Genomic DNA, 56,178 nt, shown 5'->3' with positions numbered 1-56,178 from the left:
GCGCGCGCGGATGTCGATGCGCGCCCAGGCCTGCGCGATCTCGGGCGCCACGCCGAGCAGCGACTCCCAGCCGCCCAGCGACAGCGGTGCCGCCACGCCCACGCCGTGCAGCACGCGCGAGCGCTCGCTGCCGAGCGCCTCGCGCAGCTGCCGCAGGCCGGCCTCGATCTCGCCGAACAGCGTCGCCGGGTCCGGGAAGGCATAGCTGCGCACCAGCCGCTCGCGCACCTGGCCGCCGAAGTCGACCAGCAGCATGTCCATGCCGCGCCGGCCGATCTTGATGCCGATCGAGAACGCGCCGTCCGGGTTCAGCGCCATCGGCACCGAGGGCTGGCCCACCTTGCCACGCACCGGCGCCTGCTTGACCACCAGGCCGTCGCCCTCGAGCCGGGCGATGATCAGCTGCACGGTCTGCGCCGTCAGGTGCGTGACGCGCGCGATCTCGGCCTTGGGCAGCGCGCCGTGCAGGCGGATCGCCTGCAGCACCACGCGCTCGTTGAACTGGCGCATGCCCACATGGTTGGAGCCGCGCGGTCTCAGGTGATCGGCCATGACGTCAGGCGAGGCACTCCGGCGGCAATTCGTCGACGCGCCTGGCCCCCGTCATCACCGCCACCGTGTCGCTCATGCTGATCTTCTTCGGGTTGACGACGGCCGCACGCTTGCCGAGCCGCGCGATGTGGATGCGGTCGGCGATCTCGAACACGTGCGGCATGTTGTGGCTGATCAGGATCACCGGCAGGCCCTTGTCGCGCACGCGGCGGATCAGCTCGAGCACCATGTTGCCTTCCTTGACGCCGAGCGCGGCGGTCGGCTCGTCCATGATGACCACGTGGCGTGCGAACGCCGCCGCGCGCCCCACCGCAACGCACTGGCGCTGGCCGCCCGACAGCGTCTCCACCGCCTGCGTCATCGAGCGGATGCCGACCTTCAGCTCGTTCATGCGCGCGACGCTTTCTTCCAGCATCTTCTTCTTGTCGAGCATGCGCAGCACCGTGCCCAGGAAGCCCGGCCGGCGCAGCTCGCGGCCGAGGAACAGGTTCTCGGCGATGCTCATCGCCGGCGCCACCGCCAGGTCCTGGTAGACCGTCTCGATGCCGGCACGCCGCGCATCGATCGGGCTCTTGAAGTGGATCACCTCGCCGTCGAGGCGGATCTCGCCTTCGTCGGGGATGGTCGCGCCCGACAATGCCTTGATCAGCGAGGACTTGCCGGCGCCGTTGTCGCCGATCACCGCCAGGATCTCGCCGGCGCGCAGCTCGAAATCGGCGCCGTCCAGCGCGACCACCTGGCCGTAGCGCTTCACCAGGCCCTTGGCCTCCATCACGATCGGCGTGCCCGTTGTCGTCGCCATCAGCGTGCCCCCTTGCGCGAGAGTTGGTCGGTGGCCACCGCCAGGATCACCAGCACCCCGGTCACCAGCACCTGGTAGATCGACGACACGCCCATCAGCGTGAGCCCGTTGCGGAACACGCCGACGATCAGCGCGCCGACCAGCGAGCCGAGGATCACGCCGCGCCCGCCGAACAGGCTGGTGCCGCCCAGCACCACCGCGGTGATCGCGTCCAGGTTCTCGGTCTGCCCGGCGTTCGGGTCGCCGACCCCGGTGCGCGCCACCGACAGCAGCGACGCGATGCCGTAGAACACGCCGGCCAGCACGTAGACCGCGAGCAGCACGCGCTGCGTCGGGATGCCGGTCAGGCGCGTCGCCTCCGGGCTGTTGCCCACGGCATAGACGTGCCGGCCCGAGGCCGTCTCGCGCAGCGCGAACCAGGCCAGGCCGTACAGCGCCAGCATCAGCACCACGCCGTAGGCCACCGTGGTGGTGCCGCCGAGCGGGAAGGTGTTGCCCAGTGCCGTCATGCTGTCGGGCACGTCGGTGACGGTCTGCGAGTTCGAGTACAGCTGCGTGATCGCGAACGCGATGTTCAGCGTGCCCAGCGTCACGATGAACGGCGGCAGCTTGATCTGCGTGACCAGCAGGCCGTTGACGAGCCCGAACAGCGTCGTGACGCCGATGCCGCACAGCACCGCCAGGGCCGGCGGCATGCCGAGCTCGGTCGCGAACTTGGTCATCACGATGCCGCCCAGCGCCATCACCATGCCGCAGGACAGGTCGATGCCGGCGGTCAGGATGATCAGCGTCTGGCCGATCGCGATCACCCCGACCACCATCACCTGCTGCAGCACCAGCGACAGGTTGCCGCCGGTCAGGAAGCGCTCGTTCTGCGTCGCGAAGAAGCCGCAGGCGAGCAGCAGCGCGATAAACGGCCCGAGCGTGCCCAGCGGCGGCAGCTTGTCTTTCCAGGTGCCCATGCCGGCGGCCTTACTTCTTGCCCCAGCACAGGTCGGTGCCGGTCTTCACGTCCTTGCTCTCGACCCCGCCCTGCGGCTTGGCCGCGATCAGCGTGACGCCGGTGTCGGTGTAGCCGCTCGGCTTCTTGCCGGTCTTGGCGTACTCGACGCCGGCGTCCACGCCCATCGCGGCCATCTTCAGCGGGTACTGCTGCGAGGTGGCGGCGATGATGCCGGCGCCGACGTCCTTGATGCCCTGGCAGCCGCCGTCGACCGAGACGATCACGACGCCCTTCTCCTTGCCGGCCGTCTTCAGCGCCTTGTACGCACCGGCCGCGGCCGGCTCGTTGATCGTGTAGACCAGGTTCACCTCGGGGCTCTTCTGCAGGCAGTTCTCCATCGCGGTCTGGGCCTTGGCCTGGTCGCCGAAGCTGTCGGCCATGCAGACCACCTCGGGCGCCTTGCCGAGCTCGTTGCTCTTGGCCTCCGGGGCGGCCAGGCCGAAGCCCTTCATGAAGCCGTTGTGGCGCTGCGCCCCCACCGGGTGGCCGGGGAACAGGTCGAGCGTGATGATCTTCGCCGGCTTGCCTGCCAGCGCCGCCTTCGCATACTGGCCGATCAGCACGCCGGCCTGGTAGTTGTCGGTCGCGAACAGCGCGTCGGTGCCCTCGGTCGGGTCGGTCGGGCTGTCGAGCGCGATCACCAGCACGCCCTTGTCGCGCGCCTTCTTGATCGCCGGCACGATGGCCTTCGAGTCGCTGGGCGTGATCAGGATGGTCTTGGCACCGGCGGCGATCATGTTCTCCATCGCCGTCACCTGGCCGGCGTTGTCACCGTCGGCCTTGCCGGCACCCGTCAGCAGCTTCGCACCCTTGGCCTTGGCGGCCTCGTTCGCACCCTCCTTCATCTTCACGAAGAAGGGGTTGGTCTCGGTCTTCGTGATCAGGCCGATGATGGGCTGGTCGGCGGCATGGGCCCCGGCCGCGAACAGCGCGGCGGCAGCGAACGACGACAGGGGCAGCAGGGTCTTCAGGCGCATGTCTTGTCTCCGGTAGATGTGATGCAGTTGGCGTATCGGAACGCGCAGCAAAGTATGGACAGGCCAGTTTAATAAATCAAGTTGATTGATTAATGGAAAACCCTGTAGCCTGCCAGCCCCGGCGGCGGCATGCTGGCGGCCCTTTTCCCATTCCTTTCCCTGGTGCTGGAGCGATCGATGTTCGTGGTGTGTGGCGAGGCCTTGATGGACGTGTTCTCGACCGGCGCGACGCCGACCGGGGTCGGCATGGATGCCCGCATCGGCGGCTCGCCGTTCAACGTCGCGGTCGGGCTGGCGCGGCTGGCGCAGCCGGCGTGCTTCTTCGGCGGGGTGTCCAGCGGCTTCCTCGGGGAGCGGCTGGTCGCGGCGATGCGGGCCGAGAACGTCGACACGCGGGCGCTGCACATCAGCAGCGCGCCGACGACGCTGGGGCTGGTGGGGCTGGATGCGGCCGGCGTGCCGTCGTACGCGTTCTACGGCCACCAGGCGGCCGACCGCGAGGTGCCGGTCGAGGCGCTGGCGCGCGTGCCGGCCGATGCGAAGGTGATCCACGTCGGCTCGTTCAACACCGTGGTCGAGCCGGTGGCGGGCACGCTGCGCACGCTGGTCGAGCGCGAGCATGGGCGCTGCCTGATCTCGTACGACCCGAACATCCGGCTCAACGTCGAGCCCGACGTGGCGCGCTGGCGCGACCAGCTGCAGTGGATGCTGCCGCGCACGCACCTGCTGAAGGTCAGCGACGAGGACTTGTCGCTGCTGTACCCGGGGGTCGACCCTGAGGCGCTGGCGAAGCAGTGGCTGGCCACGGGCGTGCGGCTGGTGGTGGTGACGCGCGGCGCGAAAGGTGCGATTGGCTGGACGGCGGGAGCGCGGGCCGAGGCGAAGCCGGTGGCGGTGACCGTCATCGACACCGTGGGGGCCGGGGACACGTTCCAGGCGGCGCTGTTGACGTGGCTGGCGGAGCGGGATGCACTGTCGGGCGCCGTGCTCGCGGCGCTGGATGCAGCTCAGTTGGGCAACGCGCTCGATTTCGCGGCCAAGGCAGCGGCAATCACCTGCTCGCGGCGCGGCGCGGACATGCCTCGGCGCAACGAACTCTAGAAGGTTGATCCCGGAATCCGCTTCGCTTCTTCCGGGCTACATGACAACCCCTCGCCCTGTGGGTACATCGGTCGATCCCCTTGGGTGGATGCGGCCCGGCGCTCGGCCCGCGCGTTCAACCAGGCCGTAGCCCGGATGCCAATCCGGGATCGTCAGGCTGAAATCCAACGCGGCTGCCGATGCGTCAACGCCGGCAGCTGCATCCGCACCTGCGCGATGCGCGCCGGATCCAAGGTCGCCATCACGACGCCCTCGCCCTCTTCCTGCATCGCCAGCACCTCGCCCCACGGGTCGGCGATGAGGCTGTGCCCGAAGGTGCGCCTCCCGTTCTCGTGCACCCCGCCCTGCGCCGGCGCGATCACGTAGCACTGGTTCTCGACCGCCCGGGCCCGCAGCAGCAGCTCCCAGTGCGCCCGGCCGGTGGTGTAGGTGAACGCCGCCGGCACCGCCAGCAGGTCGCAGGGCGGCGACATCATCGCGCGGTACAACTCCGGGAAGCGCAGGTCATAGCAGATGCTCAGGCCCACGCGCAGGCCCTCGGCCTCGAAGGCGACCGGCTCGCTGCCCGCCTGCAGCACGCGCCGCTCGTCGAAGTCCTCGCGCCCGTTGTCGTAGCGGAACAGGTGCATCTTGTCGTAGCGTGCGGCCAGCCGGCCGTCGGGTGCGAACACGCAGCTCGCGTTCAGCACCCGGTCCGGGTCGCCGGTGCGCAGCGGCAACGTGCCGCCGATGACCCACAGCCCGTGCGTGCGCGCCGCCTCGGACAGCATGGCCTGGATCGGCCCGTCGCCCGGGGTTTCGGCCAGCGCCAGCTTGTCGCGGTCGCTGTGGCCCATCAGGCAGAAGTATTCCGGCAGCCCGACCAGCCGCGCGCCGGCCGCCGCCGCCCGCTCGATCAGCCGGCGGGCATGGTCCAGGTTCTCCTCGACCCGCGGGGTCGAGACCGTTTGCAGCGCGGCGATCAGCATGGGGTCTTCCCTGAAGAGTGTGGCCTTCCTCACACGGAAAAGGCCGGATCGCCCAAGCTTACGTCGCCGGCCTGACCTACGCCCGTCACAGGAATAGCGCCTGGGGCAAAATCCGCCCGCCCTCCTTGACATGGGCAGACACACGCCTCATGGGTCCAGAGTCTCCCACCCTCGGCGCGCCGGCACCCACCGCCGCGCCGCCGACGCCCGGCCCGGCACTGGCCGCGCACAGCCGCTTCGTGCAGCGGATTCGCCGCCGCTTTGGCGCCGAGCTGTCGCTGCTGCCCGCCGGCCTGCCGACCCGCGCGCCGATCGAGGCGTTGATCGACGCCCTGCTGGCCACGGACCGCACGCTCGCCAGCGCGCTGCGCGTCGCGCGCCACCTGGTGCTGGAGCGGCTGGCGGTGCTCGACATCGAGCAGGGCGCTGCGATGGAGGACGTGACGCGCGCGATGACCGAGCTGGCCGAGACCACGCTCGACCGCGCGATCGCGCACGCGCAGCAGGAACAGGACGCCCGCTACGGCGCGCCGCTGAACGCCGAGGGCCGGCGCATCGACTTCTGGGTCGTCGGCATGGGCAAGCTGGGCGCACGCGAGCTGAACGTGTCGTCCGACATCGACCTGGTCTAYGTCTACGAGGAAGACGGCGAGACCACCGGACCGCAGCAGGTCACCGCCCACGAATACTTCTCGCAGCTGGCACGCGGCCTGTACGCGCTGATCGGCGACACCACCGACGACGGCTTCGTGTTCCGCGTCGACCTGGCGCTGCGGCCGAACGGCAATTCCGGGCCGCCGGTGGTCAGCCTCGCGATGCTGGAGGAGTATTTCCTGGTGCAGGGCCGCGAGTGGGAACGCTTCGCCTGGCTCAAGAGCCGCGTCGTCGCGCCGCGCGAGAGCGTGCGCAACGGCCGTGCGCTCGCGCTGCGCTCCACCGTGACCAGCTTCGTCTACCGGCGCTACCTCGACTACGGCGTGTTCGAAGGCCTGCGCCAGCTGCACCGCAAGGTGCGCGACGAGGCGCAGCGCCGCGCCGCCGGCCGGCCCGAGCGCGCCAACGACGTCAAGCTGTCGCGCGGCGGCATCCGCGAGATCGAGTTCATCGTGCAGCTGCTGCTGGTGGTGCGCGGCGGGCAGTTCCCCGAGATCCGCACCCGATCGACGCTGAAGGCGCTGGCCAAGCTGACCGCCGGCGGGCTGATGAAGCCGGCCAGCGCCGAGCGGCTGGCCGAGGCCTACACCTTCCTGCGCCGCATCGAGCACCGCATCCAGTTCCTCGACGACCAGCAGACCCACCTGCTGCCGACCGCCGACGAGGACCTGAACTGGATCGCGCGCAGCATGGGCCTGCACTGCGGCAAGGTCTCGTGCGAGCTGCTCGACCTGCTGGGCGCGGCGCGCGAGATGGTGGCGCTGGAGTTCGACGCGCTGCTGCACGAGGGCCAGGCGCCGGCCGCCTGCCCGCCCGGCAAGAAGCCCGGCAGCTGCAAGACCTGCGGCCCGCCGCCGCAGCCGGTCGACAGCGACGAATTCATCGAGCGCCTGCCGCCCGAGCTGGCCGTGCGCGTGCGCGCCTGGTGCGGCCAGCCGAAGATCAAGGCGCTGCGCGACGACAGCAAGGTGCGGCTGGCGCGCCTGATCACGCGCACCGCCGAGGCGGTGGGCGACCGCCGCTGCACGATGGACGCCGCCGCGCGCTTCGTCGACTGGGTCGAGCCGCTGCTGCGCCGCGAGAGCTACCTGGCCCTGCTGGTCGAGCGCCCCGAGGTGCACAACCGGCTGCTGCGGCTGCTGGGCCTGGCGCGCTGGCCGATGCGCTACCTGATGCAGCACCCGGGCGTGATCGATGAGCTGGCCGACGAGCGCCTGCTGCACGGCCGCTTCGATGCCGCCGAGTTCATCGCCGACCTGGATGCGCGCCACGAGGCCTGGGAACGCTCCGGCCAGGCCGACGAGGAGTCGCTGCTCGACACGCTGCGCCGCGCCCACCATGCCGAGGTGTTCCGCACGCTGGTGCGCGACGTCGAGGGCCACATCACGGTCGAGCAGGTGGCCGACGACCTGTCGGCGCTGGCCGATGCGACGCTGCAGTGCGCACTGAACTGGGCCTGGGGCCACCTGAAGCAGCGGCATCGCGCGGCGCCGCGCTTCGCGGTGATCGCCTACGGCAAGCTGGGCGGCAAGGAGCTCGGCTACGGCAGCGACCTGGACGTGGTCTTCCTGTACGACGACAGCGACGAGGCCGACACCGACCGCGCGGCCGAGGTGTACGCCGCCTTCGTGCGCAAGCTGATCACCTGGCTCACGCTGCGCACCGCGGCCGGCGAGCTGTTCGACATCGATACCGCGCTGCGGCCGAACGGCAGCTCGGGGCTGCTGGTCACCTCGCTGGCCTCGTTCGAGAACTACCAGAGCGGCCGCGGCAGCAACACCGCGTGGACCTGGGAACACCAGGCCGTGACGCGCGCCCGCTTCTGCGCCGGCGATGCGGCGCTGGCACCGCGCTTCGAGGCGGTGCGGCGCGCGGTGCTGTGCGCCGCGCGCGACCTGCCGGCGCTGCGTGCCGAGGTACAGGCGATGCGCGACAAGGTGCGCACGGCCCATCCGGTGCGCGACGGGCTGTTCGACGTCAAGCACAGCGAGGGCGGCATGATGGACGCCGAGTTCGCGGTGCAGACACTGGTGCTGGCGCACGGCGCGGCGCATCCCGGGCTGCTGGACAACGTCGGCAACATCGCGCTGCTGCAGCGCGCCGAGGCCTGCGGGCTGCTGCCGGCCGGCGTCGGCGCGGCCGCTGCGGACGCCTACCGCGAACTGCGCCGCGCGCAGCACAAGGCGCGGCTGGACGAGCAGCCGACGCAGGTCGACCCGGCGCCGCTGCGGGCGCAGCGCGACGCGGTGCTGGCGCTGTGGCGCGCGGTCTTCCCGGTGCCGGCGTGAGCGGGCGCAGCTGGATCGCGCTGGCCGGCCTGATCTTCGTTGCGACGCTCGCGGCCCAGGCGCTGCCGGCCACGGCGCTCGACTGGCAGCCCGGGCTCGCGCTGCGCCAGCCGTGGCGCTGGTGGACCGCGCTGTTCGTGCACTACAGCCTGCTGCACCTGGGGGCCAACCTGCTCGGGCTGCTGCTGGTCGGCGCGCTGGGAGCGTCGGCGCGCGTGCCGCCGCATGTCACCGCCGCGTGGTTCGCCGCCTGGCCGCTGACGCACCTGGCGCTGCTGGTCCAGCCGGCGCTGCGCCACTACGGCGGCTTGTCGGGGGTGCTGCATGCGGCGGTCGCGGTGGTCGCGGTGCACCTGTTGACGCGCCGGCCGCAGCGCCTGATCGGTGCCGCCATCCTGGCCGGGCTCGCCTTCAAGGTCGTCAGCGAATCGCCCTGGCAGGGGCCGGTGCAGCACGTCGACGGCTGGGACATCGGTGTCGCACCCGTCGCCCACGCCTGCGGGCTGCTGGCCGGCGTGCTGTGCGCGCTGGTGGCCGAGGCCTGGCAACGTTTCTCTCCTTCCCGCCCCCATGACTGAACGCAAGAGCCAGYTCGATTCCTTTGCCGTCGGCTCGCTGGTCGGGCTGTGCCTGCTGTGGGGCCTGAACCAGGTGGCCGCGAAGGCGGCGCTGCCGGAGGTGCCGCCGCTGCAGCAGGCGGCGTTGCGCTCGATCGGCGGCGGGCTGCTGGTGCTGGCCTGGGCCCGGCTGCGCGGCATCCGCCTGTTCGAGCGCGACGGCACGCTGGCCGGCGGGTTGCTGGCCGGCAGCCTCTTCGCCGCCGAATTCGTCTGCATCTTCCTCGGGCTGCAGTTCACCAGCGCGTCGCGCATGGTGGTGTTCATCTACCTGTCGCCCTTCGTCGTCGCGCTGGGCATGCCGTTCATCGCGCATTCGGAGCGCCTGTCGGGCGTGCAGATGGGGGGTCTGGTGGCCGCGTTCGCCGGGGTGGCGTGGGCGTTTGCCGAAGGCTTCTCGCAACCTGCCCTCGGGGCGAACCAGTGGATCGGCGATGCGCTGGGCGTGACCGCCGGCGTGCTGTGGGGCGCGACGACGCTGGCGATCCGCGGCACGAAGCTCGCGAGCGCATCGGCCGAGAAGACGCTGCTGTACCAGCTGGGCGTGTCGGGCGTGCTGCTGGCACTGGCCGCGCTGGCCAGCGGCAAGCCGCTGCCTCAGGCGCTGTCGGTGCTGGCCTGGAGCTCGCTCGCGTTCCAGGTGGTGGTGGTCACGTCGGYCAGCTACCTGATGTGGTTCTGGCTGGTGCGGCACTACCCGGCGACGCGGCTGGCGGCGTTCACGCTGTTGACGCCGGTGTTCGGGTTGCTGCTCGGGTTGTTGCTCCTGGGGGAGCCGGTCACGGCGCGGCTGGTCGTTGCGCTGGCTGGCGTGGCGATCGGCATTGCCGTGGTGAACCGCTGACCCCGGATTCAAGCCCTGATCCGCTTGACCAGCGACGTCGTTGAATACCCATCGACGAACGGAATCGCCAGCGCCTGCCCGCCCCAGCTGCGCACGAGGCGTGTCTCTTCCAGCGTCTCCATGTCGTAGTCGCCGCCCTTCACGTACAGGTCGGCCCGCACCTCGCCGAGCAACGCGACCGGCGTCTTCTCGTCGAACAGCGTCACCAGGCTCACGCTCTCGAGCGCCGCCAGCACGCAGGCGCGGTCGAGTTCGGCGTTCAGCGGCCGGTCCGGCCCCTTGCCCAGCATCCGCGCCGACGCATCGCTGTTCAGCCCGATCACCAGGCTGCCGCCGAGCGCGCGCGCCTTCTCGAGGTAGCTGACGTGGCCGCGGTGCAGGATGTCGAACACGCCGTTGGTGAATACCACCGGGCGCGGCAGCGCTGCCAGGCGCGCGGCGAGCTGCTCGCGCGGACACAGTTTGTCGAGGAAGGAAGCCATCGCGGCATTGTCCTTCAGGCCGGCGCCGCATCCTCGATCGGCGCAAGCCCGGCCGCCGTGCGGCCCTGCGCCTGCATGTCGTGCAGCGCCTCGGCCAGCACCTGCGTGTCGCAGTAGATGCGCAGCGACACCACCTTGCCCCACCTCAACCCGATCGCATGCACGCCCTGGTTGCCGCGCCGGGTGCCGTCGGGCATCGTGAAGCGGTCGCGCCACTCGACCAGCGCCGTCGTGTTCCACGGCATGCCGCGCACCGCGACCGCGCGGATCTCGAACTGCAGGTCGGGGAACAGCGCCTTCAGCCGCTGGTACCACGGCACGATGCTGGCCATCGCGTGGCGGCTGCCGGCCAGTGCATGGCGGCCGAAGAAGACGTGCTCGACCGGCGTGCCGAAAGCGCCGAGCACGGGGCCGTGGTCGCCGCGGTTCAGTGCCTCGAAGGCGCTGCGCAGCTGGTGTTCGACGATGCGGCGATAGATCATGGCGGTCCTCCGTCCAGGGTGAGGGCGTGCACCTGCCGGCGCAGGTGGGCCCGTGCGGCGTTCAGGTGGCGCGGGTCGCCGTGCAGCTGCGACAGCATCACGCCGCCCTCGATGCAAGCGATGAAGACGCTGGCGAACTGCCCCGCGTCGGTGCCGGCGCGCAGCTCGCCGCGCGCGATGCCGTCGTCGACGATGCCGCGCACCAGCCCCTGCCAGGCCGACATCGCGGCCTGGGCTCGCGCGCGCAGCGCCGGGTCGGCATGGTCGGCCTCGATCGCGGTGTTCATGATCGGGCAGCCGCCCGGCAGCGGTGCGGCGTTGTCGTCGTCGGCATAGGCGTCGAGCATCGCGAGCAGCCGCTGGCTCGCGCCGTCGGCCGTGGCGACCGCGGCCAGCAGCCGGTCGCGCACCTGCGACACGGCGAAGTCGAAGGCCTCGTGCGCCAGTGCCTCGCGACTCTCGAAGTGGCGGTACAGCCCGCCCTTCTGCAGCCCGGTCGCCTCCACCACCGCCGCCATCGGCGCGGCCAGGAAGCCCCGGTGGTTCATCAACTCGGCACTGCGGCGGATCACCTCGGCACGCGTGCGCTCACCCTTGCTGCCCATGCTGGCTCCAAAAAAGAGACCGAACGGTTTCTTTTATCGTAGCACGGATGAAAAACGGCCCGCCGAGGCGGGCCGTCTGCAGGGTCGCTGAGGCTCAGGCCGGCAACGCGCCGGGCTGTCCCTTGGCCGCCGCCGTCAACGCCGCCGCCATTTCCTTGCGGAAGCGGTTCAGCTCCTGGACGCTCGCGAAGCTGCGTTCCATCAGCAGGCTCATGTTGTGCAGGATGCGCTCGACCACCTTGTTCTCCCACACGGCGTCGAACTGGATCTGGCGGTCCAGCCACTGTTCCAGCCACTCGGGGTTCGGCAGGCGGCTCTGGATGGTGTCGCGCGGGAACAGCTTGACGTTCACGTGCAGGTTGGTCGGGTGCAGCGCCTGCGCGGTGCGGCGTGCGCTGGCCATCAGCACGCCGACCTTGGCGAACGCGGCGCGCGCCTCGTCGCCGAACTTCTGCATCGCGCGCTTCATGTAGCGCAGGTAGGCACCGCCGTGGCGGGCTTCGTCGCGGGCCAGCGTCTCGTAGATGGCCTTGATGACCGGCTCGCTGTGCCATTCGGCGGCGCGGCGGTACCAGTGGTTGAGCCGGATCTCGCCGCAGAAGTGCAGCATCAGCGTCTCGAGCGCCGGCGCCGGATCGAACTCGAAGCGCACCGCGTGCAGTTCCTCCTCGCTCGGCACCAGGTCGGGCCGGAAGCGGCGCAGGTATTCCATCAACACCAGCGAGTGCTTCTGCTCTTCGAAGAACCAGACGCTCATGAAGGCGGAAAAGTCGCTGTCGTCGCGGTTGTCGCGCAGGAACATCTCGGTGGCCGGCAAGGCCGCCCACTCGGTGATGGCGTTCATCTTGATGGTCTGGGCTTGCTCTTCGCTGAGCTGGCTGCCATCGAACTCATCCCACGGGATGTCGGTGTCCATGTTCCATCGGACGGCTTCGAGTTGCTTGAACAGTTCGGGATAAAGCATGGGGAGTCCCATTGAAGTCCGGCGGCATTTTAGACGTCAGGTCGTGACAGTCCCGTCACACAGCACAAGCTTGCAAGGTTATCGGCTGCGCCAGCGCCGCAGCTGCCCGTGCAGTTCGCCCAGGCTCGCCAGCGCGGTGACCCCGGGCGGCGTGCGCCGGTGCAGCACCGGTGCCGACCCGCCGACCCACACCTCGGTCGCCGCCGGCAGCTTGGCGCGCAGCTCGGCCAGGCTGTCGGCCACCTGCTGCGGGTTGGCCGCGCCGCTGAAGGCCAGCGCGACGATGTCGGCCCGGAAGGCCTGGGCCGCGAGCACGGTGTCCCACAGCGGCGTCTGCAGCCCGAGCGACACGCAGCGGGCGCCGTCCAGCGCCAGCAGCGCCTCGGCCATCAGCAGGCCCAGGCCGTGCGGTTCGCCGGGGAAGGTGGTCAGCAGCACGGTCGGGCTGGCGTCGGCCGGCGCCTCGGGGATGCGGTGCAGCGCCTGGCGCATGACCGCCTGCATCGCCTCGGAACAGGCGTGCTCTTCGAAGATCTCCAGCTGGCCGCGCATCCAGGCATCGCCGATCAGCGTATTGAGGGGTACCACCACTTCGAGGACGAAGCGGCCCAGGCCCAGGCTCAGTTGAGCCAGGGTGAGCTGGCGCCGCAAGGCGGGCAGGTCATGGGCACGGACAAGATCCAGGTAACTGTAGAGGGCGGGCGGAATCGGCTCGACGGCCGCCGTGCCGCTGCGCAGCACGGGCTCGGGGCTGCTTTCGCTGAGCTGGCGCAGCTCGTCCAGCGGCATGCCCACGACACGGCCGGGCCGGTGCCCGCCGTCAAGCAGCCGGCGCACGATGCGCAGCTTCTCGACCTGGTCGAGCGGATACGCACGCTCGCCCAAGGCATCGCGCTGCGGCAGCGGAAAGCCGTAGCGGCGCTCCCAGACCCGCAAGGTGTCCTTGCTGAGCCCGGTGTCGCGCTCGACGGCGGCGATCGACAGCGTCGGGGGTTTCATTGCGGGCCTCTCGGATTGACAACAATGACAGCCACCGGAACATTGTCCAGGGCAAAAGCTGACAATGAGCTGTCATCCGACAGCATCGAGCCCGTCGGCGTGTGAAATTGACCAGGACAAGTCTTCATCATGAGATTCCCACGACATGTGTTCTTTTGCGCCCTGGCGTTGATCGCCACCGCGGGGCCGGCCCTGGCCGCACCGGCCTGCCCTTCCGTGCTGAACCGGCACGTGCCCCGGCTGCAGGACGAAAAACCGCAGGACCTGTGCCAGTACGCCGGCCGGGTGGTGGTGGTCGTCAACACCGCAAGTTTCTGCGGATTCACGCCGCAGTACAAAGGCCTGGAAGCCTTGTACGAGCGCTACCGGGAGCGCGGCCTGGTGGTTCTCGGCTTCCCTTCCAATGATTTCGGCGCGCAGGAGCCGGGCTCAAGTCAGGAAATCGCTGACTTCTGCGAGAACACCTTCGGCGTGAAATTCCCGATGTTCACGAAGACGCGGGTGGCCGCGTCGGCCGGCGCCCAGCTCGACCCGCTGTATGCCGAGCTGCGCCAGCGCACCGGCACGCTGCCGAAATGGAATTTCCACAAGTACCTGATCTCGCGCGACGGCACTGCAGTGCAGAGCTTCGCCAGCAGCGTCGAGCCCGACGACGCGACCTTCGTGCGCGAGATCGAGCGCCAGCTCGGCGGCAAGTGAGCCGCCGGTGATGCAGGCGACCCCGGCCCCTCGTGTCATTGCCGCATGCCGGCCCGGGCGTCGCGTCACATCGAGACATGATTTTTTTGAAGGGGCGACGGAACTCGGATCGACACTGGGCGTCTCACCCGCCGTGAGCGCAGGACGGGGTGGCCCAACTGCCTTATCCGACGCGTTCACATGTTTGGATCCAGTTCTTACGTTGCACAGCCGGCCTGCTCCGCAGGCTGAAATCCCGAGGCGGTTCTCCTCCTCCCTCCTCCCTCCCTCCTTCGCCGCGGGGCGCTGTGCAGCGGTTTTTATTCCCGGTCCCGGCCCGCACGCCGGGACCGACGCGGGCTGAGCGGCGATGCGGCGCGTCGCCGTCATCGGTTCCGGCATCTCCGGCCTGTCGGTGGCCTACCGGCTGGCCGGCGAGGCGAGGGTCACGCTGTTCGAGGCCGGCGCGCATTTCGGCGGCCACACCCACACGGTCGACCTGACACTCGACGGCGTCACGCACGGCGTCGACACCGGCTTCCTGGTCTTCAACGAACGCACCTACCCGCGGTTGATCGCGCTGTTCGCAGAACTCGGCATCGCGACCACCGCGACCGACATGTCGTTCTCGGTGCAGGCGCCCGGCGACGGCCTCGAATGGAGCGGCAGCGACCTGAACGGCGTGTTCGCGCAGCGCCGCAACCTGCTGCGCCCGGCCTTCCTGCGCATGCTGGGCGAGGTGCTGCGCTTCAACCGGCTCGCCATCGCGATCGCGCTGCGCGGCGACGAGCTGCAGATGCGCCAGTCGATCGGCGACTTCCTGGCGGTGCAGCGCTTCTCCACCGCCTTCCGCGAGTGGTACTTCCTGCCGATGGTCGGCAGCATCTGGTCGTGCCCGACCGCGCAGATGCTGCACTTCCCGGTCGCGACGATGATCCGCTTCTGCCACAACCACGGCCTGGTCCAGGTCGCGAACCGGCCACGCTGGTTCACGGTGAACGGCGGCGCACGGCACTACGTGCAGAAGATGCTGCCGCGCATCGCCGACGCGCGGCTGGCCACGCCGGTGCGGCAGGTGCACCGCACGGCGGCCGGCGCGCGAGTCGCCACCGACCAGGGCAGCGAGCACTTCGACGACGTGGTGCTGGCCTGCCACAGCGACCAGTCGCTCGCGCTGCTGCAGGACGCGACGCCCGACGAGCGAGCCGTGCTGGGCGCCATCCGCTACCAGCGCAACCGGGCGGTGCTGCACACCGATGCCGCACTGCTTCCGAAGCACGCGCGTGCCCGGGCGGCATGGAACTACGAACGCGCCGCCGACCCGGCGCGCGAGCATGCCGCGGTCTGCCTGCACTACCTGATCAACCGGTTGCAGCCCCTGCCGTTCAAGGCCCCGGTGATCGTCTCGCTGAACCCGGTGCGCGAGCCGCGGGCCGAGCTCGTGCACGGCGCGTTCGACTACGCCCACCCGGTGTTCGACCTGGCCGCGATGGCCGCACAGCAGCGCCTGCCTTCGCTGCAGGGCCGGGCGCACACCTGGTTCTGCGGCGCGTGGACACGCTACGGCTTCCATGAAGACGGACTGATGTCGGGCCTGGCCGTGGTCGACGGACTGCGCCGCCACTGGGCGGCGCAACGCGAGGCGGCGTGAGCCACCAGGCGCTGATCGGCACCGGCCAGGTCCGGCATGCGCGGTTGCGCCCGGTGCCCAACCGTTTCGCGTACCGCAGCTATTTCCTGATGCTGCCGCTGCGCACCTTGCGCGGGCAGCCTTGCGCGGCCTTGCACCGCAACTGCTTCGGCCTCGTCGGCTTCCATGACCGCGACCATGGCGACGGCCGCGACGACTGCCTCGCCTGGCTCGACGAACTGCTGGCCGCCGAAGGCCTGCGCGACGCGACGCAGGGCGAGGTGTGGCTGCACTGCCTGCCGCGGGTGCTGGGCCACACCTTCAAGCCGGTCAGCTTCTGGTACTGCCACCGTGCCGACGGCACGCTGGGCGCGATCCTCGTCGAGGTCAACAACACCTTCGGCGAACGCCACTGCTACCTGCTGCAGGGCCCGACGCTCGCCTACGGCCGCGAGCTGGTGGCCGACAAGGTGTTCCACGTCTCGCCGTTCTGCGAACCGCGCGGCGTCTACCGCTTCCGCTTCCTGCACAGCGGCCTGCATCCGCCGGCCGACGGCCTGCGTATTGAACGCAGCATGAAGACCATCGCCCGCATCGACCACGACGACGAGGCCGGCCCGCTGATCCGCACCAGCGTGTCGGGCACGCTCGCGCCGCTGACCGGCCGCAGCGCGCGCGCCGCTTTCTTCGGCATGCCGCTGATGACGCTGGGCGTGGTCGCGCGCATCCACTGGCAGGCGCTGAAGCTGTGGTGCAAGCGCGTGCCCTTCGTGCGCAAGCCGGCACCGCCCGGGAATTTCGTGACCCGCTGAACCTGCCAGGGAAGTACCGACGCCATGCCGTTCCGAACGTTCGACCCGCGGGGGGCAACCGCCACTTCGGCAACGGCGACGGGCTGCGCGCCGCGATCCGGCTGCGCAACTGGAACGTCTGCGGCGCCGCACTGCGGTCCGGCGACATCGGCTTCGCCGAGACCTTCATCGCCGGCGACTGGAGCACGCCCGATCTCGAGACCCTGGTGCGGCTCTTCATCGCCAACCGCGACGCCATCGAGCGCGTCGTCTACGGCAGCGGGTGGGGCGCGCTGCTGTACCGCGTGCGGCACCTGCTGAACCGCAACTCGCGACGCGGCAGCCGCAGGAACATCCATGCCCACTACGACCTCGGCAACGAGTTCTACCGGCTGTGGCTGGACCCGACGATGAACTACTCCAGCGCCTGGTTCGACGGCGACCGCTCGCAGGGGATGGAGGCCGCGCAACGCGCCAAGGTGCGGCGCGCGCTCGCCGAGTGCGGCGTGCAGCCGGGCCACCGCGTGCTGGAGGTCGGCTGCGGCTGGGGGGCGCTGGCCGAACAGGCGACGCGCGAGTTCGGCGCACGGGTGACCGGCGTGACGCTGTCCGCCGAGCAGCTCGCGTGGGCACGGCAGCGCCTCGCCGATGCGCAGCCGGCGGCCGACCTGCGCCTGCAGGACTACCGCGACATCGACGACGGCCCGTTCGATGCCGTCGTGTCGATCGAGATGTTCGAGGCCGTCGGCCGCGACTACTGGCCCGGCTACTTCGAGATGCTGCGCCGCCAGCTGAAGCCCGGCGCACGTGCCTGCATCCAGAGCATCACGATCCGCGACGACCTGTTCGAGCGCTACGTGCGCTCGACCGATTTCATCCAGCAGTACATCTTCCCGGGCGGCCTGCTGCCCAGCCCGCAGGCCTTCCGCGAGGCGGCGGCGCGCGCCGGCCTGGAGATCGTCAACGAGCTGTCGTTCGGCGCCGACTATGCCGAGACGCTGCGCCGGTGGCGCGAGCGTTTCGCGGCCGGGGACGCACGCGTGCGGCGCCTGGGCTTCGACACGCGCTTCATGCGCACCTGGGAGTTCTACCTCGCGTACTGCGAGGCGGCGTTCGCGGCCGGCAACACYGGCGTCATGCAGTTCACGCTGCGCCGCCCCGCGTGACTGTCACAGCCAGCCCTTGCGGCGGAAGTACCAGAACGGCGCGATCACGCTCAGCAGCATCAGCACCAGCGCGTACGGGTAGCCGAGCTGCCAGTCGAGCTCGGGCATGAGCTTGAAGTTCATGCCGTAGATGCTGGCGATCAGCGTCGGCGGCAGCAGCGCGACGCTGGCCACCGAGAACAGCTTGATGATCTTGTTCTGGTTGATGTTGATGAAGCCGACCGTCGCGTCCATCAGGAAGTTGATCTTGTCGAACAGGAACGCGGTGTGGCTGTCCAGCGAGTCGATGTCGCGCAGGATCTGGCGCGATTCCTCGAACTGCTCGGCATTCAGCATGCGGCTGCGCATCATGAAGCTGACCGCGCGGCGCGTGTCCATCACATTGCGGCGGATGCGGCCGTTCAAGTCTTCCTCGCGCGCGATCGCCGCCAGCACCTGGGCGGCATCGCTGTCGGTGATCTCCTTCTTCAGCACGCGCGCGCCGACCGCCTCGAGGCTGTCGTAGATGCCTTCCAGCGCATCGGCGCTGTATTCGGCGTCGGCGTCGTACAGCTTCAGCAGCACGTCCTTCGCGTCCTCGATCAGCGCCGGGATGCGGCGCGCGCGCAGGCGCAGCAGGCGGAACACCGGCAGGTCTTCGCCATGGATCGAGAACAGCACCTTGTTGTGCAGGATGAAGGCGACGCGGACGTTGCGCGGCGTCTGGTCGTCGTCGATCAGGAAGTCGGAGCGGATGTGCAGCTCGCCGTTGTCTTCTTCGTAGAAGCGGGCCGATTCCTCCAGGTCGTCATCGACCACGTCCTCGGGAATGGTCACGCCGAAGTGCTCGGCGATCCAGCTTTTCTCCTCGGGCGTCGGCGCCTCGAGGTCGACCCAGACCGGCGTCACATGGGCCAGCGTGTCGGCGCTTGCGATCTCTTCCTGAAACAGCCGGCCGTTGACCAGCGTGAACACATTCAGCATGCAAGGGCTCCGGCGGGCGCGGGGTGGTCAACGGCGAATTATCACACCCGTGCATCGGCGCCATCAACCCGATAGAGTCGCGGCCTCATGACCCGACCCGCCCTCGCCCCGATCCCCGCTTCCGAACGCTGGCTGCTGCTGACGCTCGGTGCCATCAACTTCACGCACATCCTCGACTTCATGATCATGATGCCGCTCGGGCCGCAGTTCACGGCGCTGTTCGGCATCAGCGACGCGAAGTTCGGGCTGCTGGTGTCGGCCTACACGCTGGCCGCGGGCGCCTCCGGCCTGGTCGCGACCACCTACATCGACCGCTTCGAGCGCAAGTCGCTGCTGCTCGCGCTGTATGCCGCGTTCGGCCTCGCGACGCTCGCCTGCGGCCTGGCGCCCACCTTCGGCAGCCTGATGGCCGCGCGCATCGCGGCCGGCGTGTTCGGCGGCGTGACGGGCGCGCTGGTGCAGACCATCGTCGGCGATGCGATCCCGTTCGAGCGGCGCGGCCGGGCCATGGGCGTCGTGATGGGCTCGTTCTCGATCGCCACGGTCGCCGGCGTGCCGGCCTCGCTGCTGCTGGCCAACACGCTGGGCTGGCACGCGCCGTTCTTCGCGATCGCCGGGCTGTGCCTGGCGGTCGGCGCGGTCGGCCTGCGCGCGCTGCCGCGCCTGGCCGGGCACCTGCACGCCGGCCAGCGGGCATCGCCGCTGCACAGCCTGCGCGCGGTGCTGCGCGACGCCAACCACTGGCGCGCCTTCGGCTTCACGATGCTGGTGATGTCGGCCGGCTTCTCGATCATCCCGTACATCACGATCTACGCGACCGCCAATGTCGGCGTGTCGGCGCAGCAGGTGCCGCTGATCTACCTGGCCGGCGGCGTGACGACGCTCTTCACCGCGCAGCTGTGGGGGCGGCTGAGCGACCGCTGGGGCAAGGTGCCGACCTTCCGGCTGCTGGCGCTGGCATCGATGGTGCCGATGCTCGCGCTGACGAACCTGCCGGCGGTGCCGCTGTGGGCCCTGGTGAGCGTGACGACGCTGTTCTTCATCTTCGTCTCGGGCCGCATGGTGCCGAGCATGGCGATCGTGACCTCGGCCACGCAGCCGGCGCTGCGCGGCACCTTCATGAGCCTGAACAGCGCGATGCAATCGGCCGCGATGGGGGCCGCAGCCTTCGTCGGCGGGTTGCTGATCGACCGCGATGGTGCCGGCCACGTCACCGGCTACCCGGGTGCCGGCTGGCTGTCGGTGGTGCTCACGCTGGCCGCCGTGGCCTGGGTCGGCCAGTTGAAGCTGAACACCGCGCCGGCGCACTGAAGCCGTGAACCTTCGCACGAGCAGGGCCTGCTCGTCCAGAGGGCATGCCCATACCGTGCTTCCGCCGGGTGTCTTTGGCTTGTCACACCCCCTTCACAGGAGCACACTGGGTTCAACGACCTCCCGGTCCCTCCCTCTCCACGCATCCCCTCCCCCGTGCCTCCCCAAGGCCTCCCCCCTCAGCCTCCCCGGCTTTCCCACCCCTGCGAAAGGAGATCTCATGAACTTGACGATCAGCGGACACCACCTTGAGGTGACGCCCGCTTTGCGAGAGTATGTGCTCACAAAGCTGGATCGGATCACGCGCCATTTCGACCAGGTGGTGGACATCACCGTGCTGCTATCCGTCGAGAAGCTGAAGGAGAAGGAACGCAGGCAGAAGGCCGAAGTCACGCTGCACGTGAAGGGCAAGGACATCTTCGTCGAGAACTGCCACGAGGACCTGTACGCGGCCATCGACCAGCTGATGGACAAGCTGGATCGCCAGGTGTGCCGCCACAAGGACAAGCTGCAGGATCACCACCATGTGGCCGCGAAGCGGATCGACGCGACCTTGTGATCGCCTTGACGGCGATGCCTCGAAAAGCGGCCTGCGGGCCGCTTTTTTCTCGCCGATCCGGCCGCACAAATGCGCAAAGATGGTGCGCCGACCCCGCAAATGGGGCCTGTCGCGTTGCTGCAATGCAGCGACACGTGCAGAATTTGGCCTCCGGTGAGGCAGCGGGGCACTGCGCTGTCAACCCGGTTTCTATAATTTATCGTTAAGCCTTCACAAGCATCTCGCCGAGTAAACGCCTCCACCCGAGGCCAGAAGTGACCCGCCGATGAACCGACTCGCCGCCATTCTCCCCGTGACCAACGTCCTGATCGACGTGGAGGCCACCAGCAAGAAGCGTGCGTTCGAGCATGCGGGCCTGTTGTTCGAGAACCAGCACGCCATCGCGCGCGCCACCGTCACCGACAACCTGTTCGCCCGCGAGCGCCTGGGCTCCACCGGCCTGGGGCATGGCGTGGCCATCCCGCACGGCCGCATCAAGGGCCTGAAGAACCCGCTGGCCGCCGTGGTGCGCGTGCAGCAGCCCATCCCCTTCGACGCCCCGGACGACGAGCCGGTCAGCCTGCTGATCTTCCTGCTGGTGCCCGAGGCCGCCACGCAGCGCCACCTCGAGATCCTGTCCGAGATTGCCGAGATGCTGAGCGACCGCGAGCTGCGCGAGCGCCTGAAGAGCGAGGTCCCGGCCGCTCGCGTGCACGAACTGATTTCCAATTGGGAACCGCTGAAATCGGTTGCCTGACCCGCCTGCGCCACGCAGGCAGGGGTCGCCCGTGAAACCTTCGGTCATCAGCGCGGAAGCGCTTTTCGAAGAACATCGCCCGGCATTGCGCTGGGAATGGATCGCCGGCCATGCCCATCCGGAGCGGCGCTTCGACGAGGCCGCGGTGCGCAACGCGCAATCGGCCGCCGACCTGGTCGGCTACCTGAACTACATCCACCCGTACCGCGTGCAGATCGTCGGCCGGCGCGAGGTGGCCTACCTGCAGGACGCGTCGCCGGAAGACCAGGAACGGCGCATCCAGCGCATCGTGACGCTGGAGCCGCCGGTGGTGATCGTCGCCGACAAGCAGGTGCCGCCGAACCGCCTGGTGGCGCTGTGCGACCGGGCCGACATTCCCCTCTTCGTCACCGACGAGTCGGCCGGCCATGTGATCGACGTGGTGCGCGGCTACCTGAGCCAGCTGTTCGCCGAGCGAACGACGCGCCACGGCGTGTTCATGGACATCCTGGGCGTCGGCGTGCTGCTGACCGGCGAATCGGGGCTGGGCAAGAGCGAACTGGGGCTGGAGCTGATCTCGCGCGGCCACGGGCTGGTGGCCGACGATGCGGTCGACCTGTTCCGCATCTCGCAGACGGCGCTCGAGGGGCGCTGCCCCGAGCTGCTGCTGAACCTGCTGGAAGTGCGCGGCATCGGCCTGCTCGACATCAAGGCCATCTTCGGCGAGACGGCCGTGCGCCGCAAGATGCGGCTCAAGCTGATCGTGCACCTGGTGCGCAAGGAGACGCTGGAGCGCGATTTCGAGCGCCTGCCCTACGAGCCGCTGAGCGAGGACATCCTCAACGTGCCGGTGCGCAAGGTGGTGATCGCGGTGGACGCCGGGCGCAACCTGGCGGTGCTGGTGGAGGCGGCGGTGCGCAACACCATCCTGCAGCTGCGCGGCATCGACACCTACCGCGAGTTCATCGAGCGCCACCAGCGCGCGATGCAGAACCCCGATTTCGAGTAGCGCTACTTCTTGTTTTCGCAGTTCTTCTTCGTGCAGACGGCGTACAGCGCCAGCGCGTGATCCTGCAGCTCGAAGCCGCGCGAATGCGCGACGTTCTTCTGCCGCTTCTCGATCTCGGCGTCGAAGAACTCCTCGACCTTGCCGCAGTCCAGGCACACCAGGTGGTCGTGGTGCTTGCCCTCGTTGAGCTCGAACACCGCCTTGCCCGACTCGAAGTGGTTGCGCGACAGGATGCCGGCCTGCTCGAACTGCATCAGCACGCGGTAGACCGTCGCCAGGCCGATGTCGGCCCCTTCGGTCAGCAAGGCCTTGTAGACGTCCTCGGCCGTCATGTGCCGCTGCGACGTGTGCTGGAACACGTCGAGGATCTTGATGCGGGGCAGGGTGGCCTTCAGGCCGCTGCTCTTGAGTTCGTCGGCATTGGACATGGCAGGTCTCGGGTGGCGCGCGGTGCTGCAGGGGTGGGGCGGCCGGGGCCACCCGCTAGAATCGTCGAATCATATCGAGGTTGATGCCCGCTTCGCCGCGCGCACGCACAACACCATGCGTTCTATCCCGTTCCTGGCCGTGGCCCTGCTCGCCGGCTGCAGCTCGCTGCAATCCTCGGACAACTTCCTGGGCGTCATCACTCCCTACCGCGTCGAGGTCGTGCAGGGCAACGTGCTGACCAAGGAACAGCTGGCGCTGGTCAAGCCTGGCCTGACCCGCGCCCAGGTGCGCGACGTGCTCGGCTCGCCGCTGCTGACCGACGCCTTCCACGCCAACCGCTGGGACTACGTCTTCACGATCAAGCGCCAGGGTGCCGAGCCGCAGCAGCGCAGCGTCGTGGCGCTGTTCGACGGCGACAAGCTGGCCAGCATCAACGCCCCCGACCTGCCGAGCGAGCGCGATTTCGTCGCATCGATCGATACCTTCAAGACCACCCGCAATGCACCGCCGCTCGCGCTGACCGACGACCAGCTGAAGGCGCTGCCGGTGCCGCCGAAGCCGCCCGAACCCGCCGCTTCGGCGCCCGAAGGCCCGATCCGCAGCTACCCGCCGCTGGAACGTTCATGAGCGACGCCCAGCGCCTGCGCATCGCGGTCGCCGGTGCCAGCGGCCGCATGGGCCGCATGCTGATCGAGGCCGTGAGTGCCGCGGACGACTGCGTGCTGGCCGGCGCCCTCGATCAAGCGGGCAGCCCGGCCCTCGATTCCGACGCCACGGCGTGGCTCGGCCGCAGCAGCGGCGTGAAGATCACGTCCGACCTGCACGCCGGCCTGGCCGGTGCCCAGGTGCTGATCGACTTCACCCGCCCCGAAGGCACGCTGGCCCACCTGGCGGTGTGCCGCGAACTCGGCGTCAAGGCCGTCATCGGCACCACCGGCTTCAGCGAGGCGCAGAAGGCGCAGATCGCCGGCCATGCAGAGCACACCGCCCTCATGCTGTCGCCCAACATGAGCGTCGGCGTCAACGTGGTGATGAAGCTGCTCGACATGGCGGCGCGCGCGCTGAACGAAGGCTACGACGTCGAGATCATCGAGGCGCACCACCGCCACAAGGTCGATGCGCCCAGCGGCACCGCGCTCGCGATGGGCGAGGTGGTCGCCCAGGCCCTGGGCCGCAACCTGAAGGACTGCGCGGTCTATGGCCGCGAAGGCGTCACCGGCGCGCGCGATCCGTCGACCATCGGCTTCGCCACCGTGCGCGGCGGCGACATCATCGGCGACCACACCGTGATGTTTGCCGGCACCGGCGAGCGCATCGAGGTCACGCACAAGGGCTCGAGCCGCGTCTCGTATGCGCAGGGCGCCCTGCGCGCGGCCCGCTTCCTGGCCTCGCGCTCCAGCGGGCTGTTCACGATGAACGACGTGCTGGGCCTGTAAGGCGCCGCTGCGTCACTTCCGATCGCGCATGACGGGCTTCGACCACTTCTGGCAGCAGGGGGACCTGATCACGCGCAGCGTCGCCGCGCTGCTGCTGCTGATGTCGGTCAGTGCCTGGGTGCTGATCTTCTGGAAGGGCTGGCTGCTGCGCCGCGTGCGGCTCGACATCGCCCGCGCCGTGCCGGCCTTCTGGGCCGCGCCGTCGCTGGATGGCGGGCGCGAGCAGCTGGCGGCCTTCGACCGCGAAGGCGTGCTGGTGCCGCTGCTGTCCGCCGCGGTCGCCGCGCCGCCGCCCGGCACGCTCGAAGGCCACGGCAAGCTCGATTCGCAGCTGACGCGCCGCCTGCGCGATGCGCTGCACGCGGTGCTGGGACAGCTGCAGTTCGGGCAGGTCGTGCTGGCGTCGATCGGCAGCACCGCCCCCTTCATCGGGCTGTTCGGCACGGTCTGGGGCATCTACCACGCGCTGCTCAGCATCTCGGCCTCGGGCTCGATCACGATCGACAAGGTGTCGGGCCCGGTCGGCGAGGCGCTGGTGATGACGGCGGCCGGCCTGGCGGTCGCGATCCCGGCGGTGCTCGCGTACAACGTGTTCGGCAAGCGGGTCGGTGCCTGCGAGGCCGAGCTCGAAGGCTTCGCGCACGACCTGCGCGAGATGATGATCGACCGCGGCGCCACGCCCGCCGCCTGACGGAGCCTGCGATGGCCTTCGGCCGCCTCGAGCGAACCACCGGCCCGGCGCCGATGAGCGAGATCAACATGACGCCGCTGATCGACGTGATGCTGGTGCTGCTGGTGATCTTCATGATCACCGCGCCGCTGATGAGCTCCAGCCTGAAGCTCGACCTGCCGCAGGCCGAGGCCGCGACGCCGAGCGAGACGCCGGATTTCATCGCGGTGTCGGTGGACGCGCAGGGGCGGCTGTTCCTCGGCGACGAGGCGGTGACGCCGGCGGTGTTCGCCGAGCGCGTCGCGCAGGCCGCGCAGAAGAACCCCGCCACCGAGGTGCAGCTGCGCGCCGACAAGGCCGTGCCCTATGGGCGCGTGGCCGAGCTGATCGGCGTGGTGCAGAAGGCCGGCCTCAACCGCATCGGCTTCGTCGCGGACCCCGTAGCCCGGATGCCCATCCGGGGATCGTCGCCCTGAAGTCGTCGGCGACCGCCTGCGGATCCTGTGCCTGCGTCAGCGCGCTGACCACCGCGACCGAATCCACCCCGCAGGCGACCACGTCCGCGGCACGCGCCAGGCTGATGCCCCCGATCGCCACCACCGGATAAGTCGGTTGCAGCCGCGCCGCCCACGCCGCCAGGCGCTGCAGCCCGACCGGCTCGTAGGCCATCGCCTTCAGCGTCGTCGGGTAGACAGGCCCGATCGCGATGTACGACGGCCGCAGCGCATGCGCGCGCGACATCTCCAGCGGCGTGTGCGAGCTCACGCCCAGGCGCAGGCCCGCCACCTGCAGCGCGTCGAGGTCGGCCGCCGCGACGTCCTCCTGCCCCAGGTGCACGCCGTACGCCCCGAGTTCCAGCGCCTCGCGCCAGTGGTCGTTGATGAACAGCTGCGCACCGGGCACCGCGCGCGCCGCCTGCACCGCGGCCCGCAGCTGGGCGTTCAACTCGGCGGCCGGCAGGCTGCCGGCCTTGAGCCGCAGCTGCAGCGTGCGCACCCCCATCGCGAGCGCGCGTTCGACCCAATCGGCATCGGGCAGCACGGCGTAGAAACCCAACGGCCCGGACACCGGCGCAAACGCGGCACGCGTGGCGAACCCATCGTCCGTCCAGCGGAACGCCGGCAGGTGCTCGCTGCTCGCCACCGCCGCCGAGTTCGTGTTCGGTCGCCCCGGCCCGACCACCCGCGCCTGCGCGAGGCCGGCGGTGACACGCAGCTTGGCCTCGCAGGCCGCATCGAACACGCTCCAACCCTGGGCCAGCATGCCGGCCAGCGCCGCGGCAAACACGCAGCCGCTGCCGTGCGCCGAGCCCGGCAGGCGCGGCACCGACAGCAGCGCGCGCCGCGTCCCGTCGGTCACCTCGTCGATGCTGGATTCGCCGGTGTCGTGGCCGCCCTTCAGCACCACGCCCTGCGGCATCCGCAGCGCCGCGAGCCGCAGCGCCTCGGGCCGGTTCGGCGTGACCACGTCGACCTGCTGCAGCAGCCCCTGCAGCGCCTCCAGCCAGGCCGGATCGCCGGCATCGTGGCTCGCGTGGCCGTTGCTGGCACCGAGCACCGGGTCGAGCACCACAGGGCACGCGCGCGCCGCGACGAAGTCCTGCACCTCGCGCAGCACCGCGATCGACCCCAGCATGCCGATCTTGATCGCCGCCGGTTCGCCGTCGCGCAGCACCGCCTGCAGCGCGGCGCGCACCAGGCTCGCGTCGACCGGCACGAGGCCGGAGAAGCCGCGGCTGTCCTGCACCGTCAGCGCGGTGACGACGCTGCTGCCGGCCAGGCCCATCGCCTGCCAGGTCGCAAGATCGGCCGTGATGCCGGCGCCGTGCACCGGGTCGTGCCCGCCGATCGCCAACAGCGGCCGCGTCATGACTGGTGCCAGAACGGCATGCCGAGCGTCGGCGTCGACGCCTGGGCGGTCTGCCGTTCGCCCATCGGCGTCGCCTCGAAGGCCAGCCGGCCGGCGTCGACCGCCTGCGCGAAGGCGCGCGCCATGCGCACCGGGTCGCCCGCCTGCGCGACCGCGGTGTTCAGCAGCACGCCGTCGAAGCCCAGCTCCATCACCTGCGCCGCATGCGAAGGCTTGCCCAGCCCCGCGTCGACGATCAGCACGGCATCGGGCAGGCGCGCGCGCAACGTCTGCAGCGCGTACGGGTTCTGCGGTCCGCGCCCGGTGCCGATCGGCGCGGCCCACGGCATCACGGCCGCGCAGCCGGCCTCGTGCAGGCGCTGCGCGAGCACCAGGTCGTCGGTGGTGTAGGCCAGCACCTGGAAGCCGTCGCGCACCAGCACGCGCGCCGCCTCCAGCGTGCCGAACGGATCGGGCTGCAGCGTGTAGTCGTCGCCGATGACCTCCAGCTTGATCCACGGCGTGTCGAACAGCTCGCGCGCCATCTGCGCCAGCGTGATCGCCTCCTGGGCGCCGTGGCAGCCGGCGGTGTTGGGCAGCACGCGGCAGCCGAGCGCCTTGACGCGTTGCCAGAAGGCGTTGCCGCCGCCGTGCTCCGGCTGCAGGCGGCGCAGGCCGACGGTCAGTACCTGCGTGCCGCTCGCCTGCACCGCGTCGGCCAGCACCTGCGGCGACGGGTAGTGGGCGGTGCCGAGCAGCAGCCGGCTGTGCAGCGTGACGCCGGCCAGGGTCCAGGAGGGGGTGGTGTGCATGTTCAGCCTCCGGTGACCGGTGCGATCACGTCGATGCGGTCGCCGCCGGCCAGTGCCTGCGACGGCCATTGCGCACGCGGCACGAACTGGCGGTTGATGGCGCAGGCCATCGCCGCATCCAGCGCGTAACCCTGGCGCTGCAGCAGCTCGGCCAGCGTGGCGGCGGGCGTCTGCAGGTCCTGTCCGTTCATCGACACCGAGATCATCGTGCAGTCTCCTGGAGCAGTTGATCGACCAGGGCCGGCGCGCACAGGTAGCCGTGGCGGTACAGCCCGTTGAGTTGCCACACGCCCGCCTGCCGGCGCAGCGCGGGCCGGTGGTCGTCGAGCGCGGGGCGCAAGGCGGCGGCGATGTCCAGCACGCGCGCCTCGGCGAAGCCGGGATGCAGGCTGTACAGCGCGCTGCCGAGTTCCAGCACCGAGCGCAGCGCCGGCGCGCCGGTGTCTTCCGATTCGAGTTCGGTCGCGCCGACGACGAAGCGCTGCTGCGGGCGCGGCGCCACATACAGCTGGTAGCGCGGATGCATCAGCCGCACCGGGCGCTGCAGCGTGACGCCGGCGCATTCGACGCGCAAGACCTCGCCGCGCACGCCGCGCAGCCCCGGCCAGTCGGCGCGGGCACCGATGCCGCGCGTGTCGATCACCAGCGGCGCGGCGTACTCGCCATGCGCGGTGCGCAGGCCCCCGGCCTGCATCGCCAGCACCGCTTCGTCCTCGTGCCAATGCACGCGCAGGCGGTCGAGCGCGCGCGCCAGCGCGGCCAGCAGTTCGTCGTTGGCGAGTTGCCCCTCGCCGTGCAGCAGCAGGCCGCGCGCGAAGCGCCCTTCGAGCGCCGGCTCGTGCTGCGCGATGCCGTCGCCATCGAGCACCTCGAGCGCGGCCCGCTGCGCCGCAGGCAGCTTGTGCCGCAGCACGCGCTCGAAGTGATCCAGGCTGCCGGCATCGGCCGGGTGCGCCAGCACCAGCGTGCCGGCGCGCCGGAAGTACACCTCGCGGCCGCTGTCGGCGCGCAGCGCGTCCAGCCACTGCGGCCACAGCGCCATCGCCTGCTGCGCGAGCGCGAACACCGCGTCGTCGGCCACCGCCAGTTCGGCCAGCGGCGACAGCATCGCCGCCGCCACCGCGCTGGCCGAGCGCGCGTCGTCGCGCCGCCCCGCGTCGAACAGCCGCACGCGCCGCCCGGCGCGGGCACAGCGCCACGCGCAAAGCCGGCCGGCCAGCCCGGCGCCGGCGATCAGCACATCGCAGTCCGCAGCCATGCTCAGCTGTAGATCTCGCCGCCGTGGGCGCGGAACTCCTGCGCCTTGTCGGCCAGCGCCTGGCGGATCTCGATCACCGGCTTGGCGCTCTCGCGCTTGGCGAAGTCGCGCACCTCCTGGCTGATCTTCATCGAGCAGAACTTGGGCCCGCACATCGAGCAGAAGTGCGCGACCTTCGCGTTCTCCTTCGGCAGCGTCTCGTCGTGGTAGGCCATCGCGGTGTCGGGATCGATCGCGAGGCGGAACTGGTCTTCCCAGCGGAATTCGAAGCGCGCCTTCGAGACCGCGTTGTCCCACATCTGCGCGCCCGGGTAGCCCTTGGCCAGGTCGGCCGCGTGCGCGGCGATCTTGTAGGCGATCAGCCCCTGCTTCACGTCGTCGCGGTTCGGCAGGCCCAGGTGTTCCTTCGGCGTCACGTAGCACAGCATCGCGGTGCCGTACCAGCCGATGTTGGCCGCGCCCATCGCCGACGCGATGTGGTCGTAGCCGGGCGAGATGTCGGTGAGCAGCGGGCCCAGCGTGTAGAACGGCGCCTCGGCGCAGGCCTCGAGCTGCTTGTCGACGTTCTCCTGCACCAGCTGCAGCGGCACGTGGCCGGGGCCTTCGATCATCACCTGCACGTCGTGCTTCCAGGCCACCTGCGTCAGCTCGCCCAGCGTGTGCAGCTCGGCGAACTGGGCCTCGTCGTTGGCGTCGGCGATGGAGCCGGGGCGCAGCCCGTCGCCGAGCGAGAAGCACACGTCGTACGCCTTCATGATCTCGCAGATCTCGTCGAAGCGTTCGTACAGGAAGCTCTCGCGGTGGTGCGCCAGGCACCACTTGGCCATGATCGAGCCGCCGCGCGAGACGATGCCGGTGAGCCGGTTGGCCGTCAGCGGCACGTGGGCCAGCCGCACGCCGGCGTGGATGGTGAAGTAGTCGACCCCCTGCTCGGCCTGCTCGACCAGCGTGTCGCGGAACAATTCCCAGGTCAGCTCCTCGGCCTTGCCGTGCACCTTCTCCAGCGCCTGGTAGATCGGCACCGTGCCGATGGGCACCGGCGAGTTGCGCAGGATCCACTCGCGCGTCTCGTGGATGTTCTCGCCGGTCGACAGGTCCATCACCGTGTCGGCGCCCCAGCGGATGGCCCACACCAGCTTGTCGACCTCTTCCTCGATGCCGGAGGTGACGGCGGAGTTGCCGATGTTGGCGTTGACCTTCACGAGGAAGTTGCGGCCGATCACCATCGGCTCGCTCTCGGGGTGGTTCAGGTTGCAGGGGATCACCGCGCGGCCGCGGGCCACCTCGGCGCGCACGAACTCGGGCGTGATCTCGGGCGTGATGGCCGCGCCGAAATGCCGGCCGCGCTGCGGCAGCCGCTCGGTCGCGAGGCGCTCGCGCAGCTGCGCCTGCACCAGGTTCTCGCGCAGCGCGATGAACTCCATCTCGGGCGTCACGATGCCGCGGCGCGCGTAGTGCATCTGCGAGACGTTGCCGCCGCTGCGGGCGCGGCGCGGCAGCGGTGCGCCCTGCATGCGCAGCGCGGCGAGCGCCGGGTCGTCGAGGCGCTGGCGGCCGTAGGCGCTGCTGATCTGCGGCAGGGCTTCGCTGTCGCCGCGGTCGGCGATCCAGGCGCGGCGCAGCGGTGGCAGGCCGCGCGTGATGTCGATGGGCGCCTGCGGGTCGGTGTAGGGGCCGGACGGGTCGTACACGCGCAGCGGCGGGTTCGGCTCGCGCAGCGCTTCGCCTTGCGGCTGCTGCACCAGCGTGTCGGAGAGCGCGATCTCGCGGAACGGCACGCGCAGGTCGGTGCGGCTGCCTTCGAGGTAGATCTTGCGCGAGCCGGGGAACGGCGTGCGGGTGATGCGGCGGGACAGCTCGTCGGTGTCGACGGAGGAAGCGTTCTTGGCCATGCGATCTCCAGAGAGGTGGGTGCCTGCCTGGGACCGCGCCCTGCATGAGCAGATGCGCCGTGGCCGAGTGCTGTTTCCTACGCGGGGATGACCCCAATCAGGTTCAACGGGTTAGGCGGCGAGCGCCCTCTCAGCCTCGGATTCACATCCTCGGCACCCCGACAAGCGAGCGGATTCTAGAACACACTAACGCCTTCGCCGCAAATCAATTCATGTAGTCCCATGACGTTGCCCGCCACGCCCACGCCACGCTTCGACATCTTCTACAAATACGACGCCCTGACCCGATTGCTGTTCGACTACGCCGACGCCCACCCCGGGCTGGTGCAGGTGCAATCGATCGGCAAGAGCCACGAGGGCCGCGACATCTGGGTCGCGGCGGTCACCAACACCGCCACCGGCCCCGACACCGACAAGCCCGCGTTCTGGGCCGACGGCAACATCCACGCGGCCGAGCTGACGGCCAGCACCACCTGCCTGTACTACCTGCACCACCTGGTGACGCAGTACGGCGCCAGCAGCGACGAGGGCCGGCAGGTGACGCAGCTGCTCGACACGCGCGCCATCTACATCTGCCCGCGCATCAATCCCGACGGGGCCGAGCTGGCGCTGGCCGAGCGGCCGCGCCACATCCGTTCGTCGACGCGCAGCTACCCGTACGACGAGGAGCCCGTCGAGGGCCTGACGATGGAAGACATCGACGGCGACGGCCGCATGCTGACGATGCGCATCCCGGATCCGCACGGCACCTACCGCAAGAGCACGCAGGACCCGCGCCTGATGGTGCCGCGCGAGCCGGGCGAGTTCGGCGGCGAGTACTACCGGCTGATGCCCGAGGGCCTGCTGAAGAACTACGACGGCCTCACCGTCAACGTGAACCGCGACCCGGAAGGGCTGGACCTGAACCGCAACTTCCCGGCCTTCTGGCGCCAGGAGTTCGAGCAGGTCGGCGCCGGTCCGTATCCGGCCAGCGAGCCCGAGGTGCGGGCGATGATCGAGTTCATCCTGAAGCACCCGAACATCGGCGCGGCGATCAGCTACCACACGCACAGCGGCGTGATCCTGCGGCCGATGGGCACGCAGAGCGACGACGACATGATCCCCGAGGACCTGTGGTCGTACAAGCGCTTCAGCGCGATGGGCGAGAAGCTGACCGGCTACCCGGCCATCAGCATCTGGCACGACTTCAAGTACCACCCGAAGGAAGTGATCACCGGCACGCAGGACTGGGTCTACGAGCACCTGGGTGCGCTGTTCTGGGTGGTGGAGCTGTGGTCGCCGAACAAGGAGGCCGGCATCGAGGGCTACAAGTGGATCGACTGGTTCCGCGACCACCCCGAATCGGACGACCTGAAGCTGCTGAAGTGGAGCGACGAGCAGTGCGGCGGCCAGGCCCACGTCGACTGGAAGCCCTTCCACCACCCGCAGCTGGGGCCGGTGGAGATCGGCGGCTGGGACAAGATGAACTTCTGGCGCAACCCGCCGCCGAACCTGCGCGAGCGCGAGGCGGCGCGTTTCCCGGCGTGGATGAACCAGATCGCGCTGAGCCTGCCGAAGCTGGAGCTGCTGCGCACCGAGGTGCGCGCGCTCGGGCCCGACACCTGGCGCGTGCGGCTGGCGGTGTGCAACAGCGGGTACCTGCCGGCCTACGTGAGCAAGCGGGCGCTGGCGCGCAAGACGGTACGCGGCACGATGTTCGAGATCCACCTGCCGCCGGGCGATGCGGCGGTGTCGCTGGTCAGCGGCAAGGAGCGCATGGAAGGGCCGCAGCTCGAAGGCCACGGCCCGAAGAGCACGCTGCAGGCCTTCCTGCCGACGCGCGAGGTCACGGCCGACCGCGCGGTGGCCGAGTGGGTCGTGCGCGCACCGAAGGGCACGCGGCTGGCACTCAGCGCGCGTGCGGACCGTGCGGGGGCGGTGAAGACCGAGGTGGTGCTGGACTAGACGTGAGGCCTAGAAGTGATATTCGGCCTTCAGCGACGGCGCCGACACCTTGGTGCCCGCCAGTGACGGCTGGTTGCCGAACTTGTTCTTGATGTACTGGTAGCCCAGGCCCGCATAGAAGGTCTTGGGCGTGCCGGCCGCCGAGCCGACGTCCCACAGCAGGCCCATCTCGGTCCAGGTCTCGGCCGCGGTGTCGCCGCCGAAGCCGTCCTTGCCCTTCTCGCCGGTCCAGGTGCCCCAGCCCTTGAAGACCGCCGGCAGGCCGGCATTGAAGTCGAAGCTCCACACCGCGGCCAGGCGCGGCGCCGCGTCGAAGTTGACGTGCGTGCCGGCCAGGCTGTTGTTGTTGTTCTCCTTGTAGTACAGCAGGCCCAGCGTCAGCAGCCCCGGCACGTCGAACTCCACCTTCGGCCCGGCGATGTACTTCGTGAGGCCGGCGCCGAACGCATCGTTCTTCGAGTTGAAGTCGAAGCCGAACTGGAAGCCGACGTCGCGGATCGGGCCGAACTTCATCGGCTTGCCGCTCACCTTGCCGAAGCTCACCGTGTTGCTGTAGGTGACGTACACCTCGTGCGCGCCGCGGTCGCTGTTGTTGGCGTTGTTGTTCTCCTCGGACGCCAGCATGTCCACGGCGAAGAAGTTGACGCCGTACTTGTAGCCGCCGACGTACTGCAGCGTCGCGACCTGCTTCTTGACGTCGGCATCGCTGCCCGGCTCCTTGAACTTGGTGCCATAGGTGTAGCCGATGAAGGCGTCGCTCCATTCGGCGGCACCGGCGCCCGCGGCACAGGCGGACAGCACGGCACAGGTGGCGAGCTTCGAGACGATTCGAATGCGCATGGGGGATCCTTGGGGTTGGTTTTGGGAATGCGGCGGAACAGGCCGGCACCCCCTCGACTCACGCCCAGGCTTGGCGCATGCGTCCGCATCGGGTACCGACTTGTATGCAAGTCAGCAAACCCCATGCCACGCGAATGGATTCAATTCAATTCGTCGCTGGATGCGGCGCGGGGCAGGATCGGCGCCTCGCTCATCGCCTGCCGCCAGACCTTCTTCGGCAGGAAGGTGCGCAGCTGCTCGATGGCCTTGTCCACGAGCAGCGGGTGCAGCTCGTGACCGATGCCGGGCAGCACGTCGGCGGTGACGTCGCCGCCCAGCGCCACCAGGCGCTCGGCCGAGTCGATGGCCGGGCCGCAGGGGACGACACGGTCGGTCATGCCGTGAAACAGATGCACCGTGGTGTCTTCGGGCACGTGTTCAGGCGCCGTGGCGTGGCGGCCCGAGAAGGCCAGCACGCGGCCGGCCAGTGCCGGTTCGGCCTGCACCGCCTCGAGCGACATGATGGCGCCCTGCGAGAAGCCCACCAGCGCGGTGCACGGCCACGACACGTTCAGCTGCTGCTGCACGCCGCGCACCATCGCGATGAAGCGCGGCAGCGCCTGTGCGACGCGCTGCGGGCGGTTGTCTTCGGTGATGCCCTGGATCGAGAACCACTGCCAGCCGCTGCCGCCGCCGGGCACGCCGTCGAACGGATCCGGCGCGTCCAGGCAGACGACGGCGGCCTGCGGATACTCGGCGACCAGGCGTTGCGCGAGCGGTGCCATGTTCGACGCGTCGGCGCCGACGCCGTGGAACAGCAGGAACAGCAGTTCGGGGGCGCCTTCGGCGGGCAGGTGGGCCAGGGCGGTGGCGGGCATGGGCGCTCCTTCTAGAACCGCACGCGCAGCCCGGCCGCCACGCTGGTGCCGTTGTCGGCGTTCGTGAGCCGGTCGTTCATCACGATCGCATAGGCATCGGTCAGCTTCGACAGCGCATGGTCGTAGCCCAGCGTCAACGTGCGGTTCTTGACCTCGCCGGGGTTGAAGTCGGCATTCGCCTGGCCGTACTGCGCGACCACCTTGCCGAGCGCACCCACCGGCACCGAGGCGCCCAGGCCATAAATGGTCGTCTTGGTGTCCAGCGTCGCCAGCGTCTTCACGCGGGTGGCCTGCGCGTAGAGCTTCACGGCGCTGAAGTCGTACGAACCGCCCAGCTGCCAGGTGTCCTGACGCTCGAAGCCGGCGGGCAGGCCGACGGCGCCATTCTTCACCTGCTGGTACGCGATGGTCGCCCCCCAGGTCGGCGTGACGAGCATCCAGTGGCCGCCGACGTTGCGGCCGGTCGCGCCCGCCGCGCCCTCGCCCAGGTTGCCGATCAGGCTCACGTTGTAGCCCTCGGGGTTCGAGGTGTTGTACAGCAGCGAGTTGTTCCAGCCGGTGTCACCGTAGAACGCGAGGCCGGTGCTGGGCGCGAAGACCTGGCGGATGCTGGGCGAGAAGCCGAACGAATCGCCGAGCGCGTTGAAGGCCAGCGTCGAGACGAACAGCGGCGTCGTGTTGCGCCCCAGCGTGCTGGTGCCGAAATCGCCCTGGAAGCCTACATAGGCGTTGCGCCCCCAGAACGCATCGCCGCCGGCGCGGCCGGCACTGCCGGTGTCGGCGCGCAGGTAGTGCTCGAGCGCGAACTTCACCTTCAGCGAGCCACCCAGGTCTTCGGTGCCCTTGAAACCGAGGAAGCTGGTGGTCATCTTGCCGCTCTCGGCGCGCAGCGTGCGCTGCGTGCCGGCATCCTGGAAGCGGCCGGCGGACATGTCGACCAGCCCGTACAGCGTGATCGAGGACGCCGACTGCGCCAGGGCGGCACCGGACAGCGAGGCGGCGACCGCGGCAGCGGCCAGACAGGACAGGCGACGATTCATCGGCAAAAACTCCGGCGGGACAGGTGACAAGCCCGTCAGGATAAACCCGGACGCGTGTGCGGCCGGTCACACCCCGTTTCGTTGACGCCACATCGGCGGCGGCCGCCCCGGCACAGAATGAGGCCCGAACCCGGAGCCACTGCCCCATGGAACTGACCGTCAACGGCCGATCCCTGCCCCTGCCCGCCGACGCGGTCGAGCCCGGCATGCCGCTGCTGTGGGTGCTGCGCGACGTGCTCAACCTCACCGGCACCAAGTTCGGCTGCGGCGTCGCCGCCTGCGGCGCCTGCACGGTGCACGTCGACGGCCAGGCCGTGCGGTCGTGCGTGACGCCGCTGTCGGCCGCCGAAGGCAAGCCGGTGCGCACCATCGAGGCGCTGGGCACGCCCGGCGCGCCGCATCCGCTGCAGCGCGCGTGGATCGCGCACCAGGTGCCGCAATGCGGCTATTGCCAGAGCGGCATGCTGATGGCCGCCGCCGACCTGCTGGGCAGGAACCGCAACCCGAGCGACGCCGACATCGACGCGGCCATCACCAACCTGTGCCGTTGCGGCACCTACCCGCGCATCCGCGAGGCCATCAAGAGCGCCGCGGCGATGCTGCGCGGCGACAAGCCGGCCGCCGAGGCGCGCGCGTGAGCGGTGCACCCATGAAACGCCGCAGCCTGCTGCTGAGTGCCCTGGGCGCGGGCGGCGCGCTGCTGGTCGGCTGGAGCGCATTGCCGGCGCGCAGCCGGCTCGGCAGCCCCAACCCGCTGCCGGCCAGCGACGGCACGGTGACGCTGAACGGCTGGATCCGCATCGAGCCCGATGGCCAGGTGCTGCTGGCGATGAACCGCAGCGAGATGGGCCAGGGCATCCACACCGCGCTCGCGATGCTGGTGGCCGACGAGCTCGACACCCCGCTCGCGCGCGTGAAGCTGGTGCAGGCGGCGCCGCAATCGATCTACGGCAACGTCGCGATGTTCGTCGGCGCGCTGCCCTTCCACCCGGTCGACAGCGAGCCCGGCCGCGAGACCGCCACCGTCAAGGCCGGCCAGTGGATGGTCGGCAAGTTCGCGCGCGAGCTGGGCCTCAGCGTCACCGGCGGCTCGTCCAGCGTCGCCGACGCCTGGGACGTGCTGCGGCTGGCCGCCGCCACCGCGCGCGCGCAACTGCTGGGCGCGGCCTCGCTGCAATGGAAGCTGCCGCGCGAGGAACTGCAGGTGCGCAACGGCGTGATCAGCCACGTCTCCGGGCCGCACGCGCACTTCGGCGAACTCGCCAGGCTGGCCGCGGCGACGCCGGTCGGCGACGTGAAGACCAAGGACCCGAAGGACTGGAAGCTGATCGGCACGCCGGCGCCGCGCACCGACCTGGCGGCCAAGGTCGACGGCACGGCGCGCTTCGGCCTCGACACGCGCCAGCCCGGCCAGCTGTATGCGGTGATCCGCCACTGCCCGATGCTGGGCGGCAGCCCGCAGCGCGTGAACGTCGAGCCGGCGATGAAGCTGCCCGGCGTGCAGCGCGTGGTGCGCCTCGGCCCGTATGCCGGATCGACCGCGGCGGTGGCCGTGGTCGGGCGCAGCACCTGGCATGCGCGGCGCGGCGCGCAGGCACTGGAGATCGACTGGGCGCCGCCGCCGGCCGGCGCGGCCGACACGCGGCGCATCGACGAAGCGCTGGAGCGTGCCGCGCGCGCCGCCGCGCAAACGGACGGCGGCTTCGCGTTCCACACCCGCGGCGACGTGAAGCAGGCGCAGGCCGGCGCGGCGCGGCGCCTCGAGGCCCTGTACCGCGCGCCCTACCTGGCGCATGCGGCGATGGAGCCGATCAACTGCACCGCGCGCGTGCACGACGGCCGGGTCGAGCTGTGGGTGCCGACGCAGGTGCCGGACATGGCGCGCGCCATCGCGGCGCGTGTCGCCGGGGTCGAGCCCGACGCGGTGACGCTGCACGTCAGCTACCTGGGCGGCGGCTTCGGGCGCCGGCTCGACGTCGATTTCGTCGCGCAGGCGGTGCGCATTGCGCTCGAGTGCAGCGGCCTGCCGGTGCAATTGGTGTGGCCGCGAGAAGAAGACACGACGCACGATTTCTACCGCCCGGCGGGGGTTGCGCTGATGCAGGCCAGCCTGGACGCGAAAGGCATGGTCAGCGGGCTCGCGATCACCGCGGCCGGCGACGCGATCACGCCGCGCTGGATCGAGCGCGTGCTGCCGGCGCTGGCCGGGCCGGTCGACACGCCGGACAAGAGTGCGGCCGAGGGCCTGTACGACCTGCCGTACGCGATCGCGAACCAGCGCATCGCGCAAGTCGCGACGCACAGCGGCGTGCCGGTGGGCTACTGGCGCTCGGTCGGGCATTCGCACCATGCGTTCTTCAGCGAGTGCTTCATCGACGAGCTGGCCGAGGCGGCGAAGCAGGACCCGGTGCAGTTCCGCCTCGGGCTGCTGGGCGAGATGCCGCGCCATGCGGCGGTGCTGAAGCTTGCCGCCGCCAAGGCCGGCTGGGGGCAGCCGTTGCCGGTGGGGCAGGCGCGCGGCATCGCGTTGCACGAGAGCTTCGGCAGCATCGTCGCGCAGGTGGTGGAGGTGTCGCTGCCGGACGGCAAGCCGCGCCTGCACCGCGTGGTGTGCGCGGCCGACATCGGCACGGTGGTCAACCCCGGCATCGTCGCGCAGCAGATGGAGAGCGCGGTGGTGTTCGGGCTGTCGGCGGCGCTGTACGGGCGCATCGACATCGAGGGCGGCGTGGTGAAGCAGGCCAACTTCCCGGACTACCCGGTGCTGAAGCTGGCGGATTGCCCGCGCATCGAGACGCACCTGGTGCCCAGCACGCGCGCGCCGGGCGGCATGGGCGAGCCCGGCACGCCGCCGGTGGCGCCGGCGCTGGCGAATGCGTTGTACGTGCTGACCGGGAAACGCCAGCGGGCGCTGCCGCTCACGTAGCCCGGATGCCAATCCGGGATGTGTCGGACAAACCCCGGATTGGCATCCGGGCTACGCGCGCTTCTCGGTCTGCGCAACCGCGCGCAACAGTGCCTGCCGCAGGCGGTGCGCATCGATCGGCTTGGTCAGGAACTCGTTCATCCCCGCCGCCAGCGCCTGCTCGCGCTCCGACACCAGCGCCGCCGCGGTCAGCGCGATGATCGGCAGCTCGTCCGCCGGGTAGCGTTCGCGCAGCTGCCGCGCCGCCTCGTGGCCGCTCAGGCGCGGCATCTGCACGTCCATCAGCACCACGTCGAACAGGCGCCCGGCGTCGACCGAGCGCTGCACCGCGGCCAGCGCCTCCACGCCGTCCACCGCCTGCACCACGTCGACGCCCCACTGCTCCAGCATCGCGACACCGATCATCATGTTGACCGGGTTGTCCTCCACCATCAGCACGTGCGCGCCGGCCAGCGAGGCGGTGTCCAGCGATTCGGCATCGGTGCCGACCTCGCGCGCATGCGTCACCGGCAGCGGCAGCTCGGCCCAGAACCGGCTGCCCCGGCCCGGCTCGCTCTCGACGCCGACACGCCCGCCCATCAGCGTCGCCAGCTCCTTGCAGATCGACAGCCCGAGGCCGGTGCCGCCGTAGCGCCGCGTCGTCGAGCTGTCGGCCTGCGTGAAGGGCTGGAACAGCCGCTGCTGCGTTTGCGCGGCGATGCCCGGGCCGGTGTCGGTCACCGCCAGCCGCACCAGCCCGCCGCCACCCGGCGCGGCTTCCAGCGTCACGTGCCCACGGTCGGTGAACTTGATGGCGTTGGTCAGGTAGTTGCTCAGGATCTGCCGCACCCGCACCGGGTCGCCCAGCACCGTGCCCGGCACCTCGTCGGCCATCGCCAGCCGCAGCGTCAGCCCGCGCGCCTGCGCCAGCGACTGGTAGGCGCGCTGCACCGCCACCAGCAGCCCGCGCAGGTCGAAGGCCACCGTCTCGACGCTGAACTTGCCGGCCTCGATCTTCGACAGGTCGAGGATGTCCGAGATGATGCTGGCGAGGCTTTGCGCGCTCTCCTGGATCTGCGCCAGGTACTGGTCGCGCCGCAGCGCATCCAGCCCCGGCCGCATCGCGAGCCGCGCCAGCCCCAGCAGCCCGTTCAGCGGCGTGCGGATCTCATGGCTGGTGTTGGCCAGGAAGGTGCTCTTGGCCTGGTTGGCCGCCTCGGCCACGTCGCGCGCATGCGCGAGCGCCTGCTCGAAGGCGCGCCGCTCGGTCACGTCCTCGGCGATCCAGATCGTGCCGCCCTGGCTCGGGTGGCTCGGGTCGACCGCCTGCGCCAGCAGGCGGCACAGGAAGCTGCTGCCATCGCCGCGCCGCATCACGCGCTCGATCTCCACCGGCTGGCCCTGCGCCAGCAGCGGCCCGACCAGCCGGCCCATCTCGGCATAGTCGGCCTCGTCGCGCCACACCACCTGCCCCGGCTGGCCGATCAGCGCGCCGGCCGGCCAGCCGAACATCGCCTCGAAGCACGGGTTGGTCTGCATGAAGCGGCGCTCGCGCGTGAGCGCGATGCCGATCGACGCGTTGTGCAGGATGGCCTCGTGCTGCAGGCGCACGCGCTCGGTCTCGGTGACGTCGCGGCCGTTCAGCACCAGGTACTCGCGGCCGTCCATGCGGAAGCGCGCCGCCGACAGCAGCAGCGACACCGGTTCGCCGGTGCGCCGCACGAAGGTGGCCGGCAGGTCGGTGATGAGGTCGCCCTTCGCGAGGCCGTCGACCAGCGCGTCGCGGTCGGCCTGCCGGTTCCAGATGCCGATCTCGCCGGCGGTGCGGCCGATCACCTCGTCGCTGCGCCAGCCGGTGATGTGGGTGAAGCTCTCGTTGACCATCACGTAGCGGCCGGTCTCGGCCTCGGTGAGGGTGATGCAGTCGGGGCTGGTGGCGACCAGGTGCGACAGCATCGCCTCCGAGCGGCGCAGCCCCCGCTCGGCCTGCACGCGCGCGGTGATGTCGTGGTACATCGACAGCGTGGCCGGGCCGTCCGGCGCGTCGACGCGCATGCCGGACGCCTCCGCGACCAGCGCCCTGCCGTCCAGCGAGACCAGCTCGAACTCGGCGACGCCCAGCCCCTCGCCGACCGGCAGCGCCTCGAGCGCCGCGACGCGCTGGCCCACCACGTCCTGCGACGGGCCGGGCGGGTAGAGGCGGCGCAGGTCGAAGCCCTTGATCGCCGACGCCGACGCGAAGCCGAACAGCCGCGCCGCCGCATCGTTGCCATCGATCACGATGCCGTTGCGGTGCAGCACCAGGGCCGTCGGCGAGCGGTGGAACAGCTCGCGGTAGCGGCGCTCGCTCTCGACGGTGGCACGGCGCGCCTCGACCTCGGCGGTGATGTCGCGGCCCATGCCCCAGTAGCCGAGGAAGCGCCCCTGCGCGTCGAAGCGCGGCCGGCCGCTGACGACGCTGTGGCGCATCTCGCCGTCCAGCCCGGGCCGCGTCGCGAGCAGGTTGCTGAACGGCAGGTGGGCTTCGAGGTCGGCGCGGTGGCGTGCGAGCGTTTCGTCGTCCAGCCCGATCTGCGGCATCTCCCACGGGCGGCGGCCCATGCGTTCGCGCGCATCGATGCCGGAGTACTGGTTGAGCTTGTCGGCGATGTGCGTGAAGCGCAGGTCGGCGTCGAGCTCCCAGTACCAGTCGGCAGCGATCAGCAGCAGGTTGCGAAAACGCTCCTCGCGTTCGCTGGCCTCGGCCAGCGCGCGCCGCACCACGCCGGCGATCAGCAGCCCGGCGGCGGCACCCGACGCGAAGATCAGCCAGTGCGTGACGACGCGCATCGGCAGCGGGAACACCGTCAGCGAGGCCGGGCCGGGCAGCCAGCGCGAGCCGTCGGCCGCCGCCAGCGCGGCGACGGCCGCTCCCATCGCGACCGCCAGCAGCGCGCCCGAGGCAGGACTCGCGAGCACCGTCACGACGCAGATCAGCAGGCCCAGGTAGCCCAGGTTCAGCGCATGCACGCCCTGGCCGGCCCCGACGGCGGTGACCAGCACGGCGATCGACGCGATCCAGCCCATCACCTGCACCAGCCGCGGCAATGCGACGCGCGGCAGGGCCCACATGCCGGCCGCGAAGCTGGCGGCCAGCACCAGGCAGTCGGCCACCAGCAGCGCGCGCATGCCGGGGCGCAATTGCAGCGCGGAGGACAGGTAGATCAGCGCGCCGGCCAGCGAGACGCCCACGCCGGTACCGAAGAACAGGCGGGCCACCAGCCGGTCCAGCGGTTCGCGCGGCAAGAGGGGCAGGGGAGAGGCGAGGGGCACGGCGCTTGGGCCGCTCAGCGGGTGCGGCTTCGCAAGTGTGTCACCGCTGCGCCCGCGCGGGGCAGGCAGGTTTTCCCGATTCCGGCGCGGCGGCTTGCGCGAGCGTGCAGGAGTGCACGCTCGCCAGCCGCGTCATGCCGCGGACTTGTGCGCGTTCAATTCCTGCCGCGTCGCCTGCGCCGCGCGGCGCGCGGCCGATGCGAAATCGTCGCCGCTCGAGGCATACAGCACCGCGCGCGACGAGTTGACGACGATGGGCGCATCGGCCCGCCAGCCGGCGCGCACCGTGGCCGCCGCGTCGCCGCCTTGCGCGCCGACGCCCGGGATCAGCAGCGGCAGCGTCGGCGCCAGTTCGCGCACGCGGGCGATCTCGCCGGGGAAGGTCGCGCCGACCACCAGGCCGAGCTGACCGCTGCGGTTCCAGTCGGTCTGCGCGAGGCGCGCGATGTGCTCGTAGACCAGCGCGCCGTTGGCCAGCGGCTGGGCCTGCAGATCGGAGCCGCCGGGGTTGGAGGTGCGGCACAGCAGGATCAGGCCCTTGTCGCCGTAGCGCAACCAGGGCTCGATCGAGTCGAAGCCCATGAAGGGCGACAGCGTCACCGCATCGGCCTGGTAGCGCTCGAAGGCCTCGCGCGCGTACTGCTCGGCGGTGGAACCGATGTCGCCACGCTTGGCGTCCAGGATCACCGGCACCTCGGGCGCGACGCGCCTGATGTGCGCCATCAGGCGTTCCAGCTGGTCTTCGGCGCGGTTGCCGGCGAAGTAGGCGACCTGCGGCTTGAAGGCGATCACCAGGTCTTTCGTCGCATCGACGATGGCGGCGCAGAAGTCGAAGATGCGGCTGGCGTCGCCCTTCCAGCTGCCGGGGAACTTCGCCGGGTCGGGGTCGAGGCCGACGCACAGCAGCGAATCGTTGCGGCGCTCGGCGCGGCGCAGTTGGTCGGTGAATTTCATGCGCCGCCGATCCGCTTCGCCAGCTCGGCGCCGATCCCGGTGTAGCTGCCCGGCGTCATCGCCAGCAGCCGGGCCTTCTCGGCCTCGGGGATCTCGAGCGTGCCGATGAAGCTGCGGATCGCCTCGCGCGTGATCGTCTTGCCGCGCGTCAGCTCCTTCAGCCGCTCGTACGGGTTGGCGAGCTTGTAGCGCCGCATCACCGTCTGGATCGGCTCGGCCAGCACTTCCCAGGCGTGGTCCAGGTCGGCGGCGAGTGCTTCGCGGTTGACCTCCAGCTTGCCCAGCCCGCGCAGCAGGCTGTCGTAGCCCAGCACCGCGTAGCCCAGCGCCACGCCCATGTTGCGCAGCACCGTGCTGTCGGTCAGGTCGCGCTGCCAGCGGCTGATCGGCAGCTTCTGGCTCAGGTGGGTCAGCAGCGCGTTCGCCAGGCCGAAATTGCCCTCGGCGTTCTCGAAGTCGATCGGGTTGACCTTGTGCGGCATCGTGCTCGAGCCGATCTCGCCTTCCTTGGTGCGCTGCTTGAAGTAGCCCAGGCTGATGTAGCCCCAGACGTCGCGCGACCAGTCGATCAGGATGGTGTTGGTGCGCGTCACCGCATCGAACAGCTCGGCCATGTAGTCGTGCGGCTCGATCTGGATCGTGTACGCGTTGAAGCTCAGCCCCAGCGCCTCCTCGACCACCTTCTTCGAGAACGCCTCCCAGTCGAGCTCGGGGTAGGCCGACAGGTGCGCGTTGTAGTTGCCGACCGCGCCGTTCATCTTGGCCAGCAGCTTGACGCCGGCGATGCGCTCGCGCGCGCCGTTCAGCCGCGCGACCACGTTGGCGATCTCCTTGCCCACCGTCGTCGGGCTGGCTGTCTGGCCGTGTGTGCGGCTGAGCATCGGCACCTCGGCCAGCTCGACCGCCAGGCCGCGCAGCACGTCGACGATGCGGTCCAGCGTGGGCAGCAGCACCTCGGTGCGCGCCGCCTTCAGCATCAGGCCGTGGCTGGTGTTGTTGATGTCCTCGCTGGTGCAGGCGAAGTGCACGAACTCGCCGGCCGCCTTCAGCTCGGGGTTGGACTCGAAGCGGCCCTTCAGCCAGTACTCGACCGCCTTGACGTCGTGGTTGGTCGTGCGCTCGATGTCCTTGATGGCCTGCGCATCGGCCTCGCCGAAGCGCGCCACCAGCCCGCGCAGCAGCCCGCGCGAGGCCTCGCTGAGCGGCTTGAACTCGGCCAGGCCGGCGTCCGACAGCGCGATGAACCACTCCACCTCCACCTGCACGCGCCGGTGCATCAGGCCGAACTCGCTGAGCAGCGGTCGCAGGGCCGCGACCTTGGCGGCGTAACGGCCGTCCAGCGGCGAGAGGGCGGAAAGGGCGGAGAGGTTCATGGGGAAGCAGAGCGGGGCGGGAAAGCGCGATTTTAGGCGCCCGGGGAACGGACCGGATTGACGCTGGCGGAACGGCTCTTGCTTAATCGCCGCACCCACCCCACACGCATCACCCCACCCGAAGGAGCTCGCATGTCCATGCCCCTCGTCCGCCGCGCCGCGCTCGGCGTGATCGCCACCTCGCTCGCCGCCTGGGCCGCCCCCGGCTGGGCCCAGGCCAAGCTCAAGGTCGCCGCGATCTACACCGTGCCGGTGGAACAGCAATGGGTCAGCCGCATCGACAAGGCGCTGAAGGCCGCGGTGGCACGCGGCGAGATCGAGTACGTCTTCAGCGAGAACGTCAGCAACGCCGACTACGAGCGCGTGATGCGCGGCTATGCCGAGAAGGGCCACGCGCTGATCGTCGGCGAGGCCTTCGCGGTCGAGGCCGCGGCGCGCAAGGTGGCCAAGGACTACCCGAAGACCAGCTTCCTGCTCGGCAGCTCGGGCAAGCCGCAGGAGCCCAACTTCTCGGTGTTCGACAACTTCATCCAGGAGCCGGCCTACCTGTCGGGCATGGTGGCCGGCGGCATGACGAAGTCGAACAGGATCGGCATGGTCGGCGGCTACCCGATTCCCGAGGTGAACCGGCTGATGAACGCCTTCATGGCCGGCGCGAAGGAGGTCAACCCGAAGGTCGAGTTCATGGTCACCTTCATCAACTCGTGGTTCGACCCGCCCAAGGCCAAGGAGGCTGCCTTCGCGCAGATCGACCGCGGTGCCGACCTGCTGTACGCCGAGCGCTTCGGCGTCAGCGATGCGGCCAAGGAGAAGGGCAAGCTCGCGATCGGCAACGTGATCAACACGCAGGACAAGTACCCCGACACCGTGGTCGCATCGGCGCTGTGGAACATGGAGCCCACCATCGACCTGGCCATCCGGAACGCCCGCTCCGGCACGTTCAAGGCCGAGGACTACGGCCCGTATTCGATGATGAAATACAAGGGCAGCGAACTCGCACCCCTGGGCACGTTTGCAGCCAAGGTGCCCGCCGCCGTGGCGGCGCAGGTGCAGGCCCGGGAGAAGGCGATTCGCGAGGGCACGTTCGCCGTCAAGGTGGACGACTCGCAACCGAAACCGACGGCGAAGTGAGCCGCCTGCCAGGACCTGATGCCGACTTCTTTCCGACCTTTCCGCCGGCCGCATTCGGCCTGCGTCCTGGCACTGACCCTGTCGCTGGCCGCGTGTGACCGCGGCGCGGCACCGGCGGCCGCCCCGGCCTCCCCTGCTTCGGCCGCCGCTGTGGCAACACCGGCGCCCGCCTCCGCGCCGGCCCCCGGCGTCGCGCTGGCAGCGCAACTGCAGCAGCGCGCCGACGGCGTGCTGGCCGCACACCGCCAGATGATCGTGCTGATGACCGGCGAGCGCACGCTCAAGCCGGCCGAGCGGCGTGCCGTCGGCGCGGTCGGCCAGCTGCTGTTCCATGACCTGCAGGAACGCGTCGACGCGCTGGCCGCCGCGGCGGCGAACACCACCGACCCGGCCACGCTGCCGGCGCTGGAGGCGCTGCTCGATCGCATCGAGAACGAGCCGGGCTGGTTCGATGCCGACCGGCTGGCCTTCAAGGAATTCCTGCTGCGCCTGTCCGCGCAGTACGCGCAGTCGCAGTCGATCGCCGGCCTGAAGCTCGCGCGCCGCGCCAACGACGACCTGGCCGTGCTGGCCGAGGTGGAGCAGGCCTACGACCGCGAGCTGAAGGACGTGTTCGGCCGCTTCGCCCAGCGCGGCATCGAGCTCAAGCGCGAGAAGTGGGCCGACTACGTCGCCAAGCTCGGCAAGCTCTACACCCGCGAGCAGATCCTGAAGGACTACGCGACCATCGTGCCGTACACCGCGCCGTCGACGAAGTCGGGTGCCGCCGAAGAGGCCGATTCGCGCGAGATCTTCGGCGGCTCGCTGCCGCCCAAGACCGTCGTGCTGACCTTCGACGACGGCCCGCACCCGAAGTACACCGACGACATCCTCGACATCCTGAAGCGCTACGACGCGCCGGCGATCTTCTTCAACCTGGGACGCAACCTGGGCACGGTCGACGCGCAGGGCCACGCGAAGCTCGGGCCGAACGGCGCGGTCGCCCGGCGCGTGCTGCAAGCCGGCCACCAGCTGGCCGACCACAGCTTCACGCACAGCGTGATGGCCAAGCTGAGCGACGACGCGGTGCGCAGCGAGACCACCCAGACCGAGGCCTTGCTCGACGCCACCGGGCGCCAGCCGTCGTCGCTGTTCCGCTTTCCGTACGGCGCGCGCAACGAGGGCGCGCTCAGTGCCGTCGAGGGGCTGAAGCTGCGCTCGATGATGTGGAACGTCGACTCGATGGACTGGGCCGACCCGGTGCCCAAGAGCATTGCCGAGCGGGTGCTGAGCGAGGTCGGCCGCGCCGGCCGCGGCGTGATCCTGTTCCACGACATCCAGGGCCGCACCGTGCAGGCGCTGCCGCTGGTGCTGGACCAGCTGGTCGCCGACGGCTGGCGCTTCGCGACCTGGCGCGACGGCAAGTTCGTCGTCAACGCGCCGCGCCGGGCCGCGCCCGATGCGGCGCTTTCCGCCGGCGCCGACACGCTGTACCGCGACAGCTACGCGCTGGTGGTCGGCATCGACCGCTATGCGAAGTGGCCGCAGCTGCACCACGCGGTGCGCGATGCGCGCGCGGTGCAGGAGACGCTGGTCGCGCGCTTCGGCTTCAAGCCGGCGAACGTGACCGCGCTGTACGACGGCGAGGCGACACGCGCCAACATCCTGCGCGTGCTGAACGAGAAGCTGGCCGATCCGGCCAGGCTCAAGCGCGACGACCGCATCCTGGTCTTCTACGCCGGCCACGGCGGCACGCGCAAGCTGACGAGCGGGCGCGACGTCGGCTACCTGATCCCGGTGGACGCGTCGCTGACCGAGTTCGCGTCGGACGCGATCTCGATGCCGCAGCTGCAGGAGGTGGCCGAGGCCACGCCGGCCAAGCACGTGCTGTTCCTGATCGATGCCTGCTACTCCGGCCTCGGGCTGACGCGCGGCGGCGGCGCGCCGAAGACGGCCAGCTTCCTGAGCGACAACGCGCGCCGGCTGGGCCGGCAGATGCTGACCGCCGGCGGAGCCGACCAGCAGGTGGCCGACGACGGCCCGGGCGGACACTCGGTGTTCACCTGGACGCTGCTGCAGGCGCTGAACGGCAAGGCCGACCTGAACGACGACAGCGTGATCACCGCCACCGAGCTGGCCGCCTACGTGGCCCCGGCGGTGTCGGCGATCGCGCACCAGACGCCGGCCTTCGGCAGCCTGCCGGGGTCGGAGGGCGGCGAGTTCGTGTTCGAGGTGGCCGCCGACCGCGAGGCGCTGAGCGGCGACTCGCGCCAGCTGGATGCCGATGCGAGCCAGCTGAACAAGCGGCTCGACGACGCGAAGACCGCCGCGCTGCAAGGCGGCGGCGCCAAGGACGTGCAGGTCGTCGTCAAGAACCTGGAAGGCGGGGACGTGAAGCTGTCGACGCCGGCCGCCGCACCGGTGGCCCCGCGCGTGGCCGCGCAGCGCGCCAACGACCGCGGGCTCGCGCTGTACCGCGAGCGCCGCTACGACGAGGCCGAGGCGGCCTTCACCGAGGCGCTGAAGCTGCAGCCGGTGTTCGCGCTGGCGGCCAACAACCTGGGCTTCGTCTACTTCAAGCGAGGCAAGCCGGCCGAGGCGGCGCGCTGGTTCGAGAAGGCGATCGAGATGGACGGCAGCCGCGCGCTGGCCTACCTGAACCTGGGGGACGCGCAGCTGCAGGCGGGGAACGAGGCGAAGGCGTTGCAGGCGTACACGACCTTCGTCGGGCTCGCGCCGAAGCATGCGCGGGTGGCCGAACTGCAGGCCTTCATCGCGGCGCCGGACGCGGCGCATCGGCCGAAGTTGCCCTGATATGGTGATGACGTCCCGGATTGGCATCGGGGCTACCCGTCTTGTAGCCCGGATGCCATTCCGGGATCGCCTCCCATGACCCCCGCCCTGATGCTCGAAGGCATCACCAAGCGCTTCGGCAGCCTGGTGGCCAACGACGACATCACGCTGTCGCTGAACCCCGGCGAAGTGCTCGCCCTGCTCGGCGAGAACGGCGCCGGCAAGAGCACGCTGGTGTCGATCCTGTTCGGCCACTACGTCGCCGATGCCGGCCGCATCGCGGCCTTCGGCGAGCCGCTGCCGCCCGGCCAGCCGAAGGCCGCGCTGGCCGCCGGCATCGGCATGGTCCACCAGCACTTCACGCTGGCCGACAACCTGAGCGTGCTCGACAACGTGATGCTCGGCACCGAGCCGCTGTGGCAGCCCTTCTCGCGCCGCCGCGCCGCGCGCGCGGCGCTGCTCGACACCGCCCGGCGCTTCGGGCTGCAGGTGGATCCGGACGCCCGCGTCGGCACGCTGTCGGTCGGCGAGCGGCAGCGCGTCGAGATCCTCAAGGCCCTGGTGCCGACCGGCACGCGCCGCGGCGCACGCATCCTGATCCTCGACGAGCCGACCGCCGTGCTGACGCCGGCCGAGGCCGAGTCGCTGTTCGCGACGCTGGCCCAGCTGGTCGCGCAAGGGCTGGCGGTGATCTTCATCAGCCACAAGCTCGACGAGGTGCTGCGCGTGTCGGACCGCATCGCCGTGCTGCGCGCCGGGCGGCTGGTGGCCACGCTGCCGGCCGGCGAGGCCGACAAGGCGGCACTCGCCGAGCTGATGGTGGGCCGGCGCGTCGAGATGCCCACCCGCATCCCCCGCCCACGTGGCGGCGAGGTCGCCCGCCTGGCCGGCGCGTGCGTCGACGATGGCGCGCGGCGCCTGCTGCACCGCGTCGACCTGTCGCTGCATGCCGGCGAGATCGTCGCGATCGCCGGCGTGGCCGGCAACGGCCAGCAGGCGCTGGCCGAGCTGCTGTTCGGCTTGCGCGCGCCCAGCGAGGGCGAGGTGCAGCTGCGCGGCGTGCCCCTGCCGGCCCGACCGGCCGCCTGGGTGCGCGCCGGCGTCGCCCGCATCCCGGAAGACCGGCACGCGGTCGGCGTGGTCGGCGACCTGCCGCTGTGGGAGAACGCGATCCTCGAGCGCCAGGGCACGCCCGCCTTCGCGCGCCGCGGGCTGCGCCGCCATGCCGCGGCCCGGGCCCACGCGCAGGCGCTGGTCGACGGCTTCGACGTGCGCGGCACCGAAGCGCGCGGCCTGAACACACCGACGCGCGCGCTGTCCGGCGGCAACATGCAGAAGCTGATCCTCGGCCGTGCGCTGATGACGCCCGGTGGCGAACCGCCGGTGCTGGTGGTCGCCGACCAGCCGACGTGGGGGCTGGACATCGGCGCGGTGGCCTATGTGCACGCGCGGCTGCTCGCGGCCTGCGAGCAAGGCGCCGCGGTGCTGCTGGTCTCCGAAGACCTGGACGAGATCTTCGCGCTCGCGGACCGGGTGGCGGTGATGCACGCAGGGCACCTGGGCGAGGCGCGGCCGGCCGCCGGCTGGACGCTCGCGCAGATCGGCCTCGCGATGGCCGGCGGGGCCCGCGATGCGGCTTGAGCGCCGCGCCCAGCCGTCGCGCGCGTGGCAGCTCGCCGCGCCGTTCGCCGCGGTGGCCTTCACGCTGCTCGCCGGCTCGCTGCTGGTGGCCTGGGCCGGCGCGCCGGTGGGCCGCGCCTACGCCTTGCTGCTCGAAGGCGGCTTCGGCTCGCGCTTCGCGTGGAGCGAGACGCTGACGCGCGCCACGCCGCTGATCCTGACCGGGCTGTCGGCGGCGGTCGCCTTCCGCGCGCGGCTGTTCAACATCGGCGCCGAAGGCCAGCTCTACGTCGGCGCGCTCGCCGCCGTCGCGGTCGGCGGGCTGCACGGCGGCAGCGGCTTCGCGCTGTCGCCGTGGCTGCTGTTCCCGCTGATGATGCTCGCCGCGGCCGCGGCCGGCGCGCTGCTGCTGCTCGGCCCGGCGCTGCTGAAGAGCCGGCTCGGCGTCGACGAGGTCGTCACGACGCTGCTGCTGAACTTCATCGTGCTGCTGTTCGTCTCGATGATGCTGGACGGCCCGATGAAGGACCCCGGCGCGATGGGCTGGCCGCAGAGCGTCGCGCTGCAGGATGACCTGCAGCTGGGCCGCCTGCTGGAACGCACGCGGCTGCACACCGGGCTGCTGTGGGCGCTGGCGCTGTCGGTCGGCCTGTGGGCGCTGCTGAAGTACACCACCGCCGGTTTCGCGATCCGCGCCAGCGGCGCCAATGCGCGCGCCGCCGCCTTCGCCGGCCTGCCCGTCGGCCGCGTCACGGCGGGGGTGGCGCTGCTGTCGGGCGCGCTGGCCGGGCTGGCCGGCGCGATCGAGGTGTCGGGCCGTGCCGGCTACCTGACGCTCGACATGTCGCCCGGCTACGGCTACAGCGGCATCGTGATCGCGATGCTGGCCGCGCTGAACCCGCTGGGCGTCGTCGCCGCGGCGGTCTTCGTCGCCGGCATCCTGGTCGGCGCCGACAGCATGGGCCGCGCCGTCAACGTGCCGACCTACATCGCCGACGTGATCGTCGCGGTGTCCTTGCTGGCGATGCTGGTGGCCGGCGCGCTGGCGCAGTTCCGCATCGTCCGCGGTGGAGCGGCCCGTGCTGGCTGAGACGCTGGACCTGTTCGCGAGCCTGCCGTTCTGGGTGGCGGTGCTGCGCATCGCGACGCCGCTGGTGCTGGGCACGCTGGGCGTGCTGCTGTGCGAGCGCGCCGGGGTGCTGAACCTCGGCATCGAGGGGATCATGGTGGCCGGCGCGTTCACCGGCTGGTTGACCGTGCACCACGGCGGCGGGCTGTGGACCGGCGTGGCGGTGGCCGCGGCCACCGGTGCGCTGCTCGGGCTGCTGCACGGCGGGCTGACGGTGAGCCTGGCGCTGTCGCAGCATGTCGCGGGGCTGGGCATCACGCTGTTCGCCAGCAGCCTCGCGAGCTACGCCTACCGCGTCAGCTTCCCGAAGGTCGACAGCCCGCCGACCATCCAGCCGTTCGCCGAGATGGCCTGGCTGCCGGTGCCGGTGCTGCAGCAGCAGACGCCGCTCACGCTGCTGGCGCTGGGGCTGGTGCCGCTGGTGGCCTGGGGGCTGTACCGCACGCCGCTCGGCCTGGCCCTGCGCATGGTCGGCGAGAACCCGGCCGCGGCCGAAGGGCAGGGCCTGTCGGTCGCGCGGCTGCGCATCGGCGCGCTGGTGGCCGGCTCGGCGCTGATGGGCGTGGCCGGCAGCTTCCTGACGCTGGCGGCCTTCAACGCGTTCTACTTCAACATGGTCAACGGGCGCGGCTGGGTCTGCGTGGCGCTGGTGGTGTTCGCGTCGTGGCGGCCGGGCAAGGCGCTGCTGGGCGCGCTGCTGTTCGGGCTGTTCGATGCATTGCAGCTGCGGCTGCAGCAGTCGGGCAGCGGCGTGTTCGGCGTCGCGCTGCCGTACCAGGCCTACCTGATGCTGCCGTATGCGCTGAGCATCGCGGCGCTGGTGGTGATGGCGCGGCGCGCGGCGTATCCTCAGGCCCTGATGAAACCCTACCGGCAAGGCGAACGCTGAACCGACCCGCATGCAGATCCGCGTCCTGACCCCGGCCGATGCCGCCGACTACCAGCGCGTGCGCCTGCTCGCGCTGAAGCTGGATCCGCTGGCCTTCATCGCGAGCCACGACGAAGAATGCGACACGCCGCTGGCCGAGGTGGCGCGGCAACTGCAGGCCGGGCCGCAGCGCGCCGTGGTCGGCGCGTTCGACGGCGACACGCTGGTCGGCACCTGCGCCTGGCGCCGCGAGCAGCCGGCCAAGCTCGCCCACAAGGGCTATGTGTGGGGCGTGTACGTCGCCGCCTCGCACCGCGGCCAGGGCCTGGCGCGCAGGATGCTCGAAGAACTCATCGCGCACGCGCGGCGCGCCCCGGGCGTGCGCCAGCTGAACCTGTCGGTGTACGCGTCGAATGCCGGCGCCGTCGCGCTCTATGCATCGATGGGCTTCGAGGTCTACGGCCGCGAGCCGGCAGCGGTGCTGCTGGACGGCGTCTTGCACGAGGACGTGCACATGGTGAAAGTCTTGCAGGAGCAACCCTCATGAGCAGCGAACCCGGCGGCACCGCGGAGCCCGGCCCCAGCGCCACCCAGAACTCCAGGCACATCCGCCTGACCTCCCACCCCGGCCAGCAGGGCCCGTCCGGCGCGCCGGCCATCCACTGGGGCGCCGCCACCGCGGCCGAGCGCGGCCCGATCGTCGGCACCACCACCAACCGCAGCCAGCGCAACGTGATCGGCACGCACAGCGGCTCGTACGGCATCTACCGCGCGCTGGCGCTGGCGGCCGGCAACCTGAAGAAGGGCCACCGCGCCGACCTCACCAACACCGCCCCGACCGACCTGATCGGCCCCTACCCCCCATGGTGCGATGCGGCGAAGATGGTGTCGATCGACCCGTGGGGCGCCTGCGTCGCCGACGTGTTCGCCGAGCCCATCGCGCAGGGCTACGACATCCGCCCCACCATCGCGGTGACCCAGGCCCACATCCACCTGCCCGAGGTGAAGCAGGCGCTGGCCTTCCAGCGCCTGCAGGTCGACGGCCGGGTGCTGCTGGACGACAGCTCGGCCGTCGTCACCAAGGTCGCGATCGAGCCGGTGTGGTGGCTGCCCGGCGTCGCCAAGCGCTTCGGCGTCAGCGAAGGCGACCTGCGGCGCCACCTGTTCGAGGAGACCGGCGGCATGTACCCCGAGCTCGTCACGCGCAGCGACATCGAGGTCTTCCTGCCGCCGATCGGCGGCCAGACGCTCTACATCTTCGGCAACCCGCGCCACCTGGCCGACCCGTCGGTCACGCTGACCGCGCGCGTGCACGACGAGTGCAACGGCTCCGACGTGTTCGGCTCCGACATCTGCACCTGCCGGCCCTACCTGACGCATGCGATCGAGGAATGCATCCGCGGCGCGCAGCACGGCGGCGTCGGGCTGATCGCCTACAGCCGCAAGGAAGGCCGCGCGCTCGGCGAGGTCACCAAGTTCCTGGTCTACAACGCGCGCAAGCGCCAGGTCGGCGGCGACAGCGCCGACAAGTACTTCCTGCGCACCGAATGCGTCGCCGGCGTGCAGGACATGCGCTTCCAGGAGCTGATGCCCGACGTGCTGCACTGGCTGGGCGTGCAGAAGATCCACCGCCTCGTCAGCATGAGCAACGACAAGTACGACGCGATCACCGGCAGCGGCATCGCGGTCGGCGAGCGCATCAAGATCCCCGACGAGCTGGTGCCGGCCGACGCCAAGGTCGAGATCGAGGCCAAGATCGCCGCCGGCTACTTCACCGACGGCAGCGTGCCGGACGACATCAAGCTCGCGGCCACCAAGGGGCGCGGCCTTGTCTAGCCCGGCCGTCGTCGCGCTGCGCCAGGCCGCGACCATTCGCGAGCGCTGCGCCAACATCGCGCGCGCCGTCGGCGAGGGGCGCTCGGGCCACTTCACGCTCGATCGCTCGAAGCTCGCCGACGCCGCGCAGCGCGTCGAGCAGGTCACGCGCAGCAACTACCCGTCGCTGCGCATCCCGTACCACAGCCGCTGGCGCCACTTCGAGGCCGGCGGCATCGACCGCAAGGGCGAACTCGATGCGCGCCTGGCCGGGCTGGACGCCGCCGCGCAGGCGCGCGCCCGCATCGACCTGACCGTCGTCAGCGTGCTGCTGGATGCCGGCGCCGGCCCCGGCTGGCGCTATGTCGAGGCCGGCAGCCTGCAGGAGTTCTCCCGCTCCGAGGGCCTGGGCGTCGCGAGCTTCCGCGGCTTCATGCAGGGCCTGTTCTCGTGCGACCCGGCGCAGCCGCTGCGCGTCGATGCGGTCGCGCTGCAGCGCCTGGACGCCGCCACGCTGGCCGCGATGTTCCAGGTGCGCGACGACAACCCGCTGGTCGGTCTGGACGGCCGCGCGATGCTGCTGCGCCGGCTCGGCGATGCGCTGCACGTGCAGCACGCGAGCTTCGGTGCCGAGGGCCGGCCGGGCGCGCTGTACGACCGGCTGGTGCTGAAGCCCCTCACCGCGCCGCGCCTGCTGCAGGCGCTGCTCGACACGCTGAGCGGCATCTGGCTGGCCGGCAACGAGCTCGACGACCAGCCGCTGGGCGACTGCTGGCGCCACCCGCTGGCCGGCGGCAGCGATGCCAGCGCCGGCTGGGTGCCGTTCCACAAGCTCAGCCAGTGGCTGTGCTATTCGCTGCTCGAGCCCTTCGAGTGGGCCGGCGTGCCGGTCACCCAGCTCGACGGCCTGACCGGACTGCCCGAGTACCGCAACGGCGGCCTGCTGCTCGACTGCGGCGTGATCGTGCCGCGCGACCCCGGTTTTTCACAGCGTCGTCATACAACCGGCGACGAAGCCATCGTCGAGTGGCGAGCGCTCACCGTCGCGCTGCTTGACGAACTGGCGCCGCTGGTGCGCCACCGCCTGGGCAAGACCGTCACCGAGATGCCGCTCGCCTGCATCCTCGAAGGCGGCACCTGGGCTGCAGGCCGCGCCATCGCTCGCGAACTGCGCGACGGCGGCCCGCCGCTCGCGATCGACAGCGACGGCACGGTGTTCTGAATCCATCAAGATTCAGGGCTGCAAGGCCCCTCCTTTGTCACGAGACCAAACTAATACCATTCGTGAAACTCATCCATCACGGGAGCGAATGGATGCCTCGTTGCAGCCACGATGACTGGCTGAAAAGCTGCAACTTTCCACACAACTCGACACCTTGCCGTGGGTTCTGTTAGGTATTTACCCTGATTTGTCTGATGACCAAGGGTGCTTCAATTGGTCTTGTGGAAGCGTTTCCACTTTTGGTGTAACGCATCCAGCAGCAAGGCCCTCGCGAAGGCCCGCGCAGTACGTCGACGCGAGATCGAGTCAACAAGGCAGGGGCCCGGCGCCAGGCGCGTCGACGGTCCGAGAGGGTTGGGAACCATGAACAGATTCAAGCTGAGCGCGCTCGCGCTCGCCGCCGGTGTGGCCGCAACATCGATGGCCCATGCGGGCACGATCGTCGCCCCGTACTTCTTCGGCTGGGGCTTCAACAGCACCGCCTACAAGTTCAAGAACCTCACGGAGGCGAGGTCGCGCGCCGGCATGGACGGCATGACGATCGCCTTCGGCATCTCCGGCGGCGGCTGCACGCTCAGCGGCGGGATGGAGAACATCCTGAACAACGCGGCGATCAAGGCCGACACCAAGTCGTACATCGACAACGGCGGGAAGGTGATCCTGTCCTTCGGCGGCGCCAGCGGCACCTACCTCGAATCGGTGTGCTCGGCCAACGACCTGGTGACGCTGATCCGCCGCCTGATCGACACGCACGGCACCCGTTCGATCGACTGGGACATCGAAGGCGGCCAGCTCGGCGACACGCGCCTGAACGGCGTGCGCAATGCCGCGATCAAGCAGCTGCAGGCCATCTACCCCGACCTGTACACCTCGTTCACGCTGCCGGTGGATCCGTTCCGCACCAGCTCCGAGCCGGGCGGCCTGCCGCCCAAGGCGCTGGAGCTGATCAAGGGCGCCGCGAATGCCGGCGTCACGGTGTCGATGGTCAACATCATGGCGATGGACTACGGCACCTACTACAGCGGCGGCAAGAAAATGGGCGACCTGGCCGTCTCGGCCGCGCAATCCACCTTCAACCAGCTGCGCGGCGTCTACCCGTCCAAGACCGACGCGCAGCTGTGGGCCATGATCGGCATCACGCCGATGATCGGCCAGAACGACGTCGCCGAAGAGAACTTCACGCCGGCCGACGCGACCACCGTCGCCAACTTCGCGAAGCAGAAGGGCATCGGCCTGCTGGCCTACTGGGCCGCGCAGCGCGACCGCGTCGGCTCGGGCAGCCTGGACGACTTCAGCAAGTCCAACACGCGCGACTACGAATACTGGCAGATCTTCGCCACCGCCAAGGGCAGCAACCCGCCGCCGGCCCCGCCCCCGCCGCCGGCCCCGCCCCCGCCGCCGGCCCCGACCGCCAAGCAGTACACCGTGAAGTCGGCCTTCTCGAACCTGTGCCTGGACATCGCCGGCTCCAGCACCGCCGACGGCGCCAAGGTGGTGCAGCAGAACTGCAGCGGCACCGGCTCGCAGGTGTTCTCGTTCGTACCCGACACCAGCGGCACCTACCGCATCGTCAACGTCAACAGCGGCCGCTCGCTGGACGTGACCGACGTGTCGACCGCCAACGGCGCGCTGATCCAGCAGTGGGCCAACGGCAGCGGCGCCAACCAGCGCTTCGCGGTACTGACCGATGCCGCGAGCGGCACCGTGCGCCTGCAGGCCGCCAACAGCGCCAAGTGCGTCGACGTGAAGGACTGGAACAGCGCCCCGGGCGCGGCGATCCAGCAGTGGGACTGCAGCGTCAACGCGAACCAGAAGTGGTCGCTGGTGCCGGTGACCTCGGCGCCTGCGCCCGCACCCGCTCCGGCCCCGTCGCCGGCCCCCGCGCCTGCAC

At 70.5% G+C, this 56,178-nt stretch carries 51 protein-coding genes and 1 riboswitch (1 of these 52 only partly in view); of the genes, 28 read left to right on the top strand and 23 right to left on the bottom strand.

The window, feature by feature from the left end:
* The 4 genes in view from AC1DYN_RS20035 to AC1DYN_RS20020 are tightly spaced (at most 10 nt apart) and all read right to left on the bottom strand, a layout consistent with a single transcriptional unit that may run on beyond the window.
* Positions 1-552 carry the 5' end (the start) of an ROK family transcriptional regulator gene (locus AC1DYN_RS20035; RefSeq protein ID WP_477962766.1) on the bottom strand. It extends 651 nt beyond the left edge of the window, so only the first 552 of its 1,203 coding nucleotides appear in the window; its start codon is at positions 550-552; its stop codon lies off the left edge, out of view.
* 4 nt (positions 553-556) lie between these two features.
* Positions 557-1,354 carry an ATP-binding cassette domain-containing protein gene (locus tag AC1DYN_RS20030; protein WP_477962764.1) on the bottom strand — a complete coding sequence of 266 codons (798 nt, stop codon included), beginning with the start codon at positions 1,352-1,354 and terminating at the stop codon, positions 557-559.
* Positions 1,354-2,316: an ABC transporter permease gene (locus tag AC1DYN_RS20025; RefSeq protein ID WP_477962762.1), complete on the bottom strand. Its 963-nt coding sequence runs from the start codon at positions 2,314-2,316 to the stop codon at positions 1,354-1,356. Before AC1DYN_RS20025 ends, AC1DYN_RS20030 begins: the two co-directional genes overlap by 1 nt.
* Before the next feature lie 10 nt (positions 2,317-2,326).
* Positions 2,327-3,334, bottom strand: coding sequence for a sugar ABC transporter substrate-binding protein (locus AC1DYN_RS20020; protein ID WP_477962760.1), 1,008 nt, complete (start codon positions 3,332-3,334; stop codon positions 2,327-2,329).
* Between the two features lie 177 nt (positions 3,335-3,511).
* Between AC1DYN_RS20020 and AC1DYN_RS20015 the strand changes: the two genes are divergently transcribed.
* On the top strand, positions 3,512-4,435 hold the full coding sequence (locus AC1DYN_RS20015; protein ID WP_477962758.1) for a carbohydrate kinase family protein: 924 nt from the start codon (positions 3,512-3,514) through the stop codon (positions 4,433-4,435).
* A 152-nt stretch (positions 4,436-4,587) separates the two neighbouring features.
* Here the strand turns inward: AC1DYN_RS20015 and AC1DYN_RS20010 are convergent, their stop codons facing one another.
* Positions 4,588-5,403 carry a carbon-nitrogen hydrolase family protein gene (locus tag AC1DYN_RS20010; RefSeq protein ID WP_477962756.1) on the bottom strand — a complete coding sequence of 272 codons (816 nt, stop codon included), beginning with the start codon at positions 5,401-5,403 and terminating at the stop codon, positions 4,588-4,590.
* 149 nt (positions 5,404-5,552) lie between these two features.
* Between AC1DYN_RS20010 and glnE the strand changes: the two genes are divergently transcribed.
* The 3 genes from glnE to AC1DYN_RS19995 are packed head-to-tail and all read left to right on the top strand — an operon-like array spanning position 5,553 to position 9,806.
* On the top strand, positions 5,553-8,345 hold the full coding sequence (glnE, locus tag AC1DYN_RS20005; protein ID WP_477962754.1) for a bifunctional [glutamate--ammonia ligase]-adenylyl-L-tyrosine phosphorylase/[glutamate--ammonia-ligase] adenylyltransferase: 2,793 nt from the start codon (positions 5,553-5,555) through the stop codon (positions 8,343-8,345).
* A complete protein-coding gene (rrtA, locus tag AC1DYN_RS20000; RefSeq protein ID WP_477962752.1) occupies positions 8,342-8,923 on the top strand; it encodes a rhombosortase in 582 nt (193 codons plus the stop codon). The genes glnE and rrtA overlap by 4 nt, the downstream gene beginning before the upstream one ends.
* The gene (locus AC1DYN_RS19995; protein ID WP_477962750.1) at positions 8,916-9,806 is read left to right on the top strand and encodes a DMT family transporter; all 891 of its coding nucleotides are present in this window, start codon (positions 8,916-8,918) and stop codon (positions 9,804-9,806) included. The genes rrtA and AC1DYN_RS19995 overlap by 8 nt, the downstream gene beginning before the upstream one ends.
* A gap of 8 nt (positions 9,807-9,814) precedes the next feature.
* On the opposite strand, the gene rfaE2 is transcribed toward AC1DYN_RS19995, so the two are convergent.
* From rfaE2 to AC1DYN_RS19970, 5 genes are all read right to left on the bottom strand, one after another.
* Positions 9,815-10,288, bottom strand: a complete 474-nt coding sequence (gene rfaE2 / locus AC1DYN_RS19990) for a D-glycero-beta-D-manno-heptose 1-phosphate adenylyltransferase (RefSeq protein ID WP_477962748.1) — start codon at positions 10,286-10,288, stop codon at positions 9,815-9,817.
* A gap of 14 nt (positions 10,289-10,302) precedes the next feature.
* A complete protein-coding gene (locus tag AC1DYN_RS19985; protein WP_477962746.1) occupies positions 10,303-10,770 on the bottom strand; it encodes a nuclear transport factor 2 family protein in 468 nt (155 codons plus the stop codon).
* Positions 10,767-11,375: a TetR/AcrR family transcriptional regulator gene (locus tag AC1DYN_RS19980; RefSeq protein WP_477962744.1), complete on the bottom strand. Its 609-nt coding sequence runs from the start codon at positions 11,373-11,375 to the stop codon at positions 10,767-10,769. Before AC1DYN_RS19980 ends, AC1DYN_RS19985 begins: the two co-directional genes overlap by 4 nt.
* Before the next feature lie 94 nt (positions 11,376-11,469).
* On the bottom strand, positions 11,470-12,339 hold the full coding sequence (locus tag AC1DYN_RS19975; protein ID WP_477962742.1) for a ferritin family protein: 870 nt from the start codon (positions 12,337-12,339) through the stop codon (positions 11,470-11,472).
* 78 nt (positions 12,340-12,417) lie between these two features.
* A complete protein-coding gene (locus AC1DYN_RS19970) occupies positions 12,418-13,338 on the bottom strand; it encodes a MerR family transcriptional regulator (protein WP_477962740.1) in 921 nt (306 codons plus the stop codon).
* Positions 13,339-13,467: 129 nt separating this feature from the next.
* Between AC1DYN_RS19970 and AC1DYN_RS19965 the strand changes: the two genes are divergently transcribed.
* The 4 genes from AC1DYN_RS19965 to AC1DYN_RS19950 all read left to right on the top strand — a co-directional run bounded on the left by AC1DYN_RS19965 (position 13,468) and on the right by AC1DYN_RS19950 (position 17,603).
* Positions 13,468-14,037, top strand: a complete 570-nt coding sequence (locus tag AC1DYN_RS19965) for a glutathione peroxidase (protein ID WP_477962738.1) — start codon at positions 13,468-13,470, stop codon at positions 14,035-14,037.
* A gap of 349 nt (positions 14,038-14,386) precedes the next feature.
* Complete coding sequence (locus tag AC1DYN_RS19960) at positions 14,387-15,667, top strand: NAD(P)/FAD-dependent oxidoreductase (protein WP_477962736.1); 1,281 nt, start codon at positions 14,387-14,389, stop codon at positions 15,665-15,667.
* The gene (locus AC1DYN_RS19955) at positions 15,664-16,458 is read left to right on the top strand and encodes a DUF1365 domain-containing protein (RefSeq protein WP_477962734.1); all 795 of its coding nucleotides are present in this window, start codon (positions 15,664-15,666) and stop codon (positions 16,456-16,458) included. The genes AC1DYN_RS19960 and AC1DYN_RS19955 overlap by 4 nt, the downstream gene beginning before the upstream one ends.
* Complete coding sequence (locus AC1DYN_RS19950) at positions 16,455-17,603, top strand: class I SAM-dependent methyltransferase (RefSeq protein WP_477962783.1); 1,149 nt, start codon at positions 16,455-16,457, stop codon at positions 17,601-17,603. The genes AC1DYN_RS19955 and AC1DYN_RS19950 overlap by 4 nt, the downstream gene beginning before the upstream one ends.
* Positions 17,604-17,606: 3 nt before the next feature.
* Here AC1DYN_RS19950 and corA read toward each other — a convergent pair whose 3' ends face one another.
* Entirely contained in the window at positions 17,607-18,566 is a 960-nt protein-coding gene (gene corA, locus AC1DYN_RS19945; RefSeq protein WP_477962732.1) for a magnesium/cobalt transporter CorA, read from the bottom strand.
* An 87-nt stretch (positions 18,567-18,653) separates the two neighbouring features.
* Between corA and AC1DYN_RS19940 the strand changes: the two genes are divergently transcribed.
* The 4 genes from AC1DYN_RS19940 to hprK all read left to right on the top strand — a co-directional run bounded on the left by AC1DYN_RS19940 (position 18,654) and on the right by hprK (position 22,160).
* Positions 18,654-19,877: an MFS transporter gene (locus AC1DYN_RS19940; RefSeq protein ID WP_477962730.1), complete on the top strand. Its 1,224-nt coding sequence runs from the start codon at positions 18,654-18,656 to the stop codon at positions 19,875-19,877.
* A 220-nt stretch (positions 19,878-20,097) separates the two neighbouring features.
* On the top strand, positions 20,098-20,436 hold the full coding sequence (hpf, locus tag AC1DYN_RS19935) for a ribosome hibernation-promoting factor, HPF/YfiA family (protein ID WP_477962728.1): 339 nt from the start codon (positions 20,098-20,100) through the stop codon (positions 20,434-20,436).
* A 265-nt stretch (positions 20,437-20,701) separates the two neighbouring features.
* The gene (locus AC1DYN_RS19930; RefSeq protein WP_477962726.1) at positions 20,702-21,172 is read left to right on the top strand and encodes a PTS sugar transporter subunit IIA; all 471 of its coding nucleotides are present in this window, start codon (positions 20,702-20,704) and stop codon (positions 21,170-21,172) included.
* A gap of 31 nt (positions 21,173-21,203) precedes the next feature.
* Positions 21,204-22,160 carry an HPr(Ser) kinase/phosphatase gene (hprK, locus tag AC1DYN_RS19925; RefSeq protein WP_477962724.1) on the top strand — a complete coding sequence of 319 codons (957 nt, stop codon included), beginning with the start codon at positions 21,204-21,206 and terminating at the stop codon, positions 22,158-22,160.
* A 2-nt stretch (positions 22,161-22,162) separates the two neighbouring features.
* Here the strand turns inward: hprK and fur are convergent, their stop codons facing one another.
* Positions 22,163-22,588 (bottom strand): ferric iron uptake transcriptional regulator, encoded by a 426-nt coding sequence (gene fur / locus AC1DYN_RS19920; protein ID WP_477962722.1) that lies wholly within the window; start codon positions 22,586-22,588, stop codon positions 22,163-22,165.
* A 115-nt stretch (positions 22,589-22,703) separates the two neighbouring features.
* Here fur and AC1DYN_RS19915 point away from each other — a divergent pair, with 115 nt between their 5' ends.
* From AC1DYN_RS19915 to AC1DYN_RS19900, 4 genes are read left to right on the top strand one after another with little or no spacing between them, the layout of a single operon-like run.
* Positions 22,704-23,216 (top strand): outer membrane protein assembly factor BamE, encoded by a 513-nt coding sequence (locus AC1DYN_RS19915; protein ID WP_477962720.1) that lies wholly within the window; start codon positions 22,704-22,706, stop codon positions 23,214-23,216.
* A complete protein-coding gene (gene dapB, locus AC1DYN_RS19910; protein ID WP_477962718.1) occupies positions 23,213-24,025 on the top strand; it encodes a 4-hydroxy-tetrahydrodipicolinate reductase in 813 nt (270 codons plus the stop codon). The genes AC1DYN_RS19915 and dapB overlap by 4 nt, the downstream gene beginning before the upstream one ends.
* 28 nt (positions 24,026-24,053) lie before the next feature.
* Positions 24,054-24,716, top strand: a complete 663-nt coding sequence (locus tag AC1DYN_RS19905; protein ID WP_477962716.1) for a MotA/TolQ/ExbB proton channel family protein — start codon at positions 24,054-24,056, stop codon at positions 24,714-24,716.
* Positions 24,717-24,727: 11 nt separating this feature from the next.
* The gene (locus AC1DYN_RS19900; RefSeq protein WP_477962714.1) at positions 24,728-25,171 is read left to right on the top strand and encodes an ExbD/TolR family protein; all 444 of its coding nucleotides are present in this window, start codon (positions 24,728-24,730) and stop codon (positions 25,169-25,171) included.
* Here AC1DYN_RS19900 and thiE read toward each other — a convergent pair.
* Genes thiE through thiC form a run of 5 tightly spaced genes read right to left on the bottom strand, consistent with a single transcriptional unit; the run spans position 25,107 to position 30,505 of the window.
* Positions 25,107-26,564 carry a thiamine phosphate synthase gene (gene thiE, locus AC1DYN_RS19895; protein ID WP_477962712.1) on the bottom strand — a complete coding sequence of 486 codons (1,458 nt, stop codon included), beginning with the start codon at positions 26,562-26,564 and terminating at the stop codon, positions 25,107-25,109. The two genes, AC1DYN_RS19900 and thiE, sit on opposite strands and share 65 nt — an antisense overlap.
* Positions 26,561-27,355, bottom strand: a complete 795-nt coding sequence (locus tag AC1DYN_RS19890) for a thiazole synthase (RefSeq protein ID WP_477962711.1) — start codon at positions 27,353-27,355, stop codon at positions 26,561-26,563. The genes thiE and AC1DYN_RS19890 overlap by 4 nt, the downstream gene beginning before the upstream one ends.
* A gap of 2 nt (positions 27,356-27,357) precedes the next feature.
* Positions 27,358-27,561 carry a sulfur carrier protein ThiS gene (gene thiS / locus AC1DYN_RS19885; RefSeq protein WP_477962709.1) on the bottom strand — a complete coding sequence of 68 codons (204 nt, stop codon included), beginning with the start codon at positions 27,559-27,561 and terminating at the stop codon, positions 27,358-27,360.
* The gene (thiO, locus tag AC1DYN_RS19880) at positions 27,558-28,613 is read right to left on the bottom strand and encodes a glycine oxidase ThiO (protein ID WP_477962707.1); all 1,056 of its coding nucleotides are present in this window, start codon (positions 28,611-28,613) and stop codon (positions 27,558-27,560) included. Before thiO ends, thiS begins: the two co-directional genes overlap by 4 nt.
* A gap of 2 nt (positions 28,614-28,615) precedes the next feature.
* On the bottom strand, positions 28,616-30,505 hold the full coding sequence (thiC, locus tag AC1DYN_RS19875) for a phosphomethylpyrimidine synthase ThiC (protein WP_477962704.1): 1,890 nt from the start codon (positions 30,503-30,505) through the stop codon (positions 28,616-28,618).
* 57 nt (positions 30,506-30,562) lie between these two features.
* Positions 30,563-30,676, bottom strand: a riboswitch (TPP riboswitch).
* A 51-nt stretch (positions 30,677-30,727) separates the two neighbouring features.
* Here thiC and AC1DYN_RS19870 point away from each other — a divergent pair.
* A complete protein-coding gene (locus AC1DYN_RS19870; protein ID WP_477962702.1) occupies positions 30,728-32,449 on the top strand; it encodes a M14 family metallopeptidase in 1,722 nt (573 codons plus the stop codon).
* A gap of 9 nt (positions 32,450-32,458) precedes the next feature.
* Here the strand turns inward: AC1DYN_RS19870 and AC1DYN_RS19865 are convergent, their stop codons facing one another.
* The 3 genes from AC1DYN_RS19865 to AC1DYN_RS19855 form a co-directional block, all read right to left on the bottom strand.
* On the bottom strand, positions 32,459-33,289 hold the full coding sequence (locus AC1DYN_RS19865; RefSeq protein ID WP_477962700.1) for an outer envelope protein: 831 nt from the start codon (positions 33,287-33,289) through the stop codon (positions 32,459-32,461).
* A 140-nt stretch (positions 33,290-33,429) separates the two neighbouring features.
* On the bottom strand, positions 33,430-34,146 hold the full coding sequence (gene ypfH / locus AC1DYN_RS19860; protein WP_477962698.1) for an esterase: 717 nt from the start codon (positions 34,144-34,146) through the stop codon (positions 33,430-33,432).
* Positions 34,147-34,157: 11 nt separating this feature from the next.
* Complete coding sequence (locus tag AC1DYN_RS19855) at positions 34,158-35,186, bottom strand: porin (protein WP_477962695.1); 1,029 nt, start codon at positions 35,184-35,186, stop codon at positions 34,158-34,160.
* A 146-nt stretch (positions 35,187-35,332) separates the two neighbouring features.
* Between AC1DYN_RS19855 and AC1DYN_RS19850 the strand changes: the two genes are divergently transcribed.
* Positions 35,333-35,824, top strand: coding sequence for a (2Fe-2S)-binding protein (locus AC1DYN_RS19850; protein WP_477962693.1), 492 nt, complete (start codon positions 35,333-35,335; stop codon positions 35,822-35,824).
* A gap of 11 nt (positions 35,825-35,835) precedes the next feature.
* Positions 35,836-38,112: a xanthine dehydrogenase family protein molybdopterin-binding subunit gene (locus AC1DYN_RS19845; protein WP_477962691.1), complete on the top strand. Its 2,277-nt coding sequence runs from the start codon at positions 35,836-35,838 to the stop codon at positions 38,110-38,112.
* 51 nt (positions 38,113-38,163) lie between these two features.
* On the opposite strand, the gene AC1DYN_RS19840 is transcribed toward AC1DYN_RS19845, so the two are convergent.
* The 3 genes from AC1DYN_RS19840 to purB all read right to left on the bottom strand — a co-directional run bounded on the left by AC1DYN_RS19840 (position 38,164) and on the right by purB (position 43,730).
* On the bottom strand, positions 38,164-41,403 hold the full coding sequence (locus AC1DYN_RS19840; protein WP_477962690.1) for a PAS domain-containing hybrid sensor histidine kinase/response regulator: 3,240 nt from the start codon (positions 41,401-41,403) through the stop codon (positions 38,164-38,166).
* Between the two features lie 132 nt (positions 41,404-41,535).
* Positions 41,536-42,357 carry an orotidine-5'-phosphate decarboxylase gene (gene pyrF, locus AC1DYN_RS19835; RefSeq protein ID WP_477962688.1) on the bottom strand — a complete coding sequence of 274 codons (822 nt, stop codon included), beginning with the start codon at positions 42,355-42,357 and terminating at the stop codon, positions 41,536-41,538.
* Positions 42,354-43,730 carry an adenylosuccinate lyase gene (purB, locus tag AC1DYN_RS19830; protein WP_477962686.1) on the bottom strand — a complete coding sequence of 459 codons (1,377 nt, stop codon included), beginning with the start codon at positions 43,728-43,730 and terminating at the stop codon, positions 42,354-42,356. The genes pyrF and purB overlap by 4 nt, the downstream gene beginning before the upstream one ends.
* Positions 43,731-43,862: 132 nt before the next feature.
* Here purB and AC1DYN_RS19825 point away from each other — a divergent pair, with 132 nt between their 5' ends.
* The 9 genes from AC1DYN_RS19825 to AC1DYN_RS19785 all read left to right on the top strand — a co-directional run.
* Positions 43,863-44,861: a BMP family protein gene (locus AC1DYN_RS19825; protein ID WP_477962684.1), complete on the top strand. Its 999-nt coding sequence runs from the start codon at positions 43,863-43,865 to the stop codon at positions 44,859-44,861.
* Positions 44,862-45,011: 150 nt separating this feature from the next.
* Positions 45,012-47,654 carry a polysaccharide deacetylase family protein gene (locus AC1DYN_RS19820; RefSeq protein WP_477962682.1) on the top strand — a complete coding sequence of 881 codons (2,643 nt, stop codon included), beginning with the start codon at positions 45,012-45,014 and terminating at the stop codon, positions 47,652-47,654.
* A 75-nt stretch (positions 47,655-47,729) separates the two neighbouring features.
* Entirely contained in the window at positions 47,730-49,274 is a 1,545-nt protein-coding gene (locus tag AC1DYN_RS19815; protein ID WP_477962680.1) for an ABC transporter ATP-binding protein, read from the top strand.
* Entirely contained in the window at positions 49,264-50,343 is a 1,080-nt protein-coding gene (locus AC1DYN_RS19810; protein ID WP_477962678.1) for an ABC transporter permease, read from the top strand. Before AC1DYN_RS19815 ends, AC1DYN_RS19810 begins: the two co-directional genes overlap by 11 nt.
* Positions 50,336-51,271 (top strand): ABC transporter permease, encoded by a 936-nt coding sequence (locus AC1DYN_RS19805; RefSeq protein ID WP_477962781.1) that lies wholly within the window; start codon positions 50,336-50,338, stop codon positions 51,269-51,271. Before AC1DYN_RS19810 ends, AC1DYN_RS19805 begins: the two co-directional genes overlap by 8 nt.
* A 10-nt stretch (positions 51,272-51,281) precedes the next feature.
* Positions 51,282-51,797 (top strand): GNAT family N-acetyltransferase, encoded by a 516-nt coding sequence (locus AC1DYN_RS19800; RefSeq protein ID WP_477962677.1) that lies wholly within the window; start codon positions 51,282-51,284, stop codon positions 51,795-51,797.
* On the top strand, positions 51,794-53,086 hold the full coding sequence (locus AC1DYN_RS19795; protein WP_477962675.1) for a GTP cyclohydrolase II: 1,293 nt from the start codon (positions 51,794-51,796) through the stop codon (positions 53,084-53,086). Before AC1DYN_RS19800 ends, AC1DYN_RS19795 begins: the two co-directional genes overlap by 4 nt.
* The gene (locus AC1DYN_RS19790; RefSeq protein WP_477962673.1) at positions 53,079-54,287 is read left to right on the top strand and encodes a URC4/urg3 family protein; all 1,209 of its coding nucleotides are present in this window, start codon (positions 53,079-53,081) and stop codon (positions 54,285-54,287) included. The genes AC1DYN_RS19795 and AC1DYN_RS19790 overlap by 8 nt, the downstream gene beginning before the upstream one ends.
* A 363-nt stretch (positions 54,288-54,650) precedes the next feature.
* Positions 54,651-56,178, top strand: a 1,528-nt coding sequence (locus AC1DYN_RS19785) for an RICIN domain-containing protein (RefSeq protein ID WP_477962671.1), incomplete at its 3' end; no start/stop codon positions are given.

The organism is Rhizobacter sp. P2_D12, assembly GCF_056404395.1.
The sequence above is the reverse complement of the archived record's forward strand: the minus strand, read 5'-3'. Positions and strand labels throughout refer to the sequence as shown.

Bases quoted from the DNA above. Each gene is read 5' to 3' on its own strand.
- AC1DYN_RS20030 (WP_477962764.1), bottom strand. From the start codon at position 1,354: ATGGCGACGACAACGGGCACGCCGATCGTGATGGAGGCCAAGGGCCTG.
- AC1DYN_RS20025 (WP_477962762.1), bottom strand. From the start codon at position 2,316: ATGGGCACCTGGAAAGACAAGCTGCCGCCGCTGGGCACGCTCGGGCCG.
- AC1DYN_RS20020 (WP_477962760.1), bottom strand. From the start codon at position 3,334: ATGCGCCTGAAGACCCTGCTGCCCCTGTCGTCGTTCGCTGCCGCCGCG.
- AC1DYN_RS20015 (WP_477962758.1), top strand. From the start codon at position 3,512: ATGTTCGTGGTGTGTGGCGAGGCCTTGATGGACGTGTTCTCGACCGGC.
- AC1DYN_RS20010 (WP_477962756.1), bottom strand. From the start codon at position 5,403: ATGCTGATCGCCGCGCTGCAAACGGTCTCGACCCCGCGGGTCGAGGAG.
- rfaE2 (WP_477962748.1), bottom strand. From the start codon at position 10,288: ATGGCTTCCTTCCTCGACAAACTGTGTCCGCGCGAGCAGCTCGCCGCG.
- AC1DYN_RS19985 (WP_477962746.1), bottom strand. From the start codon at position 10,770: ATGATCTATCGCCGCATCGTCGAACACCAGCTGCGCAGCGCCTTCGAG.
- AC1DYN_RS19980 (WP_477962744.1), bottom strand. From the start codon at position 11,375: ATGGGCAGCAAGGGTGAGCGCACGCGTGCCGAGGTGATCCGCCGCAGT.
- AC1DYN_RS19975 (WP_477962742.1), bottom strand. From the start codon at position 12,339: ATGCTTTATCCCGAACTGTTCAAGCAACTCGAAGCCGTCCGATGGAAC.
- AC1DYN_RS19970 (WP_477962740.1), bottom strand. From the start codon at position 13,338: ATGAAACCCCCGACGCTGTCGATCGCCGCCGTCGAGCGCGACACCGGG.
- AC1DYN_RS19965 (WP_477962738.1), top strand. From the start codon at position 13,468: ATGAGATTCCCACGACATGTGTTCTTTTGCGCCCTGGCGTTGATCGCC.
- AC1DYN_RS19960 (WP_477962736.1), top strand. From the start codon at position 14,387: ATGCGGCGCGTCGCCGTCATCGGTTCCGGCATCTCCGGCCTGTCGGTG.
- corA (WP_477962732.1), bottom strand. From the start codon at position 18,566: ATGCTGAATGTGTTCACGCTGGTCAACGGCCGGCTGTTTCAGGAAGAG.
- AC1DYN_RS19940 (WP_477962730.1), top strand. From the start codon at position 18,654: ATGACCCGACCCGCCCTCGCCCCGATCCCCGCTTCCGAACGCTGGCTG.
- hpf (WP_477962728.1), top strand. From the start codon at position 20,098: ATGAACTTGACGATCAGCGGACACCACCTTGAGGTGACGCCCGCTTTG.
- AC1DYN_RS19930 (WP_477962726.1), top strand. From the start codon at position 20,702: ATGAACCGACTCGCCGCCATTCTCCCCGTGACCAACGTCCTGATCGAC.
- fur (WP_477962722.1), bottom strand. From the start codon at position 22,588: ATGTCCAATGCCGACGAACTCAAGAGCAGCGGCCTGAAGGCCACCCTG.
- AC1DYN_RS19915 (WP_477962720.1), top strand. From the start codon at position 22,704: ATGCGTTCTATCCCGTTCCTGGCCGTGGCCCTGCTCGCCGGCTGCAGC.
- dapB (WP_477962718.1), top strand. From the start codon at position 23,213: ATGAGCGACGCCCAGCGCCTGCGCATCGCGGTCGCCGGTGCCAGCGGC.
- AC1DYN_RS19905 (WP_477962716.1), top strand. From the start codon at position 24,054: ATGACGGGCTTCGACCACTTCTGGCAGCAGGGGGACCTGATCACGCGC.
- AC1DYN_RS19900 (WP_477962714.1), top strand. From the start codon at position 24,728: ATGGCCTTCGGCCGCCTCGAGCGAACCACCGGCCCGGCGCCGATGAGC.
- thiE (WP_477962712.1), bottom strand. From the start codon at position 26,564: ATGACGCGGCCGCTGTTGGCGATCGGCGGGCACGACCCGGTGCACGGC.
- AC1DYN_RS19890 (WP_477962711.1), bottom strand. From the start codon at position 27,355: ATGCACACCACCCCCTCCTGGACCCTGGCCGGCGTCACGCTGCACAGC.
- thiS (WP_477962709.1), bottom strand. From the start codon at position 27,561: ATGATCTCGGTGTCGATGAACGGACAGGACCTGCAGACGCCCGCCGCC.
- thiO (WP_477962707.1), bottom strand. From the start codon at position 28,613: ATGGCTGCGGACTGCGATGTGCTGATCGCCGGCGCCGGGCTGGCCGGC.
- thiC (WP_477962704.1), bottom strand. From the start codon at position 30,505: ATGGCCAAGAACGCTTCCTCCGTCGACACCGACGAGCTGTCCCGCCGC.
- AC1DYN_RS19870 (WP_477962702.1), top strand. From the start codon at position 30,728: ATGACGTTGCCCGCCACGCCCACGCCACGCTTCGACATCTTCTACAAA.
- AC1DYN_RS19865 (WP_477962700.1), bottom strand. From the start codon at position 33,289: ATGCGCATTCGAATCGTCTCGAAGCTCGCCACCTGTGCCGTGCTGTCC.
- ypfH (WP_477962698.1), bottom strand. From the start codon at position 34,146: ATGCCCGCCACCGCCCTGGCCCACCTGCCCGCCGAAGGCGCCCCCGAA.
- AC1DYN_RS19855 (WP_477962695.1), bottom strand. From the start codon at position 35,186: ATGAATCGTCGCCTGTCCTGTCTGGCCGCTGCCGCGGTCGCCGCCTCG.
- AC1DYN_RS19850 (WP_477962693.1), top strand. From the start codon at position 35,333: ATGGAACTGACCGTCAACGGCCGATCCCTGCCCCTGCCCGCCGACGCG.
- AC1DYN_RS19845 (WP_477962691.1), top strand. From the start codon at position 35,836: ATGAAACGCCGCAGCCTGCTGCTGAGTGCCCTGGGCGCGGGCGGCGCG.
- pyrF (WP_477962688.1), bottom strand. From the start codon at position 42,357: ATGAAATTCACCGACCAACTGCGCCGCGCCGAGCGCCGCAACGATTCG.
- purB (WP_477962686.1), bottom strand. From the start codon at position 43,730: ATGAACCTCTCCGCCCTTTCCGCCCTCTCGCCGCTGGACGGCCGTTAC.
- AC1DYN_RS19825 (WP_477962684.1), top strand. From the start codon at position 43,863: ATGTCCATGCCCCTCGTCCGCCGCGCCGCGCTCGGCGTGATCGCCACC.
- AC1DYN_RS19815 (WP_477962680.1), top strand. From the start codon at position 47,730: ATGACCCCCGCCCTGATGCTCGAAGGCATCACCAAGCGCTTCGGCAGC.
- AC1DYN_RS19810 (WP_477962678.1), top strand. From the start codon at position 49,264: ATGCGGCTTGAGCGCCGCGCCCAGCCGTCGCGCGCGTGGCAGCTCGCC.
- AC1DYN_RS19800 (WP_477962677.1), top strand. From the start codon at position 51,282: ATGCAGATCCGCGTCCTGACCCCGGCCGATGCCGCCGACTACCAGCGC.
- AC1DYN_RS19795 (WP_477962675.1), top strand. From the start codon at position 51,794: ATGAGCAGCGAACCCGGCGGCACCGCGGAGCCCGGCCCCAGCGCCACC.